We start from the raw sequence: 55,225 nt of genomic DNA on the forward strand, positions 1-55,225 counted from the left end.
CTCGCTCGGCACGGGACTGCCCTCCGGGCAGCACGGGGTTGTCGGCTACCTCATCCCAGCGACCGGGCACGACCGGTTGATGAACCCGCTGAAATGGCGCCTGCACGGCGAAGGCCCCCGGGTGGACCTGCTCAAGGAACTGGTACCCGAGGAGTTCCAGCCGATACCGACCGCTTTCGAACGCGCCGCCGCGGCGGGCATCTCCGTGTCCAGGGTGGCGCCGCCCTACCAGGGCGGTTCCGGACTGACCCGGGCCGCGCTGCGCGGCGGGGAGTTCCGGCCCAGCTTCTCGCTCGGCGACCTGGTCGACGCGTCGGCGAGTGCGCTCCGGCTGGGTTCTCGATCCCTTGTCTACGCCTATCACGGCGAACTGGACCTGACCGGGCATGCCAGAGGCCCGGCCTCGGCCGCGTGGGCTCTCGAGTTGGCGCAGGTCGACCTGATGGCGCGCCAGCTCGCCGAGCGCCTGCCGCGCGACGGCGCGCTGATCGTCACCGCCGACCACGGCATGGTCGAAGTGCGATCCCCCGTCGACATCGACACTTCCCCGAACTGACAGAGGGCGTCCGCCTGATCGGCGGCGAGCCCCGGGCCCGCCACGTCTATACCGACGACGGCGCCGCCGACCAGGTCGTCGCGTCCTGGCGGGACCGCCTCGGCGACGGGTTCGCGGTGCTGACCCGCGCCGAGGCGATCGACAACGGCTGGTTCGGTCCGACCGTCTCCCCCGCAGCCACCGAACGGATCGGTGACGTGATCGCGATAGCCCGCGGATCGAGCGCGCTGATCCGGACCGGCGCCGAGCCGCTCCAGTCCATGCTCATCGGTCACCACGGATCACTCACCTCCGCCGAGCTGCACGTGCCACTGTTGGTGTTCCGGGGGTAGTCGGACGGGGCCGGCACGAGTTCCGCACTGGGTACCACTTGCGGCGCCGCTGGACGGCCGGGTCTGGGCCACTCGGCACTTCGCCACGTACTGGGCCGGTCAGGCGGGCGGCGGCGCCGCGGTGTGACCGCGCACCAGTTCGGTGTCGAGCATCTCGACGGTGGCCACACCGGAATGTGAGGGCGTCAGGAGCAGCGCTCCCGCCCGCCTTCCCTTTTCCTCCGCGGGCTGACGGACCGTGGTCAAGCCCTCGCGCAGCGCCTCGTCGACGCCGTCGAACCCGGTGATGGACAGCTGGCCGGGCACGTCGATGCCGCGCCACCGCGCAAAGTCCAGGGCACCGAGCGCCAACACATCTGTGGTGCACAGCAGCGCGGTGATCCGCGGATTGGTCGCGAGCGCCTGCTCGGCCGCCGAGTGACCGGACCGGGAGCTGTGCTCCGCGCGCTCGATCACGGTCAACGATCGCGGGTCCAGCCCGGCGGAGGCAAGGGCGTCGCGCACCCCGGCGATCCGTTCGCGCTGGACGTGGAAGTTCGGCGAATCGAGACGGTCGGAGCCCGCCACACCGTCCCGCTGGTCCCGACCCAGCCTCATGCAGATCACACCGATGTCCTTGTGCCCCAACGACAACAAATAGTCTGCAATCTTGCGCATCGCGCCGCGATCGTCGATCCCGACCAGCGACGCGCCCTCGATCTCGCGCGGCTGGTCGCAGATCACCATCGGCAGGCGGCGCTCGAGGACCGCGGCCAGGTACGGGTCGTCGTCGGCCACGGAGTAGACGACGAAACCGTCCACCCCTGCCTGCTGCACCACGGCTGCGGACTGGACATCGTCACGTCCCGGCCCGGCCGGGATCAGCAACAGTCCCTCCCCTGCCGCCTCACAGGACTCGGCAAGACCGGCCAGGAAGCTCATCGCGGCCGGATCCCGGAAGGAGTAGCTCAGTGCCTCGGTGAGCAACAGACCGACCGCACCCGCCTTGCGGGTGCGCAGCGAGCGCGCGACCGGGTCCGGGCCGGGGTAACCGCGCCGCTTGGCCGCCTCGAGGACCCGTTCGCGGAGTTCGGTCGACAGCTGATCGGGCCGGTTGTAAGCGTTCGAGACCGTCGTACGGGAGACCTTGAGCTCCGCCGCGAGGGACGCCAGCGTCGCCTGACGGCGCGGATGACGGGACCTGGGCATAACGGGACGGTACGCAATGCCGCGAGTGACCGTCAGCACGCCCCCTCCAATGTACAACGGAAACGATTTCCATTAGTATCTAGGCCATGCCCAAGGGAGATCTGACGCCGCTCACCGCCCCGACCCGGCGCCGCTCGGCGTTCGCCATTGCCGGTCTGGCGCTCGTGGGGGCACTGACCCTCGCCGCCTGCTCGTCCGACCCGGACGCAGGCGCAGGTACCCCGCTCGCCGATGGACAGCGCGCCAACATCGTCGCCTCCACCGACGTCTGGGGCTCGGTGGCGGCGGCCGTCGCGGGCGACCGGGCGGACGTCACGTCGATCATCGACGACGCGTTCGCCGACCCGCACTCGTTCGAGGCCAGCCCCCGGGACGCCGCCGCCATCACCGATGCCGACCTGGTCGTCTACAACGGCGGCGGCTACGACGAGTTCATCGACGACGTCCTCGCAGGCACACCGGGCAAGCGGACCGTCGACGCGTTCGCCCTGTACGGCACCGACACCGACCTGCACGGCGACCACGATCACGTGGTCGAGGAGGCGGCCGCCGCGGCGGCCGCCACGACCGCCCCCGCGGAACCCGTTGCCTCCGAGCACGACTCGCACGACGGCCACGACCACGACAACGCCGGCGTCAACGAGCACGTCTGGTACGACACCCCGACCGTTGACGCCGTCGCCAAGCAGATCGCCGCCGAACTCGGCGCGATCGACCCCACCAACGCCGCCGCGTACACCGCCAACGCGGCGACCTTCCACGAACAACTGCACGCCGTCACGGCCGTCACCGATTCGATCGCCGCCGGGCATCCGCAGGCGCCGGTCGCACAGACCGAGCCGATCGCGCACTACCTGCTGGTGGCGACCGACCTCAGGGACGAGACGCCGCAGGACTTCACGAAGGCCATCGAGGACGGCAACGACCCGCCGCCCGCGGCCGTCGCCGCGACACGGGATCTGCTCGCCGACAAGAAGGTGAAGGTCCTGATCTACAACAGCCAGACGCAGGACAAGGCGACCCAGAACATCCGTGAGGCCGCCGAATCGGCCGGCATCCCGGTCGTCGAAGTCACCGAGACCCTGCCCGACGGGCTCGACTACATTCAGTGGCAGACCCGCACCGCCGAATCGCTCGCCGCGGCCTTGAACGCCGCCCACTGAGAACCGCGCGCCGAAGAAGAATCCACCGGTCACGCGTACCGGCAACGAGCCGCGTGACAACCAGACCCGGAATGGCCCCGTGACCCACCCTGCCCCCGACGCACCGAGCGTCAGCCGAACACCCGCCGTCGAACTGAGAGGCGCCCGGCTGGCATACGGCGACCGCACCCTGTGGTCCGGACTGGACCTGAGCGTCGAGCAGGGCGAGTTCATCGCGGTCCTCGGCCCCAACGGGTCCGGCAAGACCTCGCTCCTGAAGGTCCTGCTCGGCCAGCTCCCACTGTCCGAGGGCACCGCCACGATCGCGGGAACTCCTGCCCGGACAGGGAACTCCCACGTCGGATACGTGCCGCAGCAGAAGACGATGGACGAGGGCCTGCCGCTGCGCGGACGCGACCTGGTCGGGCTCGGAGTGGACGGTCACCGGTGGGGCACCGGGTTCCGCTCCCGCCGTTCCCGCCGGACCATCGTCGACGACGCCATCGACCAGGTGGGTGCCCGGGCCTTCGCCGATGCACCGGTCGGCTCGCTGTCCGGCGGCGAGCAGCAGCGACTGCGGGTCGCGCAGGCTCTTGTCGGCGATCCCAAGGTGCTGCTCTGCGACGAGCCGCTGCTCAGCCTGGACCTGGCCAACCAGCACCGGGTCTCCGACCTGATCAACCAGCGCCGGCTCGATCACGACACGGCCGTGCTGTTCGTCACCCACGAGATCAACCCGATCCTGCCGCTGGTCGACCGGGTGCTGTACCTGGTCGACGGCCGGTTCCGGATCGGGACGGCCGCCGAGGTGATGACCTCGGAGGTGCTCTCCGAGCTGTACCAGACGGACGTCGAGGTGCTGCACGTGCGCGGACGGCTCGTCGTCGTCGGCACCGGCGACGCCATCGACGCGCTCGGTTCCACGGGTGCCGACGGAATCCACCACGAGGCGCACGAATGAACGAGAAGCTCGCAGACACGTTTTCGAAGATGTTCGACTGGCAGGCCACCATCGACCTGCTGCAGTACGACTTCGTCCAGCAGGCCCTGCTCGCCGCGGCCATCCTCGGCCTGCTCGCGGGTGCGATCGGTCCGCTGATCATCAGCAGGCAGATGTCGTTCGCGGTACACGGCACCAGCGAGCTGTCACTGACCGGTGCCTCCGCCGCGCTGCTGGCCGGGATCAGCGTCGGACTCGGCGCCATCGTCGGCTCGGTGTTCGCCGCCGTTCTGTTCGCGCTGCTCGGATCCAAAGTGCGCGAACGGGACTCGGTGATCGGCGTGGTCCTCTCGTTCGGCCTCGGCCTATCCGTGCTGTTCATGTGGCTGTATCCGGGACGCACCGGCACCAGCTTCTCGCTGCTGGTCGGCCAGATCGTCGGGGTGGGCAACAGTGGCCTGCAGCTGCTGCTGGTGTGCGCCGTGCTGGTGCTGGCGGTGCTGGTCGTGGTGTACCGGCCGCTCCTGTTCGCGAGCACCGATCCGGACGTCGCGCGGGCCCGCGGCGTTCCGGTCCGAGCACTGTCCATCGTGTTCGCGGTGCTGGTCGGCGTCGCCGCGGCGCTCGGCGTGCAGATCGTCGGTGCGCTGTTGGTGCTCTCACTGCTGATCACCCCCGCGGCCGCCGCGGCCAGGATCACCTCGAGCCCGCTCCGGACGACGCTGTTCTCGATCCTGTTCGCCGAGATCGCCGCGGTCGGTGGCATCCTGCTGTCGCTGGCCCCAGGCGTGCCGGTGTCCAGCTTCGTCACCACCATCTCGTTCGTGATCTACCTGGCCTGCCGGGCGATCGGGTCGCGTCGCGGCAGCACCGGACGGGTCGCGGTCCCGGCCTGAGTCCTGGCCGCGGCCAGTGCCTCGTGCTCGAAGTCCATTGATGGTTGCCGGGGATCCGCGTGGATGCATCGCAAGGCGGAGAAGTCCCAGGTAGCGGTGTTCTACCTGGGACTTCGACAACGCAGCGAGGCGCCGCGTGGGCCCCGGCAACCGCAAGAAGACTTCGGGCACGCGGCACTAGGATTCGAGGCGTGGCATCCATCGATCTCAACAGCGACCTCGGCGAAAGCTTCGGCGCCTGGCGGCTCGGCGACGACGAGGCCATGCTTGCCCTGGTGACCAGCGCGAATATCGCATGCGGGTTCCACGCGGGTGATCCGACCACGCTGCTGAACACCTGCCGATCCGCGGCGCAGCGGACCGTGCGGATCGGCGCGCAGGTCGGTTATCGGGACCTGGCCGGATTCGGACGCCGGTTCATCGACATCGCCCCCACGGACCTGACCGCGGACGTGATCTATCAGATCGGCGGCCTCGATGCCCTCGCGCAGACCGTCGGCTCCGCCGTCGGCTACGTCAAACCCCATGGCGCCCTGTACAACGCGATCGTGCACCACCGCGAGCAGGCCCGCGCCGTCGTCGCGGCCGTCGTCGCGTACGACCCCACCCTCCCGGTGCTCGGACTGCCGGGTTCGGTCTTCCTGGCGGAGGCGGAGGCCGCCGGCCTGCGCACCGTGGCAGAGGCGTTCGCCGACCGCGGCTACACCCCGACCGGCGAGCTGGTGCCGCGCGGACTGCCGGGCGCGATGCTCTCGGACCCGGAGTCCGTTGCCGCGCGGGTGCTGCGGATGGTCGAGCACGCGGAGATCGAGGCCGTCGACGGCACCGTCCTCGCCTCGCCGGCCGAATCCGTCTGCGTGCACGGGGATTCGCCGTCCGCGGTCGCGATGGCCGCTGCCATCCGCGCCCGACTCGACGACGCGGGCGTGCGCGTGGAGCCCTTCGTCTGATGCGCCTGCTGGACGCGGGCGACGGCGGGGTGCTCGCCGAGTTCGACGACCTGGAGGCCGTCGTCGCGCACTATCGGGCACTGGACGCGAACCGCCCGGCGGGCGTCGTCGATCTGGTCCCGGCCGCCAGGACGATCCTGGTGCGGTTCGACCCCGGTCGCACCGATCGAGCCCACATCGCGCGCTGGCTGCGCGAGACCGGGCCGGAGTCCGGAACCTACGCGGAGACCGGTGCGCTGATACAGATTCCCGTTCACTACGACGGGCCGGACCTGGCCACAGTCAGTGCACTGACGGGCCTCGGGCCGGACGGCGTCGTCGCGGCACACACGGGCAGTGATTGGACCGTCGCCTTCGCGGGGTTCGCCCCGGGTTCGGGTACCTCGTCGGTGGCGATCCCCGGCTGCGGGTGCCCCGCCGGGACGACCCCCGCACCGAGGTGCCTGCGGGCGCGGTCGGGCTGGCCGGCGAGTTCTCCGGCGTCTACCCCCGGAAGTCGCCGGGCGGCTGGCAGCTGATCGGCCACACCACCGAGCAGATGTGGGACGCCGTCCGCGAGCCGCCCGCACTGCTCCGACCAGGGGACACGGTCCGGTTCGTCGCCGTCTGAGCGGTTCGCCGGGTGTGCACCTGCCGACGCACCTACTCGGACGATGCGCCTGCAGGTGCACACTCGGCGGGGTCAGGGGCGCGGCCGCGTGCTGCGCCAGGCGGTCAGCACACCGGCCGCGGCGAACGCGGCGAAGAACCCGAACAACAGCCTCGCCGAATCCGCCATCGTCCCGCCTAGATTGACCAGGACGCCCGCCGACGCCGACCCCACGGCGTTGGAGACCAACTGCACGGTGTTGATCGCGGCGGCCGCCTTCCCGCCCTCGACCTCGTCGTGCTCGGCGCCCATCGCGAAGGTCGACAGGTGCGGCCACGCCATGCCGATGCCAGCGCCGCCCAGCACCAGCGCCGCGACCCACACCCCGATCACCCACGCCGTCGCACCCTCCCGCTGCGTCGCCGCCGCGACGAGGAACCCGATCGTCACCAGGGCGGGGCCGGCGACGACCAGCGCGCGCACCGTCGACCTGCGCGAAGCGCCCGCGCTGGATATCTCGCCCAGGGTCCAGCCGACGGCGAGCGCGGCCCCGAGAAAACCCGCCGCCAAGGGCTCGAGGCCGCCGAGCCGCTGACCGAACAGCGGCACGAAGGTCTCGGCGGTCGACGCGACCGCCAGCAGGGCAAACGTCGCGTAGGTCCACTTCAGGGTGTTGCCGGGGGTGAACGTCACCGCGGGGAGCACCCTGGTGACCGCGCGGCGCTCGTGCACGACGAAGGCGACCAGCAGCGCGACGCCCGCGACGACGCCAAGCGCGGTGAGCGCCACGTTCGACGCGATGCCCGCCACGCTCACCAGCAGCGCAGCCGCGGACAGCAGCAGCATCGACACGGCGGGGACGCCGACCCTGGGGCCGTCGATCCGCTCCCCCGTGATGTACCGGGGCACGATCGCCGCGATGCCCGCCGCCAGGAGCGCGAGCACGATGAAGGCCAGTCGCCAGGCCCCGAACTGCGCGAACACCCCACCCAGCGCGGGACCCACGAACGTCCCGACGCCCCACATCCCGGAGACCAGCGCCGAGGCACGGGCCCACAGATGCTGCGACAGCGTGGACCGGATCAGCGCGTAGCCCAGTCCGCTGAGCAGCCCACCGCCGAAGCCCTGCAGTCCACGGCCCGCCAGCAACACGAACATGTCGGGCGCGGCGGCGCACACCACCGTGCCCGCCGCGAACAACCCGATGGCGGCGAGGTACGCGCCCCTCGGCCCCGCGACCGCGAGCAGCCGGCTCACCAGGACCGCCGAGATCACCGAGGCGACAAGGAAAATCGTGGTGGCCCACGCGTAGAACCGCGCTCCCCCGATCTCGTCGACGGCGGACGGGAGCAGGCTGGTGGTCAGGTAGATGTTGATCGCATACAGCGCGACGCCGCCTGCCAGCACCACCATCGGCCCGAGGTGGTCGGGGCCGAGCAGCTGCCGCCAGCCGCGGTCGAGCCGAGTGGTCGAGGTGTCGGTCGGCGCCATGACAACCAGGCTAAAACCTCAAGCTCAGTCGAGGTCAAGGCGCGGGTGGCCCGTCGAGTGTGCAGTTGTCGGGGCATCGCCCGGGTAGCGGCGACGGTAGGTGCACACTCGACGAGCGCGGGTGCTAGCCGCCGAGCGCGAACGCGACGAGGAAGCCGAGCGCGGTGGACAGCCCGACCCACCAACCGCCCTCCCGATACGCCTCCGGCATCAGCGAATCCGCGAGCACCGCGATCGTCGCGCCGCCCGCGAACGCCTGGATCACCGCGATCTGCCGATCCGGGATGGCGTCGGCGGCCGCATTCGCGGCGATCACCACCAGCACCAGCACGACCGCGGTCACCGTCCACAGCAGAATTGCGCGGCGGCGGTTGAAGTTCGGCTGCTTACGCATCGACGCCGCGCCCGCCACCGCCTCGGGCACATTGCCGACCGCGACCGCGACCAGCAGCACGAGGCCACCACCCGCGCTCAGCGAGACACCGAGCGCGGTGTTCTCCGGGATACCGTCCAGCAGAGTGCCGAGCATCAGCGCCCAGCCGAGCGCCGCGGGGCCGAGCTTGTTCTCGATCAGGTGATCGGACACCACGTAGACGAGCGCGCCCGCCATCAGGGCGATTCCGGCGACCAGCACGCCCTCGGCCTCGAAGGCCGGCTGGAACAGCTCCGTGGACACCGCCGCGACCATGGTGCCCGCGCCGAACGCCATCAGGGCCGCCAGCAGTGGGCGGGGCAGGTCGTAGCGGAGCCCGACGATCGCCCCGATGAGCAGGGGAACCGCGGTTCCCAACCCGTACAGGGCGGCAGTGACCATCCGGCGATCGTACTGTCGAGGCCGGGGATGGGCGACAATCGTTGGGTGGCTTGGCTCGAGGTGTTGCGCACCGGGGCACTGACCACGGTCCAGGACCGTGGCAGGCCCGGATTCGCCGCGCTCGGCGTCGGCGCGTCGGGGGCCGCCGATCGCGGATCCCACGACAGCGCAAACCGGTTGGTGGGCAACGACCCCGGGGCCGCGACCCTGGAGGTGACGCTCGGCGGGCTCGCTGTCCGAGCGCACGGCGACCTGACCGTCGCGGTTACCGGAGCCCGGGTCCCGTTGTCGGTCAACCACACCCCGAGCGCGGACTACAGCGCGGTGCACCTGTCCGACGGCGACGTGCTGGCCCTCGGCAACGCCACCGACGGCCTGCGCTGCTACCTCGCCGTGCGCGGTGGAGTGGACGCCCCACCGACGCTCGGCAGTCGCGCGACCGACACGCTCGCCGGGCTCGGCCCGGAGCCGGTGCGGGCCGGCGACCGGCTGGCCGTCGGCGAGCTGAGTTCGGACTGGCCCGCCGACGAGATCATCCCGCCGCCCCCGGCCAACCCGTCCCCCGCTCGGCTGCGAGTTCGGCTCGGGCCGCGATCGGAACTGTTCGAGACCGCCGCCGTCGACATGCTGTTCGGCCAGCCGTGGACGGTGTCGACGGACAGCAACCGGGTGGGCGCGCGGCTGAAGGGCGCCGAGCCGCTGCGGCGCCGGGGCACCGCAGAGCTGGCGAGCGAGGGAATGGTGCCGGGTTCGCTGCAGGTGCCGAGCGGCGGACAGCCGGTGCTGTTCCTGGCGGACCATCCCGTGACCGGCGGCTATCCGGTGATCGCGGTGGTCATCGATGCCGACCTGGGCGTTGCCGCACAGCTGGTGCCGGGCGCCCAGGTGCGGTTCGAGCCCGCGGGCAGCTCGACTCAGCCGGGCTGAAGGACCGGAACCAGGGCGCGGACCAGCCGCAGCAGGTCGAGGTCGCGTCCGCGCGGCCCGAGGATGCACAGCCCGACCGGGACGCCGTCGGCTGTCGGCAGCGGCACGCTCACCGCGCACCGGCCGCTCAGTCCGGCTATGCAGGTCAGCTCCAGGGTGGTGGCCCTGGCCCCCTCGATCACCGGGCCGCCGAGCGTCGCGTCCACCCGGGTCGGCGCCACCGAGGATGCGGACGGCAGTACCAGCAGGTCGTCGCCTAGCCATTGGTCGATTGTGTCGCGGATCTGCCGCATCCGGTCGACGGCACGGTCCCGCTGCGCGTCGGTGTACTCGGCCGCTGTCTCGAACCGTGCGCCGACGTCCGGGCCGAGGCTCTCGCGATGCCGGGAGATCCACGCGCCGTGCGCCCGCCACGCCTCCCACCCCTGCACCGTGCGGAAGACCTCGGCCCAGCCGGCCAACTGGCTCGCGTCGAAGGTGCTCCGATCGATCCGCGGGAGGTCGCCCGAGCCCCGCCACAGTGCCACCGCGCCTTCGATCGCGTCGCGCACCTGCGGCGAGGCCAGCCCGATGAGCTCGTCGGACACGACCGCCCGAGCGAACCCGCGCTCGGGAGCCGCGGGCAGCAGCACCTGCCCGACCGTCAGCAGCGTGTGCGGGTCGCGCGTCAGCCACCCGACCGTGTCGAAGGTCGGCGCCAGCGGGAGCACGCTGACGGCGCGGACGACGCCGTGCGTGGGCCGGATCCCGCACAGCCCCTGATATGACGCGGGGACGCGGATCGAGCCGCCGGTGTCGGTGCCGAGCCCGATGTCCGCCTCGCCGAGTGCGACCGCCGCGGCGGGTCCCGCGCTGGACCCGCCGGGAATCCGGTCCGGGGCGCTCGGATTCGGCGGGGTCCCGTAGTGGGCATTGGTGCCAGCCAGGCTGTAGGCGAACTCGTCTGTGCGCGCGATCCCGGCGATCGCCGCACCCGCCTCGAGCAGGGCGGAGACGACGGGCGCCGTCGACCCTGCCGGTCGGGATTCGGCGAGCCACCGCGCGTTGCCCGCCCCGGCCGGGTACCCGGCGACGTCGAACAGTTCCTTGACCGCGACGGTCATCCCGTCCAGCGGTCCCCGTCCCGTTGGCGGGACCAGTGGCATGCCGAATTCCCGCCATACCGTCGGGTCGACCACGGAAACCTCCTGGTCAGGCACTGTGAGTGAATTGCGGCCCCATAGGGGTGCAATTCACTCACGGGCGGCGGAGCCGCCTATCGCCTCCGCTGCCGGGCGATGTCGGCGAGCACGACGCCCGCGGCGACCGAGGCGTTGAGCGACTCGACCGGACCCGCCATCGGGATGCTGAGGATGGAGTCGCAGGACTCGCGGACCAAACGGGACAGGCCCTTGCCCTCCGAGCCGACGACCACGACGACCGGTCCGGTGCCGTCGTACTCGTCGAGGGTGGTGTCGCCCCCGGCATCGAGGCCGACGATCTGCACGCCCTTGGACGCCCAGTCCTTCAGCGTGCGGGTCAGGTTGGTGGCCTGCGCGATCGGCAGCCGGGCCGCCGCGCCCGCGCTGGTGCGCCACGCGACCGCGGTGACGCTGGCGCTGCGGCGCTGCGGGATGACCACGCCGTGGCCGCCGAACGCCGCCACCGAACGCACCACGGCGCCGAGGTTGCGCGGGTCGGTGATGTTGTCGAGCGCCACCAGCAGCGCGGGCTCCTGGTGCTTGCGAGCCTCGGCGATGAGGTCGTCCGGGTGCGCGTACCGGTACGGGGGCACCTGCAGGGCGACGCCCTGGTGCAACCCGTTGGCGCTCATCCGGTCCAGGTCCGTGCGCGGGACCTCGAGGATCGAGATGCCGGCCTCGGCCGCCAGCTGCACGCTCTCGGTGAGCCGCTCGTCGCTCTCGGTGCCGACCGCGACGTACAGCGCGGTCGCGGGCACACCCGCCCGCAGGCACTCCACGACCGGGTTACGGCCCAACACGTTCTCGGGTCCGGCGTCGCCCTTGCGCGGCGAGCCGCCGCGGCCGCGCGGCGCGCTGCCACCGGTGCGGCCACTTGCGTCGGCGGCGCGGGCAGCCGCCCTGGCCCGCTTGGCGGCGGGGTGCTTGGTGCGCTCGACCGCGGGCGGGGTGGCCCCGCGCCCCTCGAGGCTGCGCCTGCCCTTGCCTCCGGAGCCCGCGACCTGGCCCTTCTTGGTGCCGGTCTTGCGGATCGCGCCGCGCCTGCTCGAATTGCCTGCCATTACAGTCCCGCTTCGTTGTGGTTCGTCTTGAGGGACCACTCGGGCCCGCTCGGTGTGTCGGTGACCTCGACGCCCGCCGCGGCGAGCCGGTCCCGGATCTCATCGGCGGCGGCCCAGTCCTTCTCCGCCTTCGCCTTCTGGCGCGCATCGAGATTCGCGCGCACCAGAACATCGAGCGCCGCGTGGGCCGCCGAGCCGTCGTCGGCATCGGCCGCCCAGTGCGGGTCGAGAGGGTCCACCCCGAGGATGCCCATCATGGCCCGCACCTGACCGGCGATCTCCAACGCCGCGGTCAGGTCGCCGGCGTCGAGCGCCTTGTTGCCCTCGGTCTTGCTGCCGTGGATCTCGGCCAGCGCCTTCGGCACCGCAAGGTCGTCGTCGAGCGCGGCCGCGAAGCCCTCGGTCCATTTGCCGACCGGGATCTCACCCGCCCGCTCGCGGGTCTTGAGGATGAAGGCCTCCAGGCCGCGGTAGGACTCGGCGGCCACCTCGAGCGCGTGGTCGGAGTACTCGAGCATGGAGCGGTAGTGCGCTCCGCCCAGGTAGTACCGGAGCTCTTGCGGCCGAACCTTCTTCAGCACGTTCGGCACCGACAGCACGTTGCCGAGAGACTTCGACATCTTCTCGCCGCCCATGGTGACCCAGCCGTTGTGCAGCCAGTACCGGGCGAACCCGTCGCCCGCCGCCCGGCTCTGCGCCATCTCGTTCTCGTGGTGCGGGAACACCAGGTCCAGCCCGCCGCAGTGGATGTCGAACTCGGCGCCCAGGTAGGCCTCCGCCATCGCCGAGCACTCCAGGTGCCAGCCAGGACGTCCGCGTCCCCACGGCGTCGGCCAGGACGGCTCCCCCGGCTTCTCGGCCTTCCACAGCGTGAAGTCCCGCGGGTCGCGCTTGCCTTCGGCCGCGCTCTCGCCCTGGTGCACGTCGTCGAGCTTGTGCCCGGACAGCGCGCCGTACGGCGCGTAGCTGCGCACGTCGAAGTACACGTCGCCCGCGGCGGCGTACGCGTGGCCCGCGTCGATCAGGCGCTGCATCATGTCGACCATCTGGGTGACGTGGCCGGTCGCGCGGGGCTCCGCCGAGGGCGGCAGCACGCCGAGCCGGTCGTAGGCCCAGTCGAAGGCGCGCTCGTAGGTCGCCGCCCACTCCCACCACGGCCGCCCGGCGTCGGCGGCCTTGTTCAGGATCTTGTCGTCGATGTCGGTGACGTTCCGGATGAATGCGACGTCGTAGTCGTGCGCGAGCAGCCAGCGCCGGAGCACGTCGAACGCGACGCCACTGCGCACATGGCCGATGTGCGGCTCGCCCTGGACGGTCGCACCACAGAGATAGATCGACGCGTGTCCGGGGGCCAGCGGAACGAAGTCACGCAGGGCCCGCGTCTCGGTGTCGAATAGGCGCAGGGTCACGACGTGCGATCTTACCGGCCCGAACCGGTGTCAAGTACCAGCGCGGTCGCGACGGCCGCGATGCCCTCGCCCCTGCCGGTGAGCCCGAGACCGTCGGTGGTCGTCGCGGAGAGGGAGACGGGAGCCCCGAGCACCTCGGAGAGCACGTCCTGTGCCTCCACCCGGCGCGGCCCGATCTTGGGACGATTCCCGATCACCTGGACCGCGGCGTTGCCGATCCGCAGGCCGTCGGCCTCGATCAGCCTGCGCACCTCGGTCAGCAGCACCGCACCGCTGGCCCCGTCCCATTCCGGCCTGCCGGTGCCGAACACCGAGCCGAGGTCGCCCAGTCCCGCCGCCGACAACAGCGCGTCGCACAGCGCGTGCGCGGCGACGTCGCCGTCGGAGTGACCGGCGCAGCCGTCCTCGTCCGCGAACAACAGCCCGGCGATCCAGCACGGCCTGCCGACCTCGATCGGATGGACGTCGGTGCCGATTCCCACTCGCACGGTTGCCCGGCTCCCTACTGCTCGATCGGTTCGTCGTTCGCCAGCGCCCTGGCCAGCGCCAGGTCCAGCGGGGTGGTGATCTTGAAGGCCAGCGGATCCCCGACGATGGTCCGGACCCGCCCGCCGATCCGTTCGACAAGGCCCGCGTCGTCGGTGGCAAGCGAGTCGGCGGCCGCGTAGGCGCGCCGCAGCAGATCCGCGGTGAATCCCTGCGGCGTCTGAACGGCTCGCAGCTCCGAGCGTTCCGGGGTGCCGGTCACCGCGCCGAGCAGGTCAACCGTCTTGATGGTGTCGGAGACCGGCAGGGCGGGTACCACCGCATCGCGGCCGGCACGCAGCTCCGCCACGACGCGGGCGATCAGGGGCGGCGGGGTCAGGGCCCGGGCCGCGTCGTGCACGAGCAGCAGGTCGGCGTCCTCGGCGGCCGCGAGCCCCGCACGCACCGAGTCGGTCCGTTCGGCGCCGCCTGCGACGACGTCGACGCCCTCGGGCAACTCCGCGCGCACCGAGTCGATCCGGTCCGCGGGCACGATCACCACGACACGGTCGACGACACCGGACTCGATCAGTCCTTCGACGGCGAGCCGGAGCATGGAGACACCGCGCAGCGTGACGAACGCCTTCGGGATGCCCTCCCCGAGGCGCTCCCCGCGCCCGGCAGCGGGCACCAAAGCAATGACCCGGCCTCCGCTGCGCACTTCGGCCGGGTCAGTCACGTTGTTCATGTGTCAGGACGCTGCTGCGAGAACCTCGTCGAGGATGATCTCGGCCTTGGCGTCGTCGGTGCCCTCGGCGAGCGCGAGCTCACCGACGAGGATCTGACGTGCCTTGGCGAGCATCCGCTTCTCACCCGCGGACAGCCCGCGGTCCTGCTCACGACGCCACAGGTCGCGGACGACCTCGGCAACCTTGTTCACGTCGCCGGAGGCGAGCTTCTCGAGGTTTGCCTTGTACCGGCGCGACCAGTTGGTCGGCTCCTCGGTGTGCGGCGCACGCAACACCTGGAAGACCTTGTCGAGGCCTTCCTGCCCGACAACATCACGGACGCCGACGTACTCGGCGTTATCCGCGGGGACCCGGACGGTCAGGTCGCCCTGAGCGACCTTGAGAACGAGATATTCCTTTTGTTCACCCTTGATGGTGCGAGTTTCGATTGCCTCGATCAGCGCCGCTCCGTGGTGGGGGTATACGACGGTGTCTCCGACCTTAAAAATCATCTGTCCCGTGCCCCTTTCGATCTTCACAGTTTAACACGGGGCCCGGCGGCACAGCTTCCAACGGCCCTGGTCAGGGGCACAGAGGGGTGATCGGAGGGGTTGACAGCCGGACCTGAACGTGCATCCAGTGAGACCCAAACCGACCATCTGGCCTCAGGTTTCGGCGTCGCGAACCCCGCCGCGAAGCCCCGAAGGACGACCCCGGGACCCGGTCCGCAGACCTGACTACTACTCTGCCTAGTGGAGTACGACCCGACGCCGTGGAGGACAACCCGTGACAGCCCTGAATGCGCCGACTCGACGAGTCGCGACCGCCGTTGCCCTGGCCGCAGCCGCGGCGATCTCGCTGTCCGCCTGCAGCGCGGGCCAGATCACCCAGACCGCAACCCAGGTTGCGGCCGTGAACGGCAACTACGCCAACCAGGGTGATATCTCCCTGCGCAACGTGCACATCCTGTACCCCGACAGCGAGGAGTACAGCCTCGAGCCCGGCGGAAAGGCCGCTCTCGCGTTCACCGCGGTGAACAACAACGAGGAGAAGGCCGACCGCCTGACCAAGATCACCACCGATGCGGCCGACTCGGTCACCATCGCGGGCGAGGTGGGCGGCCGGATCATCGATCCGCAGACCTCCCTCGGCGCAGGCACCCGCGCCGCGACCGTCCTCGACAACCCCGAGGACCCCACCCAGCTGATCCTGGTGGTGCTCAACGACATCAACGAGGGCGTCTACCCCGGCCTGACGGTCCCGATCACCTTCAGCTTCGAGCGCGCGGGTGACATCGTCGTCTCGGTGCCGGTCGATGCGGGGCCGAAGACCGAGCGCCACGAGTCGGACAAGTCCGGCAACGCAGGCGCCGAGCCCCTCGGCAGCGGCGGACACTAGTCCCCACGGTTCAACGAGAACGGCCCCGACGCTCAGCGTCGGGGCCGTTCTCGTTGTTGCGGCGCAACATGTTTCGGCCCGGATGACATCCCCGGCCGCGCCGCTCCTGCCGCACTGCGGCGGTGCCGCTCCGCCTGCACTGTCGGACCCCACGCCTAGGCTGCGGTGGTGGCCAAACCCAAATCGAGCTTTCGCTGCTCGTCCTGTCAGCACTCGATGGCCAAATGGGTCGGCCGCTGCCCCGACTGCGGGTCGTGGGGCTCGATCGAGGAGGTGGCAGTACTCGCCGCCGTCGCGAGCAGGCCGGGCGCCACCGCTGCCCGCGGCGTGTCCATGGTGCCGACCTCCCCGGCGACCCCGATCTCTCAGATCAACGGCACCTCCACGAGGGCCAAACCCACGGGTGTGTCCGAGCTCGACCGGGTGCTCGGCGGCGGCCTGGTCCCCGGTTCGGTGGTACTGCTCGCAGGCGAGCCCGGCGTCGGCAAGTCGACCCTGCTCCTCGAGGTCGTGCACCGGTGGGCGCAACGCGACCCGCAGGACCGCGCCCTCTACGTCACCGGCGAGGAGTCGGCCGGGCAGGTCCGGCTCCGGGCCGACAGGACCAACTCCGTGCACGAGCGGGTGTTCCTTGCCGCCGAATCGGACCTGGCCACCGTGTTCGGGCACGTCGAGCAGGTCCGCCCGACGCTCCTGATCGTGGACTCCGTGCAGACGATGCTCGCCGCCGATGTCGAGGGCGTGGTCGGCGGCGTCACCCAGGTCCGCGCCATCACCAGCGCGCTCACCTCACTGGCGAAGTCCAGCGGCATCCCGGTGCTGCTGATCGGACACGTCACCAAGGACGGCGCGGTTGCCGGGCCGCGCGCCCTGGAGCACCTGGTGGACGTGGTGCTGCACTTCGAGGGCGACAAGCACTCGACCCTGCGCATGGTGCGGGGCGTCAAGAACCGCTTCGGCGCGGCAGACGAGGTGGGCTGTTTCGAGCTTCGCGAGGACGGCATCGAATGCGTCAGCGACCCGTCCGGGCTCTTCCTGCACCATCGCGACGACACCGTCCCCGGCACCGCCGTCACCGTCACCATGGACGGCAAGCGCCCGCTGCTCGGCGAGGTACAGGCACTCGTCGCGACCTCGCACAACCCCTCGCCCCGGCGCGCGGTCAGCGGCATGGACTCGGCGCGGGTCTCGATGGTGCTGGCCGTGCTCGAACGTCGATGCGGGGTCAAGGTCTCCGACAAGGAGGTGTACGCGGCGACGGTCGGCGGAATGCGGCTGACCGAACCGTCCGCGGACCTGGCCCTGGCCGTCGCGGTGGCATCCGCCTTCAAGGACGCGGCGCTGCCGCCGGGAGTGGTGGTGCTCGGCGAGGTCGGGCTGGCGGGCGAGGTGCGCCGGGTCACCGGCGTAGACCGGCGGCTCGCCGAGGCGAAGCGGCTCGGCTTCACCCACGCGGTGGTGCCCCGCGACTCCGGGACACCGCCGCAGGGGATGCGCGCCACCGAGGTCACCAATCTCGGCGAGGCCCTGCGGGTGCTGCCCCGGGGCTGAGCGGACCTACAGCGAGGAGGACGTGCCGAACGGCGAGGTCGCGTCGCCGTCCACGAAGTCCTGCATCGGCGCGAAGTGCTCGGGCTTGATGGTCAGGAACAGTCCGCGGGAGGTGGCGACGATGTCGTCACCTGCGGTCGGTCCCTCGACGATCCGGGCCTCTGCGGTGGTGTAGACCTTGCGCCGGACCATGCCGTCGATCCGGGCGCGGAACTCGAGCACCGATCCGAGCGGGATCGGCTTCGCGAAATCGATCTCCAGGTGACCGGTGACCACGGGGCCGCCGAGCACCATGCAGGCCATACCCTGAACCTCGTCGAAGGCGACGGACAGGATGCCGCCATGGATAACCCCTGGTCCGCCCTGGTATCGGTTCGCCACGGTCAGCCTGCCGGACACCTCGAGGCCCTCGCCCGCTGTGAAGGTCATCGCCATCCCTGCGGGCTGGTCGTCGCCGCAGCCGAAGCACTTGGACCAATGCTGCGGAAGGGCCCCTCCCGGCGCGGGAAAGAAGTCGGGGCGGATCGGCAACACGAGATCATCGGGCAAGGTCCAGGTACTACTCACGGCTAACAAAGTATCGGTTCGCCGATCGCGGTCCCGACGCGCCCCTGGCCTGCCCCGCACCGGCGCGTCCGGCCCCGGGGAGGCCGTCGCCTCTCCCCGCTGGGTAACCTGGACGCGAAGCGACGGCGGATCGACCGACTCCGCCCGGCGATGAGGCGCCGCGCACGCGAGCGAGGGGGACGGCAATGGACGACGCCACGCCGTCTGCCACCGTCCGCGAAACGATCGCTCGGCTGGCGCCGGGGACCGAGCTCCGCGACGGCCTGGAACGGATCATGCGCGGCCGCACCGGCGCCCTGATCGTGCTCGGCTACGACGCCGAGATCGAGGAACTCTGCGACGGCGGCTTCGAGCTGGACGTCGAATTCGCACCGACCCGGCTGCGGGAGCTCTCCAAGATGGACGGGGCCGTGGTGTTGTCCACCGACGGCACCCGCATCGTGCGGGCCAACGTGCAGCTGGTCCCCGACTACAAGATCCCGACCGTGGAATCCGGCACCCGGCACCGCGCGGCGGAGCGGACCGCGATCCAGACCGGCTACCCGGTGGTCTCGGTGAGCCAGTCGATGAGCATCGTCAGCGTGTACGTCGGTGGCATCCGGCACGTGCTGGAGGGCTCGCCGACCATCCTGTCGAGGGCGAACCAGGCCGTCGCGACGCTCGAGCGGTACAAATCCAGGCTCAACCAGGTCACCAACCAGCTCTCCGTCGTGGAGATCGAGGACTTCGTGACCCTGCGCGACGCCCTCACCGTCGTGCAGCGGCTCGAGATGGTGCGCCGGGTGTCGGTGGAGATCGAGCGCGACGTGCTCGAGCTCGGCACCGACGGCAGGCAGCTCGCCCTGCAGCTGGAGGAACTGGTCGGCGACAACGACATCGCCCGTCAGCTGGTGGCCCGCGACTACCTGGCCGGCCAGGGCCAGGCCCCGACCGAGGCCGTCGAGCGAACCCTCCAGGCGCTCGACAAGCTCACCGACGCGGACCTGCTCGACCTGACCACGCTGGCCCGCGCCTACGGCTACCCGGCGACCATCGAGGCGCTCGAGGCGCCGATGAGCCCGCGCGGGTACCGGGTGCTGACCCGGGTGCCGCGCCTGCAGTTCCACCAGATCCACCGGCTGGTCGGATCGTTCGGCACCCTGCAGGGCCTGCTCGCCGCGACCGCGGCCGACCTGCAGTCGGTGGAGGGCATCGGCGGGCTGTGGGCCCGGCACATCCGGGAGGGCCTGTCCCGCCTCGCCGAGACATCGATCTCCGGCCCGTTCGACTGACCGCGAAACCGTGCCCGATCGGTACCCCAACCGGGTACGGATCGCGCACGGCCGCGGAGCGGCGTCAGCTGATGTTGAACGGCTCCGGGGTGCTGCGCAGCGCGCCGAGCTGGCCGACGACCGTGTAAGCGCCCGGACCGACCGGGTTACGCGGGGCGGTGCAACCGGGCTCGGACGTGGCGCCCGACCATTTGACCGTGAACGCTGCCTGCTCGCCGGGCTTGAGGGAGCGGATGTCCGGCGCCGTGTTGGGGAAGCAGTCCGTGTTCGACCAGATCCGCTGCTGCCCGTCCAGGCTGTAGACCAGCACCTGCTGCATGCCCGCGCCGAGATCGCGCTCGCAGGTCGCGGAGCCGATGTTGGTGACCACGATGCCGAACTGCGGCTCCTGACCCGCCGGATAGTTCGGCTGGTTCGAGCTGGCCTTGATCGCGAGCGACTGGTCGGGGCACTGGCCCGCGGGGACCACGGCCGACGAGGACGCCGCCGCCTCACCCGAGACGGAACCGGACACCGCGGTGTCCCCGCCCGAACCGCCGGACCCCGAACCGGACGCGGACGCCTCACCGGATCCGGAACCGGATCCGCCCCCGTCGCCTGCGGAACTGGGCGCCGCCTGGCCGGAGGAGGTGCTGCTCTGCGAGCTGCTGGCGGCCGCGGCCTCGGCCTCGGGGTCGTCTCCGCCGCCGCCGAGCGACGTCACGATCCAGACAAACAGGATGAGCGCGACCACACCCGCCCCGATCGCGAGCGCGCGTCGTCGCCAGTAGATCTCGGGGGGCAGCGGCCCGTTTGGTTCCAACACAGAACCCACGTTAGGTCCCCGGGCCCGGGCGGACCTCCACCAGCCCCGGCGTGTCGCTCAGTCGGCGACCTCACCGATGTCGCCGACCGAGTTCCGCAGGTGCACTCGACCGTCGGAGAGCTTGTACGTGACGCCGACGATGGCGCAGGTACCCGCCTCCACACGATCGGCGATGATCCGCGAGCGCTGCATCAACAGGTCGCCGGTCTCCACAACGTGCCTGGCCTCGAGCTCGTCGATTTCGGTGAGGCCCTCATTGCGGCCCATCAGGATCGACGGCGCGACTCGCTCGACGACGTCCCGGATGAAGCCGTTCGGGATCGCCCCCTTGTCGAGCGCGTCGAGGGTCGCCTTGACCGCGCCGCAGCTGTCGTGGCCGAGGACCACGATCAGCGGCACGTTGAGGATCTCCACCGCGTACTCGATGGAGCCGAGCACGGAACCGTCGATGACGTGGCCTGCCGTGCGCACCACGAACATGTCGCCGAGACCCTGGTCGAAGATGATCTCTGCGGCCACGCGTGAGTCACCGCAGCCGAACAGCACCGCCGTCGGGTGCTGTCCGTCGACGAGTTTCGCCCGGTCGGCGATGCCCTGGCTGGGGTGCAGCGAGGCGTCGTTCACGAAGCGGTCGTTACCCTGCTTCAGTGCCTTCCAGGCCGAGATGGGATTCGAGTTAGGCATGTCAGCCATTGTGCACCCGGCACTTTCTGCGATTCGTTGGCCACCTGGCAAAACAGTGAAATGGGAGGTGTGAAGTTCAAGTGAACACCTCCGCACTGATCGCATGGTACGAGCGTCAGGCCCGTGACCTGCCATGGAGGCGCGAGGGCGTCACCGCGTGGCAGATCCTGATGAGCGAGATCATGCTGCAGCAGACACCGGTGGTCCGCGTCGCGCCGATCTGGGAGCAGTGGGTGCAGCGCTGGCCGGTGCCCTCGTTGATGGCCGCGTCGAGCCAGGGCGAGGTGCTGCGCGCCTGGGGCAAGCTCGGCTACCCGCGCCGGGCCCTGCGGCTGCACGAATGCGCGCGGGTGCTGGCCGCCGAACACGGCGACGAGGTACCTGCCGACGTGGATGTGCTGCTCGGCCTGCCTGGAATCGGCGCGTACACCGCCCGGGCGGTGGCCTGTTTCGCTTACGGGCAGCGGGTCCCGGTGGTGGACACCAACGTCCGGCGCGTGGTGGCCAGGGCCGTGCACGGCGCCGCTGAGCCCGGCAATCCGTCCACCACCCGCGACCTCGCCGACGTCGACGCACTGCTCCCGAGGACCAGGGCGAGTGCCGCGGTGTTCTCGGCCGCGCTGATGGAGCTGGGCGCGACCGTCTGCACCGCGCGCAACGCCGACTGCGACCGCTGCCCGCTGAGCGACTGCGCGTGGGTGAGCGCGGGTCGCCCCGCGCACACCGGACCGGCGCGCAAGGTGCAGAAGTTCGCGGGCACCGACCGTCAGGTCCGCGGCCTGCTGCTGGACGTGCTGCGGGAGACCCACGCGCCGGTCGAGCGGGCGCGGCTCGACCAGGCGTGGCTGACGGACCCCGCGCAGCGGGACCGGGCGTTGGACTCGCTACTGGTCGACGGGCTTGTCGAACAGACCGAGGACGGGCTGTTCGCGCTCGCAGGGGAAGCCTGACGGCAGTCGCGGGACCCGGCCTAGTCGTCGTCGACGCCGAGTTCGACGGCCCGGGTCAGCGCGGCGTCGAGGGCGTCCGCGTCGAGCACCAGGGTGTGCAGGGTCCTCGCCGCGACGAGCAGTGCATCGAGATCGTTGCCGTAGACGCTCACCATGCCTGCCTCCGGGTCGAAGCCGACCGCGCCGAGGGTGGCGGGGGCCCGGTCGGTGAGCACCGCTCGGAGGGCACCTGCGAACTCGTACCCGGAGCCCTCGATGCCGTGCGCCTCCAACGCGGATCGGTGCTGGTGATACTCCGGACCGCCGGGCGAGTAGATGATGCTGGAACTGCTGTCGCCGGAGACGAGAAGGACCGGACCGAGTGCGTCGAAATCGCTGGGCGTTGCCATGCCGAGACCGTACCCAGACGGTGCGACAGCGCGCCGTTGCCTGCGACGCGCGCTGCCCGAACATCCGCCGCGGGCCCCCGACGCCCTCGGCGATCAGCGGTTCGTCGCGGGCTTGCGGATCACCTCGAACAGGCTGGTCCAGCTGTCCCGACCGTGGCCTGCCGCGATAGCCCGGTCGTAGTGATCCTTCACCGCGAGTGGCAGCGCGAGATCGATGCCGGCGGCGCGGCTGGCCCCGACGATGTGATCGGCGGTCGCCCCCATCATGACGACGTTGGCGCCGTCGTCGCGATGATCACCGAGGTCGAACCTGCTCGCGGACTCCTGCAGCATCGCCGAGGCGAGGCCGAACGTCTCAGCCGAGTACGGAGCGAGCTCCGCGGCGGTCACCCCCGCCGATCCGACCAATGCGGCGGCGTGTGCAAAGCTCGACAACGCCGTCAGGAAGACGTCGAGCTGCGCCTGGTACCAGAGTTGCGCGAGCGCCGGGTCCTCGCCACGGTAGTCGGGCCTGCCGATCACGGCCAGGGTCTGCCGGTGTGCGTCCATCGTCGCCTCGGCGCCGCTGTAGAAGACGTAGGCGCCCTCGCCCCCGACCATCGGTGCGGGCACCATCACCCCTCCGACCAGGAGATCGGCGCCCCGATCGGCGAGCCAGCTGCCCGCCTCCCTCGTTGCCTCGGGGGTGTCCGAGCTGAGGTTGACCACCACCCGTCCGGCCAGTGCGTCCCCGACGGTGTCGAGGATGTCGTACATGGCGCCGTAGTGGGTCAGGCTCAGGATCACCAGCCCGCTCGCCTGCACGGCCTCCGTGGGCGTCTCCGCTCGTGTCGCGCCCCTCGCGACCAATTCGTCGGCGCGGCTCGCCGTCCGGTTCCACACCGTCACCGGGTGCCCCCTGTCGAGATAGGCGCCGACCATGGCCCGCCCCATCGGTCCGAGTCCGATGACCGTGACCGGGGTGTTCGCGCTGTCGCTCATCGTGTGTCCTTCGTTCGTATGACTGTGTGCTGCTGCCGGATCCGAGCCTGCGCGTACGCCCTTGCGTATCGCTTGTGGTCCGCTGGCGTATGGGGCCGCTGTCGGTGACCTGCACTACCGTTGCCTGCATGCGGTTCGGAGTCCTTGGCCCCTACGCGCCGAGGCCGCACTCGGCCGGCCGATCGCGATCACCGAACGCAAGGTGCGCGCGCTGCTGGCGGCCCTGCTGGTGCATCCGGGCAAGCCGGTGTCCGCGGACCGACTGATCGAGGCGCTGTGGGGCGACGAACCGCCGCCGAGCGCGCCGAGCACCCTGCAGACCAAGATCTCGTTGCTGCGCCGTGCGCTCGAGCAGGGCGAGCCAGGAGGCAGGGAACTCGTCGCGTTCGAGGCATCCGGCTACCTGCTCAGGGTCGATTGCGATGCGGTGGACGCGATCCGATTCGAACAGCTGGCGGCAAGGGCACGGGCCGAGCCCGACCCGAGATCTCGGGTCGCGCTGATCGGTCAGGCCCTCGAACTCTGGCGCGGTCCGGCATTCGCCGGCTACGCCGAGGAGCCGTTCGCCCGAGCCACCGCCACCCGGCTCGAGGAAGGGCGGCTCACCGCGGTGGAGGAGCAGGCGGAGGCCCGCCTCGCGCTCGGCGATGATGCGGCTCTCGTCGCCGAGCTGGCCGGACTGGTCGATCGACATCCCCACCGGAACAGGTTGCGCGGGGCCCATATGCGGGCGCTCTATCGCGCCGGGAGGCAGCAGGAGGCGCTCGCGAGCTACGCGCGGCTGCGCGAGGCCCTGTCCGAGGATTTCGGCCTCGACCCCGATCCGGAACTCGTCGCGCTGCACGGCGCGATCCTGCGTCACGACCCCGCGTTGGGGCCGCCGAGCGCGGCGCGGCCCGTACCACGCGGCAACCTGCCTGCGGCGATCACCGCCCTGATCGGGCGCACGGAGGCGGTGGCGGGCGTCCGCGCCGCGCTGGACGACTCCCGACTGGTCACGCTCACCGGTCCAGGTGGCGTCGGAAAAACTCGACTCGCCGTGGAAACCGCACGGCAGCTGCAGGATTCGACACCGGACGGCGTCTGGCTGGTGGAGCTGGCTTCGACGGATCCCGACACCGAGGCAATCGCCGACGCGATGCTGACCGCCCTCGCCATCCGAGAGCACACCCCGACCCTGGCCGTTCCCGCGCAGGAACCCACCGCTCCCCTCGCACGCCTGACCGAGGCCCTGCGGACCAGGAACGCGCTGCTGGTGGTCGACAACTGCGAGCACCTGGCGACCGAGGCGGGGTTGATCGCCGGACACCTCCTCGCTGCTGCGCCCGGCCTGCGAATCCTCGCAACCAGCCAGTCACCACTGGCGATCATGGGCGAAACCCTCTGGGCTGTAGATCCGTTGAGCCTTCCCACCGACCCCGGGTCGGTCGCCGCATCGAGCGCGGTGGAACTGTTCGTGACCCGCGCGGCGGCCTCGTCCCACGGCTTCGAGCTGACGGCCGACAACGCCGCGACCGTGGCGGCGATCTGCAGACGGCTCGACGGCATCCCGCTGGCGCTGGAACTGGCCGCGCCGCGCGTCCGGGTGCTCGGCGCTCAGCGCCTGCTCGAGCGACTCGAAGACCGGTTCGGACTGCTGACGACCGGATACCGGGATGCTCCCCCACGACAGCAGACCCTGCGCGCGATGATCGACTGGAGCAGTTCGCTGCTCACCGCCGCCGAACGCACCGTCCTTCGTCGCCTCGCCGTCTACGCGGACGGCTGCACACTCGAATCCGCCGAGGCGGTGTGCTCGGGCGACGGCATCGACGCGGCCGACGTACTCGACCTGCTCACCGGTCTCGTCGACCGCTCACTGGTGACCGTGGCCGACTCGCCGGACGGACTGAGGTACCGGCTCCTGGAGTCGATCCATGCCTATGCCGCCGAACGCCTCGGGGAGGCTGGAGAACACCAGGCGCTGCGCGACCGGCACTGTCGGTACTTCACGGAGCTGGCCGAGACCGCAGGGCCGCACCTGCACCGGGACTCGCAGCGGACGTGGCTGGCGCGACTGGATGCGGAGAGCGCCAACCTGCGCGGTGCCCTCGCCGCCGCCGTCGATCACCCGGACCTCGGGCTGCGCCTGGCCGACGCGTTGACCTGGTACTGGGTACTGCGCGGCCGATTCACCGAGGCGGACCGCTGGCTCGACGCGACGCTGCGGAACGCAGGCGGCACCGACACCCGAATCGCGGTCCGAGCGGCCCACTGGCACAGTGGCATTCGACTGCTCCGCCGCCTGCCCGGCACGTCCGGTCGCCGGGACTCCGACCCCGAGATGCCCCCGATCGTCGGCGAGCTCCCGGGCCGCGGCCGCACCACCTGGTTCCTGGCCTACGCGATGTACGGTGCCGTCGACATGCGTGGCAGTCGAGACCTGGTGGATCGGGCGTTGACCCAGTTGCGCACCGAGGACGACCGGTGGGCCGTGGCCGCCGCCCTGTGTACGCGCGCCCAGTTCCGCGACGGGCCCGACTCGCTCGCGGCGGCCGCCCGCGACGGTGAGCGGAGCCTGGCGATCTTCCGTGAACTCGGCGACCGCTGGGGTCAGGCGCAGGTCGCCTACCCGCTCGCGACCCTCGCCGAGATCGCGGGCGACTACGGGCGCGCACGCGACCTGCACGCCGACGGGCTCCGCGCGGCGCAGGAGCTCGGCCTGTGGCGTGAGGCGACCGATCGATTGTGCGGCCTCGCCCGGATCTCGCTCCTGACAGGCGATCTCGACCGGTCGCGGGAGCTCCACGGACGCTCGCTCCAGATGGCGCTCGAGCACGGGTACCACAACGGAGAGGTGTCCGCGGAGATCGGATTGGGCCTGACGGACCGCCGGGCCGGCCGCTTCGAGGACGCGGAGCCCCGGCTTCGGGCGATGCTCGACTGGGGCAGGCGCAGCGACTTCGGGCCGATCACCACGCTGATGCTCGCCGAGCTCGGGTTCATCGCGGAGCTGCGCGGCGATGCCGACCGCGCGCGGGCCCTGCATTCGGAGGGCTACGCCGAGGCACTGGGCCTCGCGGATCCGCGCGCGGTGGCCCTGGCGATGGAAGGCCTCGCCGGGGCCCACGTGCCTGCCGGGCGTGCCGCGGAGGCCGCCCGGTTGCTCGGCGCCGCCGCGACCGCCCGCGGGTCGGTCGGCGCGCCCCTGCCGTCCGGCGAGCGCGGCGACGTCGACAGGATCACCGCCGCGGCGACGCGGATCCTCGGTACCGAGGCGTTCGAGCGCGAGTTCGCCGCCGGCGCAGCGCAGGACGGACGGGAGTTGGTGGCGAGCCTCAATCACTGACCGGCGGCGTACCCCGGCAACCCGTCGAGGAACGCCTCCACCGCCGCGCGATACTCGACCGGCCGGTCGTCGTGCACCAGGTGACCGGCACCCGCGACCAGCTCGTAGCGCGTCGCCGATTCCCTTGCGGTGTCGGCCATTGCGCGCATCTGCCCGGCCGGGGTGATGGTGAATTCACCCTCCAGCAGCAGGGCGGGCGCGCGGACCGCGGACCACTGCGTCCAGAAATCGCGGGTCCCCCACTCCTCGGAGATATCCCGCCACACCGGCACCTCGCCGTGCAGATGGAAACCGTCGGACCGCTCCTCGAAGGAATCCATGAAGTACTGCGCCGCAACGGGTCCGAAGAAATCGATCATGTGCTCGCGGTCGCGGAACGGCTGCGGCCAGGACCCGATCATCTCGGCCCAGTCGCGCGCGGTGCGCCCCTGGAAGTCGGGCGCCATGTCCTCGACGACGAGCGCGCTGACGCGATCGGGGTGCGCGGCGGCGAAGCACCAGGCGTGCAGCCCGCCCATCGAATGTCCGATGACCACCATCGGCTCGGTGATCGGCGTCAGTGCGGCGGCGAGATCCTCGACGAACGCCTCGGTGGTCAGTTCGGCGGGGGCGGGCCTGCCGTGCCCGGCCGCGTCGAAGGTGTAGACGTGCCCGTGCTCGCGCAGCCACGGCACGTGCCTGCGCCAGGTCCTGGCGCTGCCCATCAATCCGTGGAGCAACAGAATCGGCCGACCGGTCCCACCCTCGTCATGCAGCACGGCACCGAGGTTATCCCGGTGCCGTGCTGCCTCGCGGTCGGTGTGCCCGGTCAGACCCGGCTCGCCTCCGGCACGGCCGAGTAGCGCCGCCCGCGGATCAACGGCCAGACGGTGATCGCCAGCCCGAGCAGCGCCACGCCGGTGACCAGGATCAGGCCCGGGCGGAACTGCTCGAAGCTCGCGGTGCCCGCCCCGGTGTGCGAACCGGCGGTGACGAGCGCGGTGGTCAGCGCGAGCACCAGCGCCGCGCCGACCTGCATCGAGGTCTGCACCAGACCCGAGGCCAGGCCCTGTTCGGAGTCGTCGACGCCCGAGGTGGCCTGGGCCATGATCGAGGTGAAGCCGAACGTGAAACCGAAGCCGAGCAGGATCACGCTTGGCAGGATGGCGACCGCGTACGTCGGCTGATCGCTGCCGACGAACAGGAACCACAGGTAGCCCAGGCTCAGCGAGCCGAGCGCGGCGATGATCATCCGCGGCGTGCCGAACCGGTCGACGAGGCGGCCAACGAAGGGCGAGCCGAACGCGACGATCAGTCCGGCAGGGAGCAGCGCCATCGCCATCTTCAGCGGCGACCATCCGAGCCCGGACTGCAGGAAGATCGTCACCATGAACTGGAAGCTCAGGTAGGAACCGAACAACGCGATGATGCTCAGGTTGGCCCGGACGATCGCGCCCACCTTGAGGATGCTCAGCCGGACGAGCGGATGCGCAATTCGCCTCTCCACCACGACGAACGAGGCCAGCAGCACCGCCGCGAGCGCGAAGAGTCCGAGCGTGAGCGGATCCGCCCAGCCCCGTGCGGGCGCGGAGACCACGGTGTAGACGGCGAGCATCATGCCTGCGACCAGGGTGACCGCGCCGGCCAGATCGTGCCCGCCGGTGTCGGCAGGCCGGTCCCGCGGGATGAGGACGACGGCTGCGGCGAGGGTGGCGACCGCGAACGGCACCGGCATCAGGAACGTCCACCGCCAGCCGGCGCTGGTGAGCAGCCCGCCGAGGATCAGCCCCGACGAGTAGCCGCTCGCACCGAACACGGAGAAGATCGACAGCGCCCGGTTGCGGGCAGGCCCCTCCTTGAAGGTGGTGGTCAGGATCGACATCGCGGTCGGCGCGGTGAAGGCCGCGGCGAGGCCCTTCACGAAGCGGGTGACGATGAGCAGGGTGCCGTTGTCGACGAGCCCGCCGACCAGCGAGGCGACGGCGAAGACCGCCAGCGCCACCAGGAAGACGTTGCGCCTGCCGAGCAGGTCGGCGGTGCGCCCGCCGAGCAGCAGCAGGCCGCCGAAGCCGAGCACGTAGCCGTTGATGATCCACTGCAGTGAGGTGGTGTCGAGGCCGAGTTCGGTGCCGATCGAGGGCAGCGCGACGCCCACCATCGAGACGTCGAGCCCATCGAGGAACATCACGACGCACAGCACCGCGAGGATCCCCCAGAGGCGGGCCGTCCATGCCTGCCCTGCGGCAGGAGCGGTCGAACCCGGCGAGGCGGTGAGGTTCGGAGTGGTTTCGGTGATAGTCACGTCGAGGACTGTATGTGCATGTGCAATCAATGCGCAAGCACTAATTTCGTTAACATTTAATTCGCTTGCATCAATGTGTGGACTGGAACTAGGATGCGGCCATGACGTCAGAAGCTGAGCTCCGCGGCACCTGGCGAGCGCTGCTCGACCGGTACAACGGCATCGCGTGCGACCTCGATCGCCAGATGCAGAACGCGCACGGCCTGAGCATGAGCGACTTCGAGACCCTCGACCGCCTGATGAGCGTCACCTGCAAGCACCCGCGGATGCAGGAGCTCGCCGCGGACATGTACCTGAGCCCGAGCGCCCTCTCCCGGAGCGTCGCGCGGCTGGAGAAGGCGGGGCTGGTTGCACGGTCGCTGTGCGAATCGGATCGTCGCGGGGTTTTCGTCGACGTCACCGACGCCGGCCGCGCGGTCCACGCCGACGCGGGCAAGATCCAATTGGCAGTGCTGACCGAGCATCTCGCCGAACCCGACACCACCGGCGCCTGACCGCGAGCGGAGTACGCTCGCCCGCATGGCAGTCGTGAAGATCAATGCAATCGAGGTTCCCGAGGGCGCAGGCCCCGAGCTGGAGAAGCGCTTCGCGAACCGCGCGCACGCGGTCGAGAACTCCCCCGGCTTCCTCGGCTTCCAGTTGCTGCGCCCCGTCAAGGGCGACGAGCGCTACTTCGTCGTGACGCAGTGGGAATCCGAGGAGGCCTTCAAGGCCTGGTCCGACGGCCCGGCCAGGGCCGCGCACTCGGGTGAGCGCGCCAAGCCGGTGGCAACCGGTGCCTCCCTGCTCGAGTTCGAGGTCGTGCTCGACGTGGCCGCCGCTGCGAAGAACGCCTGAGCCTCGAAACGGGCATCCGCCCCTGGTCGAGCGCGTAGGTTCGCACCTATGGCCCGGGCGATCGACGCCGCGAGGCGGCACACGCTGCAGATCCTCCTGCGGATGCCCGCGGGCGTCCTCCGCCGCATGGCGGGGCGTCCGGTGGAGATCGAGGGCAACGTCCTCGACCCGGAGATGCAGCTCATCCTCGCTTTGCAGAGGGTCGAGGGCAGGCCCTTCGACGAGCGTCCGATCCCCAGTGGTCGGCGCGCGCTGCTGTCCAGTTCCAGGGCCGTCGGCGGCAATCTACCGATCGGCGCGGTCACCGACCGCGACATCGACGGCCCAGGTGGCCCTCTCCGGCTCCGGTTCTATACCCCGCGCGGCCTGACCACCACGTCGCCCGCGCTGCTCTACGCGCACGGCGGCGGCTGGATCTACTGCGACCTCGACAGCCACGACGCGGTGTGCCGATTCCTGGCCGAACGGGCCGGGGTGCGGGTCGTCGCCGTCGACTACCGGTTGGCCCCCGAGTCGCCCTTCCCCGCGGCGCTGCACGACGTCGAGGCGGCGTACTCGTTCGTGACCGCCAATGCGGCCGGGCTCGGCATCGACCCCGACCGGATCGCCGTAGGCGGCGACAGCGCGGGCGGAAACCTCGCCGCCGTCCTCGCCCAGCGCGCCGCACACGGCGGGCTCGGGGCGCCGCCGGTGTTCCAGTTGCTGATCTATCCCGGGGTGGATGTCGCGGTGAAGCGACCCAGCCGGGCGACCTTCGCGGAATTCTTCCTGACCACACGGTTCATGGACCTCGCCGACGAGAGCTACATCCCGGCGGGCGCAGACCGGACCGATCCGCTGCTGTCACCGATCTATGGCGACCTCACCGGCCTGCCGCCCGCCTACCTGGTGACCGCGGGGTTCGATCCGCTGCGCGACGAGGGCGAGGCCTACGCCGAGAAGCTCCGCGAGGCGGGGGTCGAGGTGCAGTACGTCCTCGAGCCCGGGCTGATCCACTCCTTCGCGAACATGGTGGGAGTCGGTCGGTCGGGACCCGAGGCGATGGGCCGGGCCGCGGCCGCGTTGCGGCGGGCGCTGTCCACCCCGCCGTCAGTTCCCCGCCAGTACCGACAGCATCCCGTCGACTGACGCCGACCAGCTGAACTGTTCGGCCCGCAGTCGGGCGGACTCCCTGCGCGCACCCGCAGGGAGGGCCAGCACCCCGGTGACGGCGTCCGCCAGCGCGACGCCCCGCCCGTGCGCAAGCGCCCCGCAGTCCGGGGTGATGATCTCCGCCAGGGCGGACGATCTGGCCGCGACCACCGGCGTCCCCGCTGCCAGCGACTCGAGTGCCGACAGGCAGAACGTCTCGTGCGGGCCGGGCGCAAGGGTGACGTCTGCGGAGGCGAACAGCGTCGCCAGCCGGCCTGCGTCGCCGATGAACCCAGTGAAGTGCACCGGCAGCTTCCTCGCCCTGTGCCGCAAGGCTTCTCGCTTCGGCCCGTCCCCTGCGATCACCAACCGGATGTCCTGCCCCTGCCCGACGAGGGACCGGACCGCCTCGATGCTGCGTTCGACCTGCTTCTCCACCGACAGCCGTCCGCAGTGCAGCAGCAGCCGTTGCGACGGCCGGGCGTAGTGCTCGCGCACGTCCTCGTCCCGCCGATCCGGATGGAACAGCGTCAGGTCGACGCCAAGCGGAACGCGGAACAGGTTTCCCGCGCCGATCCGGATGAACTCCTCGGACGCGAACGCGGTGGTGCAGACCACCGCATCGAAGTTGCGCACCATCCGCGCGTTGGCGACGTCCGCCCACGAACGCGCCGTACGCGGCGGCAGCACCTGTCCGAGCAGCCGGTCGAGTCGCTCGTGGGACACCACCACGCTCCGTATGTCCCGCCGACGCGCCCACTGCCCGAAGCCGCGCAACGTCAGCCGGTCCGACACCTCGAGGGCGGCCGGGCGCAGCCCCCGCACGACGTCGGCCACCCGTCGCGGGTTGACGGCGCGATAACCGCCGGTGGCCGGGATCGGCACCGCCGCCAGGGTGATCCGGAGGACCCCGCTCGCCATCACCTCCTCGGCATCGCGCCTACCAGGAACAACCAGGATCACCTCGTGCCCGCGTCCGCAGTAGCCGGCGCCCCAGTTGTGCAGCGCGGTGCGCAGCCCGCCCGATCGGGGGCCGTAGAAGTTGGCCAGCTGCACTATTCGCACCGACTCATCGATCCCTGTCGGCATGGCGATCCCGCCAACAGTCGCAGACCGCCCGATGAAGTACGCGCGAACGTCTCGCCGGTCGGCCGAACACGTTGCGATTGACACCACTGTCGGGTGAGTGCGAGAGTGCGCTGGTAATTGCGATGGTTGACGGGAATCCGGTGAGAGTCCGGAGCGGTCGCGCCACTGTGATCGAGGCACACCCTCGACAGCCAGATACCGGGGCCATCGCATGGGCTTTTAAGGGACGCGGAATCCCAGGAGGAACCATGGCACTCGTACACAATCCCAGCACGGCGACCGATTCTGTCGGCATCGCGATGATCATCGCGGGCGTTGTCCTGCTCGCGATGCTGACCCTCTACCTGGTCGGCTTCGACCAGGGTGCGGTCTCGCGCACCGGCATGTACATGCACGAGCTGATGCATGACGGTCGCCACCTGCTGGGCCTGCCGTGCCACTGACCGGAACCTTCAAGAACCTCCTCATCCGCGGCCTGCTGGCCGGCCTAATCGCCGGACTGCTCGCCGGTGCCGTCGCGTTCGTGATCGGCGAACCGCACATCGACGCGGCCATCGCGATCGAGGAGGCCGCGGCCGCGCCCGTCGAACCGCACGGGCACGACGCCGGGACGACAGAGGCCACGACCGGCGCGGAGTCCGGCGGACACTCGCACGGCGATTCCGAGGAGCCGCTGGTCAGCAGGGACGGGCAGCGGTTCGGCCTGTTCCTCGCGACCAGCCTCGCCGGTCTCGCGCTCGGCGCCCTGTTCGCCGCGGTCGCGTACTACGCACGCCGGGTCAGCGGACTGTCCGGACCGATCCTCGCGCTGACCCTTGCCGGTCTCGGCTGGCTTGCGGTCGAGGCGGTGCCGTTCTTCAAGTATCCGGCGAACCCGCCCGCGGTCGGGGACCCGGAGACCATCAACAATCGGACCTGGCTGTGGCTCGCCGCGGTGGTACTCGGCCTGGCCGCGGTGTCGATCGCGGCCTACGTGGCAAAGGTGGTGGCGGCCAACCAGTTCCTGACCGTCCGGATCGCCGCACCGCTGCTCGCCTTCCTTGCCGTCGCCGGAATCGGCTACCTGGTGCTCCCGGACATCAACGAGGTCGGCCCCGACTTCCCCGCCAGCCTGCTGTGGGACTTCCGGGTGTCCTCGCTGACGATCCAGGCCACGTTGTGGCTGGCGCTCGGACTCGGGTTCGCGTTCCTCACCGAGCGTGCCGCGAAGGCGAGCTCCCAGTCGGAGTCGCTGACCGCCCGCTGACGTCACCTCTCGAGCGAAGCGGTGGAGCCCGGTGCATTGCACCGGGCTCCACCGCTTCTTCCGTTGTCCCACACGGTCGACCGATACCGTGGGGTGAGCCCGGATTCACGCCACGGGGTGATGCCCGTTGCCGCCACCGGGCGGCACGCTCGGAAACCATGACCACCACCGAGATCCGCACCCGCCCGCCACGCCAGGTCGAGCACTCCTTCACCCTGCTGTCCGTCGCGTTGCTCGCCGGCATCGTCGAGGCGATCCTCCAGGCCGCTCGCGCGCTCGACGAGGGCGGCGCGAGTCCGTCCGCGATCGCCGTCCAGGGCGCGATCCGGCTGGCGATCTACGGCGCGGTGTACGCGCTCGCCGTCGCGATGCGGCGCGGCTCGAACCCCGCCCGGCTGACCCTGCTGGTCGGCCTCGGGACGATCGGAATCGGGTCGCTGGTCATCGAACCCGCGGCCTGGCTGTTGTCGGCGAACGGATTCGACGTCGCCGACCTCACGGTCGCGTCGACACTCATCGGTCTGGCACGGACCGTCCACCTGATCGCGGTGGTCGCCGGGCTCGGCCTGCTGCTGGGCGCGGGCGCCAGGAGGTACTTCGCGCGCCGCTAGACGGCGCAGGAGTCGTCGGCGCAGCTGCCTGCGTCGTCACCGAGCGTGACGATCGCCCCGGACTGCGCGTAGGCCTGCTCGAGCAGCTGGATGAACACCTCGACGGGCTGCGCGCCGGAGACACCGATCGCCCGGTTGGCGGCGAAGAACGGCACCCCGGTCACGCCGAGCAGGCGCGCCTCCTCGATGTCCCCGCGCACCTGCTCCGCCGCGGCGTCGGTCTCGAGCGCTGCGCGGATCGCGGTCGCGTCGAGCCCGCTCTCGGCGGCGATCGCGACGAGTTCGTCGCGGTCGTCCACCACCCGGCCGTCGGTGAAATGGGCGCGGAACAGCGCCTCCATCACGTCCACGCTCCTGTCCCCCGCGAGGTGGACCAGCCGGTGGGCGTCGAAGGTGTTCGCAGCGATCACGGTGTCGAAGTCCATCGTGAGGCCGTCGGCCGCAGCGGTGGACGCGACGTGGGCGAACATCTGCCTGATCTGATCGGCGGGCAGGCCCTTGTGCCGGGCCAGCGCCTCGAGCTCGCTGGCCCTGGCGCCGATCGGCGTCTCGGGGGCCAGCTGGTAGGAACGCCACACCACCCGCACCTGGTCACGGTGCTCGAACTTCTCCAGCGCGGCCGCGAAGCGGCGCTTACCGATGTAGCACCACGGGCAGGCGATATCCGACCAGATCTCCATCACCACGGCGGGCTCGGTGGCTGATTCGGGCTGGCTGTTCGTTTCGAGGCTCACAGATGGTTGAAACGTCCACCATCGCGATTCTGTTCCTGGGCCCTAGGTGACCAGCGCCGCATCGAGGGTGATCGGGACCCCGGTCAGGGCCTTGCTCACCGGGCAGGTCTGCTTGGCTGCCTGCGCCGCCGCGGCGAACCCGTCGGCGTCGAGTCCGTCGACCTCGCCCCTGACGGTGAGCGCGATCCCGGTCAGCTTGAATCCGGGGTCATCGGGGCCCAGCGTGACGTCCGCTGTTACCTCAAGGCTCTGTGGGGTGCCGCCCGCCTCGGCGATCAATGCGGAGAGCTGCATGGCGTAGCAGGAGGTGTGCGCCGCGGCGATCAACTCCTCCGGGCTCGTGGTCCCGTCGGCGTCGTCGGCGGCACGCTTGGGGAACGAGACCTCGAAGGTGCCCGCACCTGAACTGCTGAGTTCGACCTGACCGGACCCGTCCTGCAGGGTGCCGTTCCAGGCCGTGCGGGCGGTGCGTGTAGGCATGGGTGTTCCTTCCGTCGGGCGTGAGTGCGGTCAGGACCAGTGTTCCCCGCGTGCGCACCCGGGAACACCCGAATCCGGCACACCGGTCGCAGGCGCTATTGCGCGCCGCTCGACTGCTCCGCGGCGGTGTCCGTCTCGTGGTAGCGCGCCAGCAGGTTTCGTTCCTCATCGCGCTTCGGGAACGCGAAGAAGACGAGGGCGGCGCCGACCAGCACGATGAGGATCGCCGCCGCATAGGCCTTGGTGTCGCCGTCGAGGAAGGCCGAACGCGCGGCGCTCATGATCGGCTCCGCGTACTGCGGATACCGCTCCGCGATGTTCGCGGCGCCCGCGAACGACTTCTCCAGGGTGGATTCCACCTCCGAGCTCACCTGACTCGCCTCCGGCGTCGCGTTGATCGCCGCGGTGAACGAGGCCGTGTAGCCGGCCGTGAGGAGCGCGCCGAGCACGGACTGCACGATGGCGCCGCCGAGGTCGCGCTGCAGATCGGCCGTGCCCGAGGCCATCCCGGCCCGGGACACCGGCACCGAGCCGGTCAGCGACCGGGAGGCAGGCGTCCCCGCGAGCCCCACCCCGATGCCGAGGAAGATGTAGCCGAGCGCGATCTTCCAGTACTGCGCGTCCTCCTTCCACAGCAGCAGCGCCACCAGGAGTCCCGCCACGATGGCCGTATACCCGAGCAGCAGGGTGAGCCGGGCACCGTGGGACTCGACCAGCTTTGCCGATTGCGGCGCGACCAGCACCATCACCGCGGCTGCCGGCAGCCCTGCCGATCCCGCCGCGAGCGTCGAATATCCCAGCACGTTCTGCATGAACTGCTGCCCGATGTACATCGTGCCCATCAGGGTTCCGAACACCACGATGCCCGCAACCGCGGCCACCCAGAAGATCCGTCGACTCGCGATCCGCAGGTCGAACAGCGGTGCGGGCGCCCGCAGCTGCCGGAACACGAAGACCGCGCCTGCCGCCAGCGCGATGATCAGCAGCCCCACCGCGGTCGCGCCCATCCCGTCGACCGGCGCGAAGTTGATACCGAGGACCAGTGCGGCGACCAGTACGACGGACACCATGCCGCCGAGATGATCGACGGGATCGGTCGACTCGTTGACATGGCTGGGCACGAAGGTGATCGCCAGGACGAGCGCGATCAACGCCAGGGGCAGCGTGATGAAGAAGACCGAGCCCCACTCGAACCACTGCAGCAACGCCCCGGATGCGAGCGGCCCCAGCGCCGAGATGCCGCCGCCGATCGCCGACCACAGCGCGATCGCCTTGGTCCTCGCGGCGCCGGACCACAGCGCCGTGATCAGTGCCAGCGTGGTCGGGAAGGCCAGCCCCGCGCTGATGCCGCCGAACAGCCGGGCCAGGAACAGCACCTCGACGTTCGGCGCGAAGGCGGCGACCAGGCTGGCCGGTATCGACAACACCATGCCGAGCACCAGCATCGTCTTGCGGCCGTACCGGTCGCCGAGGGCACCGAGGTACAGCACCGACGCGGCCAGACCGACCGAATAGCCGACCGCGATCAGGTTCAGCTGGGTCTGGCTGGCGTCGAACGCCTTTCCGATGTCCGGTAGCGCGACGTTCGCAACCGCGAGGTTCAGGTTCGCCACAGCGGCGACGATGATGAGCGAGAGCAGGACGAACGGGGCCCGCGTGGGCCGGTCGCCGGGGGTAGTGATCGCCACCCGCCAAGTTCACACCAAGATCGGGCCGCTGCAGCGTCGGCGCGCCCACATCCCTCTTCGGGACTCCCCGAAAAAGCCGGGATCGGCGCGGACCCGCGGTGTAGCCTCAGAATGCGGCAAAACGTGACGGGGATCACTGGCCCCGTGTCGCGGGCACACGCCGAGCTTCAGCTGGATCACGGGACGTCCCGTCACCAGGAGGAACCATGGCTCTAGTCCATTCACCAAGCGGGACAGCGGAGTCGCTGCGCGCGATCACCCTCACCGTCGGCGTGATCCTGCTCGCGCTGCTCACCCTCTACCTGGTCGGATTCGACCAGGGCGCGATCTCACGCACCGGCATGTACATGCACGAACTGATGCACGACGGCCGTCACCTGCTCGGCTTGCCCTGCCACTAGCCGCGGCAACAGACGAGATCGGCCGGCTCGACGAACCACGGAGACCTCGATGAGTTCACCGAACAGTTTCGACGCACTGCAGACTCGTGTCGCGGATATCGCACCGGTCTACCGCAATCCGCTCGACTCGCCCTACGAGCTCTCCAACGAGATGTTCGCGGCGTTGCGGCACGTCCTCCACGACGTCGGCGGCCAACCCGACCTCCCGATCGAGTACAAGGAGAAGGTCGAAGAGCCCTGGGAGATGAGCACCTACGTCACCTGCGAATGCCTGGGCTGGCGCGGCGTGTGGAACTCCGAGGAGCGGCGCCGGGCGGAGAACGACCTCGGCGCGACGCTCTACTTCGGGCTCCCCTACTACGCCCGTTGGGCCACCGTCGCCGCGAAGACCCTGATCAACAAGGGCCTGATCACCCCCGACGAACTGTCGGCCAAGCTGGACGAGGTGCGGGCCCGCACGAAGGCGGCATCATGACGAAGTTCCAGATCGGAGACCGCGTCACGGTCAAGGACGCGACCTCGATGTTCCACACCAGGACCCAGGCGTACACCCGCGGCCGGACCGGGGTGGTGGTCGAGCACCGCCCGGAGTGGGTGATCCCCGAGGACGAGGCGTGGGGACGCGAGGACGGCCGCAAGGAACCCTTCTACGTCGTGCGGTTCCGGCAGCGCGACCTGTGGCCGAAGTACACCGGATTCGATGACGACACCCTCGAGACCGAGTGCTCGGAGCGGTGGCTGGAACCCGCCGAGGAGGAGCCGAAGTGAGCCAGACGCACGATCACCACGCACCGATCCAGGAGTCCGGAGAGATCAGCGAGTTCGAGATATTGGAGACGGCCGTCCGGGAACTGGCGATCGAGAAGGGCCTGTTCTCGGCGGAGGACCACCGGCGCTTCTCGGAGTGGGCCGAGTCCGTCGGTCCAGCAGGCGGATCGCGGCTGGTGGCCAAGGCCTGGACGGACCCGGAGTTCAAGGCGCGGCTGCTCGCCGACGGCACCGAGACCTGCAAGGAGGTCGGCATCGACTGGCGGGACCCGACCGGGTCAGGGACCCCGAGCGACTACACGTACTTCTACGTCCTGGAGAACACCCCGACGGTGCACAACGTCATCGTCTGCACCCTGTGTTCCTGCTATCCGCGGCCGGTCCTCGGCATGTCGCCGGACTGGTATCGCACCCCCAACTATCGCAGGCGCCTGGTCCGCTGGCCGCGAGAGGTGCTCGCGGAGTTCGGGTTACACATGCCGCCCGAGGTCGAGGTGCGGGTGCACGACTCGAACCAGAAGTCGCGGTTCATGGTGATGCCGATGCGGCCCGAGGGCACCGAGGGATGGACCGAGGAACAGCTCGCCGCCATCGTCACCCGCGACACCATGATCGGGGTCGCGCTGCCCCAGGTCGACTGGACCGCCTCCGAGCCCCCGTCGAAGGTAGGTGCGTGATGAGCGACGGATACCGGGTGCTGTTCGACACGCTCGAGCCCGGATCGCGGCGCGAGTCGAGCCTGCCCGAGCTGGACGGGAAGCCGGCGCCGTGGGAATCGAGCATGCAGGCCACCTGCGAATGCCTGTCCTGGCGTGGGGCGCTCGACAACCTGGAGCGACGCGAGGCCGAGGACGAGCTCGGCGAGACCATCTACCTCGATTTCCCGGTCCGCGCGCGCTCCGCGGTGGTGACCGCGCACGCCCTGCTGGACCTGGGCATCATCGACCAGGACGAACTGCGGTCGAAGATGGAGGCGGTGCGGGAGCGGTTCGAACGCGAATGACACCACCGGCGGGAATGGCCGCCGCTCAGCCGACCTGATACGTCCCCATGCCCTTGGCCACCAGCGTGCCGCCGCCCGTGGTCACGATGTCCACGGAGCAACTGCTCAGCCGGCGGCCCTGGCGCACGCGCGTTCCGATGATGTCGACGTCCTCGGCGAACGCCGGCTCCAGGAACTGGATCGACATGGCGACGGTGACGCCCCGCAGCTTTTCGGGGACCCTCGGCCCGGCCCACGCCGCGGCCATGATCCCGATGTCGATGCACCCGGCGAGCGCGCCGCCGTGGACCATCTCGCCGACGGTGACCAGGTTTTCGCGAAAGGGCATGCGCAGGCGTGCGTGATCGTCACCGATGTCGATGAGCTCGATACCGAGGTGTTGCACGAAGGGTGAATGCGGCAGGAACAGCCGCATCGCCTCGGAGCCCGTGGTGGGCGCCTGGATTGTTGCCTCGGACATGACCCTCACCCCTCAATCAGAGTTTGACTACGTTTTCGGAACTGTACTACGGTTTCTGTCATGAGCCTAGACCCGCCTGCCGACCGCAGGCGCCGCCGCACGCACACGGCCGTCCTCGACGCCGCGGATTTGCTGTTCACCCGGGACGGCTACCGCGCCACGAGCGTCGATGCCCTGGCGAACGAGGCGGACGTCGCGCTCAGCTCTATCTACGCGAACTTCCCCGGCGGCAAGTCCGACGTGTACGCCGCCCTCGCCTGCCGCACGGCGAGCGAGCACGCGGAGGGCATGCGCGAGGCGATGACCGGCGACACCGCCGAGGACCGGCTCCTGGCGACCTTCGACGCGTACGTCGCGTTCCATCGCGCCCGACCGCTGGCCTTCCGGATCCTCGGCCTGACGGACGTCGACGACCGGGATTCCGAGGTCGTGGCGCAGGCCCGAACGCGCATCGACGCGACGCTGATCGGGATCACTCGCGAACTGGTGTCGGCGATCGGTTCGACCCTGCCCGGCACCGAGGAGATCGTGCTGCTGGCCTGGGCGACCGTCAACGGGGTGCTCAGCCTCGAGCTTCGCCGCACGATCTCCCGCGGCAGCGCGGATGCGCTCATCGAGATGGCCCGGGCGGACGGCGCCCGCAGATTGAAGGAGTCGGCACATGCTCAGAGGTGAACTGGGCCGGGCGGACCGGCTCCGGGTCATGCTGCAGGCGGCCACCATCCAGACCCGTGCGCTGCCAAGCCAATTGGCGGGAGTGCCGAAGTCCGGCCCGGCGATCCCTGCGCTGGTCGACCCGCCCGATTCCGCCCTGGCCAGGGAGGCGCTCGAGCACGCCCGCGACGTGCTCAGCCCCGGTGTCCTCGCGCACAGCCTGCGGTGCTGGCAGTGGGCCATGCGATTTCGCGCGGTGGAAGGCCTCGAACCCGACCCCGAGGCACTGTTCGTCGCGTGCATCCTGCACGACACGGCACTGGGCACGCCCGCCGACCCGCACGTCGGCTGCTTCGCTCTGCTGGGGGCCGAGGAGGCCAGGCGGTTCGTGGTCGCCCGTGGTGCCCCCGCCGCCTCGGCGGAGACGGTGGCCACCGCGATCGCGCGCCACATGGACCCGCGCACGCCCACCGGACACGGCCCCGAGGCCGCCCTGCTGCACGACGCCGCGCACCTCGACGTCGCCGGGTATCGGGTTCGGGACCTGGCGCCGGAGGTGCTGCGCTCCGTCATCGCGACGCTCCCCCGCGACGGGCTGGGCGCGGAATTCGGCGAGCTCGCCCGGCACGAGAGCCGGGTGAGGCCCCGATCGACGGTCGCCGTGCTGTGGCGCAGCGGGATGCGGATCCCCCTACGCCTCAACCCCCTCGACCGGCTCAGAGATCACTGACCACGACGACGGCATAACGTGCTGTTCATGACCCCGATGACGATCCGACAACCCCGGTTCCTGCCGGCGGTGCCACCCGGATCGTGGCGCTGGCGCGCGCCGCCCACAGGAGGAGGCTGCGGGGCGAGGGCCGGTCCTGGTCGGCATCGACGGCCCCTCGGGCGGCGGGAAATCCGCCCTCGCCGAACGGGTCGCCGCGGCACTGGACGACGCGCCGGTCGTCCGGATGGACGACCTCTACCCCGGCTGGGACGGCCTTGCCGCTGCCGTTCCCCGGCTGGTGCGGTGGGTCCTCTCCCCCGCCGGGCGCGGCCGGGTCCCGCGCTATCGGCGCTACGACTGGCATCGCGGCGGATACGCGGAATGGCGCGCGGTCCACCGCCACCGATACCTGATCGTCGAGGGTGCGGGCGCGACCACCGGGAGGGCTCGGGGGTACTACGCGGTGCGGGTGTGGGTCGACGCCGACCCGGACGAGCGGATGCGGCGCGCCCTGCGGCGCGACGGCGACATGTTCCGGCCGCACTGGGACCGCTGGGCCCGGCAGGAGACGGCGCTGTTCGGGTCGGACAGGACGCGGTGGGCCGCCCACGTCGTCGTCATCACGAGTACAGGTGCGGCACCGGGCCCGATGCCCCCGTCACTGGGCCCACGGTAGGAGACCGGGGCGACCAAGATCAGTTCCGGGGTGGATGCCCCAGGAGGCGCACCCGCGCGAGGCTGAGCCGGTCGGTCTCCCGAAAGTAGGTCCCGCGTGTTCCCACGCCTGCCCGATCGCACCGCGGCGATCGTCTACATCGCCCTCGTCCTGGCGTTCGCGCTCGGCACCGCGAACATCGCCGAGGGACTGCTGCTCGCCTTCTCACCCCTGCTGGTGGTGCTGGTCATGATGCTGATCGTCACGCGGGAGGGCTACCGCCGCGCCGGGTGGCGCCCGCTGGGCATGACCCGACTGGGCCTGCGGTACTGGCCCTTCGCGCTGCTGGCGACCGCGGGGGTGTCGGCACTCGCGATCGTCGGCGTCTCGCTGACAGGCGCCGGAAGCCTCACCGCCCCTTCGGGGGACTGGCTGCAGTCCACGCTCGTCCTCTGCATCACGGGGCCGATCCTCGCGTTCGCCGAGGAGATCGGCTGGCGGGGATACCTGCAGCCGCGCCTGGAGTTCCTCGGCGAGCGGCGGGCGATGCTCGTGGTTGGCGTGGTGTGGATCTGCTGGCACCTCCCCTACATCCTGCTGACCCCGTACTACCACGCCGAGGGGCAGCGCGCCGTCGTGCTCATGCTGTTCGGCGGCACGGTGGTCGCGTTCTCGTTCCTGTTCGGCTACTTGCGCATTCGCTCCGGCAGCGTGTGGCCGGCCGTCCTCGCGCACTTCGCGCACAACGCCTCGTTCGCGGTTCTCGCCACCTACGTGATCACCACCGACCGCCCCGTCGTCGTCAACGAGTACCTGGCCGGGGACACCGGCCTGTTCGTGCTGGTCGGCACCGCTGCCTTCGCGATCGCGCTCGCGCGACGAGGACGAACGAGTCGACGAGTCACCGCGTCGATCTCGGCGTGATCGGCTCCTAGGCCGCTGCACCCGTCCACGCACGCAGCGCCGCGCGCCAGCCGCTGTCGCCTGCCGTGGTCCCGACCCACGCGATGTATCCGTCGGGGCGCACCAGCAGATCGGGTCCGGCGTCGGTTCGTTCGGCTTGGAGGACGTCGGTGTCGCGGCGGGTCGCACCGCGCCGACGGACGAGCACGAAACCAGGGGTGCGTTGCACTTCGGTCAGCCGACCCCGCCGCAGCGGCACCTCGGTGGCGCGGGTGCCGACGAGCGAGTGCTGCCCGCGACCGTGCTGATAATGCAGGGTGACGCCGGAGAAGGCGCCTGCGATCAGGTTCGAGATCGGCCGGATCTGGAGGATCCTCGGCGCGAGGAGGTCGCGGGCCCACCGCGCCAGGGCCGGCTTCAGCGTCACGGCCCGCATCATCGCGCCGCTCTGGAACAGCACGCGGCGGCCGATCGGGTGTCGCTCGGACTGGTAGGTGTCGAGGATCGCGTCATCGGCGCCGCCGAGTGCGAGGTCGAGTTTCCAGGCCAGGTTGGCGCCGTCCTGGATGCCGGTGTTCATGCCCTGTCCGCCCATCGGGGAATGCACGTGGGCGGCGTCGCCTGCGAGGAACACGCGTCCGTGTCGATAGTTCTCGACCTGCCGCTCGTCGCAGTGGAACCGCGACCGCCAGCTGATCTCGCTGACGCCGACCGCACGGCCAAGGGTCCGGTCGAGGACCTCCTCGACCTCGCCTGGCTCCACACCGGCGCTGTCCGGGAGCTGGTGGTTGCGGTCCCACGTCACGGACCGATACCAGCCGTCGCCGTACGGCACGAGGAACGCGAACTCGTTCGCGGTGCTGCCGAGAACGGGCCCGCCGCCCCCTGGGCCGTTCGCGAGACGGACGTCCGCGAGGACGACGGACTCGAGGACGGTCTTACCGGGGAACGGTGTGCCGAGCAACTCGCGGACGGTGCTGTGGGCGCCGTCGGCACCGACGACGTAACGGGCCCGCCAGGCTCGGGTGGCGCCGCCGCCCTTGGGCTGGGCGGTGACGGTGACACCGTCGGATTCCTCTACCAGGCCAACGACTTCGGTGCCACGGTGAATCGCGGCACCCTGCTCGCAGGCGTACCGCAGGAGGGTCTGGTCCACATTGGTCTGGGGGTGATGAGGGCATACCGGTATCGCGACGGCAGCCGCGCCAGGTCGAGTGTCGCGTCTGCGAACAGGTGCACCTCGGCAATGGTGGTGCCCAGTTCGAGGAGATCCTCCGCCAGGTTGCGGCTGTCGAGCACCTCCAGCGTGCGGGCCATCGTCGCGAAGGCCCGGCTGGACGGATTGATCTGCGGCCAGCGTTCCAGGACGGCGACCTCACGTCCGGCGCGGGACAGATCTCCCGCGATCGTCAGGCCCGTCGGGCCACCGCCCACCACAACCACATCGACCTGTTCCATGACTCGCGCTCCCGCTATGTCACCGTCCGTTGACATAGACGGTACGCCGCTCGACACCGCAAGTCCACGCTCGGTGACTTATCCGATCTCGCGGGATAGGTTCGGGGAATGACCAGCACGAGCGTCGGCGATACCGGACCCACCCGCGCCAGGAACGCCGAACAGACCAGCGCGGACATCCTCTCCGCTGCCAGGGCTCGCTTCGCCGCGGACGGATTCGAACGCACCACCCTGCGGGCCGTCGCGGCAGACGTGGGAATCGATCCCGCGCTGGTGATTCGCTACTTCGGCAGCAAGAAGGACCTGTTCGCAGCGGCAGCCCACGTCACGCTCGATTTCCCGGACCTGCGCGGCGTGCGACCCGACATGCTGGCAGAGGTCCTGCTGCCCCGCTTCTTCGCTGTATGGGAGGGCCAGAGCACCTTCCTCGCCCTACTCCGCTCGGCGATGACCAGCGAGAGCGCCGCGGCCACGATGAGAGCGGTCTTCATCACCCAGGTGGCGCCCGCACTGTCGGTGGTCACCCCCGACGAACCCGCCCGGCGGATCGGCATGGTCGGCTCGTTCATCATCGGTTTGGCCACCGCCCGCTACGTGCTGGCCACCCCCGGGATAGCCGAGGCCGGCCACGCAGAGATCACGCGGTGGGCGGGTCCCGTCATCGAGCACCTCCTGACCGGCCCGGCACCGGACGACCAGGCGGACGAGATCACGACCCGACCGAGATGACCCACCACAACCCCGATGTTCGCCCGGCCGACGGCTGATGGTCACCCGGCCGCCCTAGGTTCAGCCCTCATGCGCACCCACACAACCATGTTGACCGCGGCGGCAGCCGCGGTCCTCGCCGCCGTCGCGGCCGCACCCGCCTCCGCCGCGCCGCCTGCGGCCCCGATCGTGAAGTCGTCCGCGACGCTGCCCGCCACCCCGCTCTCCGACGTCGAACGACAGATCACCGACGACCGGGGCGTCATCCTCGGCGGCATCGGCAGCGGGATCTTCCCCGTCGGTGGAAACGAGTACTGGACCGTCACCGATCGTGGACCGAACGGCGAGGTGAAGGTGGACGGCTCGGACCGACGCACCTTCGTCGTCCCGGAGTTCACCCCCGCGCTGGTCCGGATCCGGGTCGTGGGCGACCGGATCGCCGTGCTCGAGACGCTGCCGTTGACCACTCCCGCAGGCGCACCCGTCACCGGACTCTCGAACCTCCCCCGCGACGAGAAGCCGTACGCCGCCGACGCCGCCACACCGCTCCCCCTGAACCCCAACGGACTCGACACTGAGGGCGTGGTCCGCACCCCGGACGGCCATTTCTGGCTGGTCGACGAATACGGCCCCTCCATCGTCGAGGCCGACGCCAAGGGCCGCGTCGTCGCCCGGCACGTGCCCGCCGGCCTCGAGGACGACTATGCCGGCGCCGGTGTGGCTTATCCGGTGACCGGCAGCCTCCCCGCGGGCCTGGCCGACCGGAAGGCCAACCGCGGCTTCGAGGACATCGCCCTGCTCCCGGACGGCCACACCGTCGCCGTCGCGCTGCAGAGTTCGCTCGTGGTCAGCGGCGACAAGGACCGCACCGTCACCGAGCTGCTCACCTTCGACACCGCGACCCGTGCCACCGTGCACGAGTTCGGGTACCAGTTCGACGACCCGTCCACCTTCGCCGCGGGCACCAGGGGCCGCGACCTGAAGATCTCGGCGCTGATCCCGCTGTCGCAGACCCGGGTCCTCGTCGAGGAGCGCACCGACACCGAGGCCCGCTTCCACGCCGTTGACCTGGACCCCAGCCGCGCGCTGATCACCAGCGCCGACAAGACGCTGTTCGCGAACCTCGCAGGCGTCGCAGGTGTGCCCGGCAAGATCGAGGGCGCCGCGATGCACGGCAACCGGCTGATCCTGATCTCCGACAACGACTTCGGATTCGACGGCACCCGCGCCTATGCGGCAGGCCAGGACGTCGCGAACAGCGGCATCGAGACGGTTCTGGTCGAGGTGAAGGTCGACGACGGCGGCGGATCCTCGGATCTCCCCTTCCCGGTGACGCCGCTCTCCTGAGCCGCGAATTCCGCATTAGACACGACAACGCCCCGCGAGCTCTCGCTCGCGGGGCGTTTGTCGTCTGTGAAACCTAGTCGGCGGAACCGCCCTCGACGGGGGCCTCGCCTGCACCCGCCAGCGCCTCCGCAGGCGAATCGGGCACCTTGACCGGCTTCGGGCTACCGGTGAACGTGAACTTCGCGTCCTCGCCGGAGCTCTCGCCGTCCCAGCCCTCGACGTCGACCAGGACGATCTGGCCGGCACCGAGCTCGTTGAAGAGGATCTTCTCCGAGAGCTGGTCCTCGATCTCGCGCTGGATGGTGCGACGCAGCGGCCGCGCACCAAGGACGGGATCGAACCCGCGCTTGGCGAGCAGCGACTTCGCCTGCTCGGTCAGCTCGATGTCCATGTCCTTGTTCTTCAGCTGCTTCTCGACGCGGCCGATCATCAGGTCCACCATCTGGATGATCTGATCCTTGGTCAGCTGGTGGAAGACGATGATGTCGTCGATGCGGTTGAGGAACTCGGGCCGGAAGTGCTTCTTGAGCTCGTCGTTGACCTTGAGCTTCATCCGCTCGTAGTTCGACTCGCTGCCCGTTCCTGACGAGAAGCCCAGCCCGACGGCCTTGGAGATGTCCGAGGTGCCCAGGTTCGAGGTGAAGATCAGCACGGTGTTCTTGAAGTCGACAGTGCGGCCCTGACCGTCGGTGAGACGGCCGTCCTCGAGCACCTGCAGGAGGGTGTTGTAGATCTCCTGGTGCGCCTTCTCGATCTCGTCGAACAGCACCACCGAGAACGGCTTGCGCCGGACCTTCTCCGTGAGCTGGCCGCCCTCCTCGTAGCCGACGTACCCGGGAGGGGCACCGAACAGCCGCGAGGCGGTGAAGCGGTCGTGGAACTCGCCCATGTCGATCTGGATGAGCGCGTCGTCGTCGCCGAACAGGAAGTTCGCCAGCGCCTTGGACAGCTCGGTCTTACCGACACCGGACGGGCCGGCGAAGATGAACGAACCGGACGGACGCTTCGGATCCTTCAGGCCGGCACGGGTGCGGCGGATCGCCTTGGAGACCGCCTTGACGGCGTCCTCCTGGCCGATGATCCGCTTGTGCAGCTCGTCCTCCATGCGGAGCAGACGGGTGGTCTCCTCCTCGGTGAGCTTGAACACCGGGATGCCGGTCCAGTTGCCAAGGACCTCGGCGATCTGCTCGTCGTCGACCTCGGCGATGACGTCCAGGTCACCGGAACGCCACTGCTTCTCCCGCTCGGAGCGCTGGGCGACCAGCTGCTTCTCCTTGTCGCGGAGGTTCGCGGCCTTCTCGAAGTCCTGCGCGTCGATCGCGGACTCCTTCTCCCGGCGCGCGTCGGCGATCTTGTCGTCGAACTCGCGCAGGTCCGGCGGCGCGGTCATCCGGCGGATGCGCATTCGGGCGCCCGCCTCGTCGATGAGGTCGATCGCCTTGTCCGGCAGGAAGCGGTCGTTGATGTACCGGTCGGCCAGGGTGGCCGCGGCCACCAGCGCGCCGTCGGTGATCGAGACGCGGTGATGCGCCTCGTAGCGGTCCCGCAGACCCTTGAGGATCTCGATGGTGTGCTCGACCGTCGGCTCGCCGACCTGGACCGGCTGGAACCGGCGCTCGAGGGCGGCGTCCTTCTCGATGTACTTGCGGTACTCGTCGAGGGTGGTCGCACCGATGGTCTGCAGCTCGCCGCGGGCCAGCTTGGGTTTGAGGATCGAGGCCGCGTCGATGGCGCCCTCGGCCGCGCCCGCACCGACCAGCGTGTGCAGCTCGTCGATGAACAGGATGATGTCGCCGCGGGTGTTGATCTCCTTGAGCACCTTCTTCAGGCGCTCCTCGAAGTCACCGCGGTAGCGGCTGCCCGCGACCAGGGAACCCAGGTCGAGGGTGTACAGCTGCTTGTCCTTCAGCGTCTCGGGGACCTCGCCGTTGACGATGGCCTGTGCCAGGCCCTCGACGACCGCGGTCTTGCCGACGCCGGGCTCACCGATGAGGACCGGGTTATTCTTGGTCCGGCGGCTGAGCACCTGCATGACCCGCTCGATTTCCTTCGAGCGGCCGATGACCGGGTCGAGCTTGCCCTCGAGGGCGGCCTGGGTCAGGTTCCGGCCGAACTGGTCGAGGACCAGCGACGTCGACGGGGTGCCCGCCTCGCCGCGGGTGCCGCCCGCCTCGGAGGGTTCCTTGCCCTGGTAGCCGGACAGCAGCTGGATGACCTGCTGACGGACCCTGTTCAGGTCGGCGCCCAGCTTGACCAGCACCTGGGCTGCCACGCCCTCGCCCTCACGGATGAGGCCGAGCAGGATGTGCTCGGTACCGATGTAGTTGTGGCCGAGCTGCAGCGCCTCGCGCAGGCTCAGCTCCAGCACCTTCTTGGCGCGCGGGGTGAAGGGGATGTGACCGGACGGGGCCTGCTGGCCCTGGCCGATGATCTCTTCCACCTGGCTGCGCACGCCTTCAAGGGAGATACCCAACGACTCCAGCGACTTCGCCGCCACGCCCTCACCCTCGTGGATGAGGCCGAGCAGGATGTGCTCTGTGCCGATGTAGTTGTGGTTGAGCATCCGGGCCTCTTCTTGGGCCAGGACAACAACGCGCCGCGCGCGGTCGGTGAACCTCTCGAACATCGCTCTCCCTCACGTTCTTCTTGGGGTAGATCCCTACACGGAATCCACGAGCCGCACCTCTACTCTAGTGGCCAGTGGTACGACCTGCGCCGCCTCCATCCCATTCACTGCGGGACAGTGTGCCTGCTTACTGGTCCTAACGCAGCAGCCAGGGGTTTCGTTTCCCGTCAGCTCTACGCCAGCAGCGAACAGGGGCAGATGCGACGTCGGTCGCGCACCTTTTCCCAAGTTCGCACAGCGATCGGGCACCCAACGCGTGTGCGACCTTGCCAAAGAGTGTGCGCAGTCGATCGGGAGAAGGGCTCAGCCTGCGACGGGCGGCACGAACACGCAGGGCACCTCGCGCTGATGCGCGGGATCGAGCGCATTGAGCACCATCGTCCGCGCCCGCCGCTCGCCCGCGATCGACAGGTGGTCCGAGTAGTCCTGTTCGCAGCCGTCCTGCACGACGATGTTGGTCGCCTGCGGTCCTGGCTCGATGCCGGAGGTGTACGGAACCACGATCTCGTCGTAGCGGGTGACGATGTTGGTGTACTCGATACCCGGCACGTACAGGCCGCCGGACCGCATGCGGTCCACGAATCCCGAGCCGTGCATCATCTCGGGACAGGCCTTGCATACAGGGAATCCGAGCTGGAATTCGTCGTCGACGCCCAACCCGCGCAGCGCGGCGCCGAGGCTGAAACCATCGACCCCATAGGTCCCGTCCCACGGCGGCGCCAACGAGACGATCCGGCCGACCTTGGTCGCCCCGCCACCGAACTTCACATAGTTGTTGGCCACCACGGTGCCCTGGGAGTGGCCGACCAGGTCCACCTTGTCGGCGCCGGTCGTGGCGAGAACCAGGTCCACGAACGCCGCGAGCTGCTCGGTGCTCTCCTCCATGGGGAGCATGCCGCCGATCCCGCTCAGCGGCGCCGGGAGGTCGGGGAAGTTGCCATAGGTGAGGGCGAAGACGCAGAAACCCTCGTTCGCCAGCATCGGCGCGTACGCGGCCCAGTTGGTCTGCCGATTGCCCGCGGTGCCGTGCACCAGGACGACGGGTGTTGGATGTTCCGCGGTCGGCCGGCACGACCAGTCATTGCTGCCGGGCGCCGATCCGCCAGGATTGGTCAATTCGGGCATGACGCCGGAAAGAAAGGTATCGGGTTCGGGAAGGGGCGCTGCGCCCGCGGCGCCTGTGCTCCAGAACAACGCGGCCGCCGAAATCAATGAACCGATCACAATTCGCCAGCGCATGACACTCCCCTCGAGTTGCTCCCTCGCCCGCCCGCCCGATCGCGAGGCTAACAGCCTGCATGCGATGGGGCGGGCGAAACGAGAGCACAAAACTTCAGGAAGATCAGTTGGCTTTGTTGTACGCCTCGGTGATTTCCGCCGAGATACGACCGCGGGCCGAAACCTTGTGGCCATTGCGCCGCGCCCACTCGCGAATCGCCGCACTCTGTTCGCGGTCGATCGCCACCCGACTCTTGCCGCCTGCTACCGCGGCCTTGGCCCGCCGACGCCCGGTGGACCGTCGTGCGTGGGAAACCCAAACCTCAAGCTGCTCGCGCAGTTTAGCGGCATTCGCTGACGACAGGTCGATCTCGTACGTGACGCCGTCGAGACCGAACTCGACCGTTTCGTCGGCGGCCGCTTCCTGGTCCACATCATCGATCAGGGTGACGGTGACCTTTTTCGCCATGGATCGAGTTTCCTTTCAATGAACTGCAATTTTGCGCTTCCCCGCGCCGGCTGCGACGAGTCTACGCCCATTCCGACGGACGCAATACCGGAGAAAAGCAAATTAGCAATTGAAAGAGGTCAGCGAGCCGAGGGGCGCACAATTGGGAAGAGGATAGTTTCGCGGATACCCAATCCCGTCAACGCCATCAACAGGCGGTCGATCCCCATCCCGGTGCCCGTCGTGGGCGGCATTCCCTGCTCCATCGCGGCGAGGAACTCCTCGTCAAGGGCCATCGCCTCGTCGTCGCCGGCCGATGCCAGCCGTGCCTGGTCCACGAACCGCTCGCGCTGGATCACCGGGTCGACGAGTTCCGAGTAGCCGGTGGCCAGCTCGAACCCGCGAACGTAGAGGTCCCACTTCTCCGTCACGCCCGGCTCGCTGCGGTGCTGACGGGTCAGCGGCGAGGTCTCCACCGGGAAGTTCCGCACGAAGGTGGGCGCGAAGAGCTGGTCGCCGCACTGGTGCTCCCACAGCTCTTCGACGAGCTTGCCGTGGCCGTACCCCTTGTCCTTGGGCACCTCGAGTCCGACCTTCTCGGCGAGGGCCAGCAGTTCGTCGACGGTCGTCTCGGGAGTGACGGACACCCCGATCGCCTCGGACAGCGACGGGTACATCTCGAGCGTCTTCCACTCGCCGCCGAGGTCGTATTCGGTGCCGTCCGCGAGCGTCACCAGCTGGGTCCCGAAGGCGGCCTGCGCCACCTCGTGGATCAATTCGCGGGTCATCGTCGCTGAATCGTCGTAGGTGCCGTACGCCTCGTACGTCTCGAGCATCGCGAACTCCGGCGAGTGCGTCGAATCGATGCCCTCGTTGCGGAAGTTCCTGTTGATCTCGAAAACCTTCTCGATACCGCCGACGACGCATCGCTTGAGGAACAGTTCCGGGGCGATACGCAGATACAGATCGATGTCGAGGGCATTCGAATGAGTGATGAACGGGCGCGCAGCGGCGCCGCCCGCCAGCGTCTGCAGCATCGGGGTCTCCACCTCGAGGAACCCGCGCCGCTCGAGCGCATTGCGCAGCTCACGGACCACCGCGACGCGCTTGCGGGCCATCTCCCGCGCCTCGGGCCGCACGATCAGGTCGGCGTAGCGCTGACGGACCCGCGACTCCTCGTTCATCTCCTTGTGCGCGACCGGCAGCGGACGCAGCGACTTCGAGGCGATCTGCCAGGCGTCGGCCATCACCGAGAGCTCACCGCGGCGGGAGCTGATCACCTCGCCGTGCACGAAGACGAAGTCGCCCAGGTCGACGTCCGACTTCCACGCCGCCAGCGCGTCCTCGCCGACGGACGCCAGGCTGATCATGGCCTGCAGCTGGGTGCCGTCGCCTTCCTGCAACGTCGCGAAGCAGAGCTTGCCGGTGTTGCGGACGAAGATCACCCGGCCGACGACGCCGACCTCGGTGCCCGTGGCCGTGTCCGGCTCCAGGTCAGGGTGCTGCGCGCGCACCTGCGCGAGCGAGTGGGTGCGCGGCACCGAGACCGGATAGGCCTCCTGCCCCTGCGCCAGGATCCGGTCCCGCTTCTCTCGGCGGATCCGGAGCTGCTCGGGGTGTCATCGGCCGGCTGGATTGCTGCATCACTCACGGGTGACCAGCATAATGCGCCCTCAGTGAGCGGCGACGGCCGCGGCCTCCCGAACGTAGTGCCGGGCCCTGGTTGCGACGCCGAGCAGGCCGGCGGAACGGAGCGCCTGGTACCCGCCGACGAGGTCGGTCGCCCGGTGCAGACCCAGTTCCTGCAGCGCCGCGGCGGCCAGGCTGGAGGTGTAGCCCTCCGAGCAGACCACGATCCACTCGACGTCGTGATCGGCGGCCAGCGCGATGCGCGCGCTGCTCGCCGGGTCGAGGCGCCACTCGAGCACGTTCCTTTCGATCGCCAGCGCGCCCGGCAGCGCACCCTCGGCGGCACGCTGGGCCTGCGGCCGGATGTCGACGACGATCGCGCCGCGGGCGACGGCCTCGGCGACCTCGAACACGTACATGCGGCGGTAGCTGCGGCGGGCCTTCTCGAGCATCTCGTCGATGGTCATGCCGACTGTCCTTCCGGGAGATCGGTCAGCTCGGTGCGGGTACGTCGCAGGGTGCCCTGATCGGTCACCTCGTAGTAGGACATCGCCGTGAGCGGCGGCGAGTAGGCGTGCACGCTCAGCGTCGGAGCAACGGCGTCGCCGGGGGCCTGCATGACGTCGTGCACCCAGCCGAGCGGGAACGAGGCCTGATCGCCCGCGTCGAGCGTGCGGTACTTCAGTTCACCACCGCTCCAACGGTATTCGGCCAGCACACCGCTCAGTACGGTGAGCGCACCGAGCGATCCGGCATGGTCGTGCAGTTCGGTCGCGAGGCCGGGCGCCCAGCTGATCAGCCAGACGTCGACGTCATCGTCGGCGTGCAGGCGGGTGGACCAGCGCTCGTCCGTCGGCCACGACCCGGTACCGGGCAGCAGATCGGCGAAGCGGCCGTCGAGCACGTCCTGCGCGCCCTGATCGGTGATGCGCAGCAGGTCAGCCGGCCGCAGGCGGCTCGGTGAGGACAGCGCGTTGACTGGTGATGGCACCAAAGAAGAGACCACAGATGTGGAAAGCATGGGAGAGACTCCAGGAGGGTGAATTGGTCAAGGCCGTTGTGACGTGCCTCAACGAATCGAGGCGGCGTTCAGCCTCGACAACACTCCTGAGCAACCATGCGGCGATTCACGGCAACCAGTGTTGCACAGAACTCCGGATTGGCAAACCCTCCTGCCATCGGCTGTCAGCCGACCGGCGGGTGCTTCGCGGCCCGTCGGGCCTGGTTGCGCTCGTAGACGATCCGCAGCCCCTCGAGCGCGAGGTCCCGTTCGATGTGCGCGATGGTCTCCGACTCCGGCATCACAAGCGGGGCGCTCTCCCCCGTGGCGATCACGTTCACGTCGTTGCCCGCGAACGCCGGCACCTCGGCGCGCACCCGTCGCACCAGACCGTCCACCAACCCGGCGAACCCGAAGATCGCACCGGCCTGCATGCACTCGACGCTGTTCTTGCCGACCACCGCCCGCGGACGCACCAACTCGAACTTCCGTAGCGCCGCCGAGTGCGAGGCGAGCGCGTCCGTCGAGGTCTCCAGACCGGGCGCGATCGCACCACCCAGGAACTCGCCCTTCGCCGAGACCACATCGACACAGGTCGCGACCCCGAAGTCCACGACGATGCACGGTCCCCCGTAAAGGTGGTGCGCGGCAAGACTGTTGACAATCCGGTCGGCCCCGACCTCCTTCGGGTTGTCGACCAGCAGCGGCACCCCGGTTCGCACACCGGGCTCGACCACCACGTGCGGGACGTGCTCCCAGTACCGGGACAGCATCACCCGCAGTTCCCGCAGCACCGACGGAACGGTCGACAGTGCCGACACCCCGACGATCTGGTCCACGCTCTCCCCGAGCAGGCCACGCAGCATCCAGGCCAACTCGTCCGCCGTCATCCGCGGATCCGTGCGCATCCGCCAGTCCCGCACCAACTTCGAGTGGTCACCCGCGCCGGTGAACAACCCGAGTGAGATGTTGGTGTTGCGGACGTCGACGGTGAGCAGCACTGCTACACCAGCGCCGAGGCGTCTTCGAGGGTGGAGAGCATCCGCGGCGTGATCAGGCCAGATCCCTCGGGGGCATGGGCCGGGTCGGCACCGAGCTCGATGGCCTTGTTGTCGGCGTCGACGAAGACCACACGCGGCTGGTAGTCGCGGACCTCCTGCTCGTTCATCACGCCATAGGCGATGAGGATGACCAGGTCGCCGGGGTGAACCAGATGCGCTGCCGCACCGTTGATCCCGATCACCCCGGAGCCGCGCTCACCCGCGATCACGTAGGTCTCGAGACGGGCGCCGTTGTTGATGTCCACGATGCACACCTGCTCGCCCTCGAGCAGGTCGGCGGCGTCCATCAGGTCCTGGTCCACGGTGACCGAACCGACGTAGTGCAGGTCGGCGTGGGTCACGGTGGCGCGGTGGATCTTCGACTTCATCATGGTGCGAAACATGTTGTGTCCTTCGGGTCTGGCTGGAAATCAGGGTCGGTAGAGGGGGTGCACTTACCCCGCCGCTGTCGTCTGCGTGGTGCGGGAATCCTCTTCCCGTTCGAGGAATCCGGTGCCGACGGCGACGCCGACGTTGTCGATCAGTCGGGTGCTACCGACCTTGGCCGCCACGAGCAGCCGCCCGTCCCCACGCTCGGGCGCTGGTCCCAGGTCGACGCCGCGGACCTCGAGGTAGTCGACTTCCACCTCCGGGGTCGTCGCCAGCACCTCGCGGGCGGTGGCGAGGATCGCCTCGGCTCCACCTGCCGCGGCGTGCGCCCCCGCCACCAGCGCGGCGGAGATGGTCGCGGCCGCGGTGCGCTGGGCCTCGTCGAGGTACCGGTTCCGCGAGGACAGCGCGAGGCCGTCCTGCTCGCGCACCGTCGGGACGCCATAGACCTCGACGTCCAGGTTCAGGTCGCGGACCATCTGCCGGATCAGCGCGAGCTGCTGGTAGTCCTTCTCACCGAAGTACGCGAGGTTGGGTCCGACGATCTGGAACAGCTTGTTCACGACGGTCAGCATCCCGGCGAAGTGCGTCGGGCGGCTGGCGCCTTCGAGCTCACTGCCCAGCGGACCCGGGTGGATCATGGTGCGCCTGCCCGCCGGGTACATCGCGGCGGCCGACGGCGCGAACACCAGCTCCACCCCGGCCTCGCGCAGCAGTTCGAGGTCCCGGTCCAGGGTGCGCGGGTACGCGTCGAGATCCTCGCCCGCACCGAACTGCAACGGGTTGACGAAGATGGACACCACCACCACGCTGCCGCGCAGCTTGGCCTGGCGGACGATCTCCAGGTGACCCGCGTGCAGCGCGCCCATGGTCGGCACCAACGCCACCTGGCGCCCGACGCCGCGCAGCGCCTTGGTGACCTTGGTCAGCTCGGCGGGTTCGTGGTGCACGGTCAGTTCACCGCGTGCGTAGCCGTTCACGAGCGGCCCTCCAGGATCTCGATCAGTTCGGGCTTGGACCCGGTCCGCTGAGCGGACCGGAGCGAAAGGGCGCGGTAACCGGCCGCGATCCGGGGGTCGACGTCCTCGAGAACCCTGAGATGGGTCGCGACGGCC

At 70.0% G+C, this 55,225-nt stretch carries 58 protein-coding genes, 4 pseudogenes and 1 riboswitch (2 of these 63 cut by a window edge); of the genes and pseudogenes, 29 read left to right on the forward strand and 33 right to left on the reverse strand.

Translation table 11 applies throughout. From position 1 onward, the window contains the following. Nucleotides 1-888, forward strand: a pseudogene (locus BTZ20_RS23040) (alkaline phosphatase family protein) (it extends 257 nt beyond the left edge of the window). 99 nt (nt 889-987) lie between these two features. Here BTZ20_RS23040 and BTZ20_RS23045 read toward each other — a convergent pair. Next, the gene (locus BTZ20_RS23045) at nt 988-2,076 is read right to left on the reverse strand and encodes a LacI family DNA-binding transcriptional regulator (RefSeq protein WP_077042942.1); all 1,089 of its coding nucleotides are present in this window, start codon (nt 2,074-2,076) and stop codon (nt 988-990) included. 86 nt (nt 2,077-2,162) lie between these two features. On the opposite strand from BTZ20_RS23045, the gene BTZ20_RS23050 reads away from it, so the two are divergent. The 5 genes and pseudogenes from BTZ20_RS23050 to BTZ20_RS23070 all read left to right on the forward strand — a co-directional run bounded on the left by BTZ20_RS23050 (nt 2,163) and on the right by BTZ20_RS23070 (nt 6,614). Continuing rightward, nucleotides 2,163-3,239, forward strand: a complete 1,077-nt coding sequence (locus BTZ20_RS23050; protein ID WP_077042943.1) for a metal ABC transporter solute-binding protein, Zn/Mn family — start codon at nt 2,163-2,165, stop codon at nt 3,237-3,239. Nucleotides 3,240-3,318: 79 nt separating this feature from the next. Then, nucleotides 3,319-4,179 carry a metal ABC transporter ATP-binding protein gene (locus BTZ20_RS23055; RefSeq protein ID WP_077042944.1) on the forward strand — a complete coding sequence of 287 codons (861 nt, stop codon included), beginning with the start codon at nt 3,319-3,321 and terminating at the stop codon, nt 4,177-4,179. Then, nucleotides 4,176-5,054 (forward strand): metal ABC transporter permease, encoded by an 879-nt coding sequence (locus tag BTZ20_RS23060; protein ID WP_077042945.1) that lies wholly within the window; start codon nt 4,176-4,178, stop codon nt 5,052-5,054. Before BTZ20_RS23055 ends, BTZ20_RS23060 begins: the two co-directional genes overlap by 4 nt. A 191-nt stretch (nt 5,055-5,245) precedes the next feature. Further along, nucleotides 5,246-6,004, forward strand: a complete 759-nt coding sequence (locus BTZ20_RS23065) for a LamB/YcsF family protein (RefSeq protein WP_077042946.1) — start codon at nt 5,246-5,248, stop codon at nt 6,002-6,004. Further along, nucleotides 6,004-6,614, forward strand: a pseudogene (locus BTZ20_RS23070) (5-oxoprolinase subunit B family protein). The gene BTZ20_RS23065 and the pseudogene BTZ20_RS23070 overlap by 1 nt, the downstream one beginning before the upstream one ends. 72 nt (nt 6,615-6,686) lie before the next feature. On the opposite strand, the gene BTZ20_RS23075 reads toward BTZ20_RS23070, so the two are convergent. Next, nucleotides 6,687-8,084 carry an MFS transporter gene (locus BTZ20_RS23075; protein WP_077042947.1) on the reverse strand — a complete coding sequence of 466 codons (1,398 nt, stop codon included), beginning with the start codon at nt 8,082-8,084 and terminating at the stop codon, nt 6,687-6,689. 124 nt (nt 8,085-8,208) lie between these two features. Beyond that, nucleotides 8,209-8,898 carry a ZIP family metal transporter gene (locus BTZ20_RS23080; RefSeq protein WP_077042948.1) on the reverse strand — a complete coding sequence of 230 codons (690 nt, stop codon included), beginning with the start codon at nt 8,896-8,898 and terminating at the stop codon, nt 8,209-8,211. A 45-nt stretch (nt 8,899-8,943) separates the two neighbouring features. Here BTZ20_RS23080 and BTZ20_RS23085 point away from each other — a divergent pair, with 45 nt between their 5' ends. Then, nucleotides 8,944-9,825: a biotin-dependent carboxyltransferase family protein gene (locus BTZ20_RS23085; RefSeq protein ID WP_189636535.1), complete on the forward strand. Its 882-nt coding sequence runs from the start codon at nt 8,944-8,946 to the stop codon at nt 9,823-9,825. Here the strand turns inward: BTZ20_RS23085 and BTZ20_RS23090 are convergent. From BTZ20_RS23090 to carD, 6 genes are all read right to left on the reverse strand, one after another. Continuing rightward, a complete protein-coding gene (locus BTZ20_RS23090) occupies nt 9,813-11,003 on the reverse strand; it encodes an amidase (protein ID WP_223263479.1) in 1,191 nt (396 codons plus the stop codon). The two genes, BTZ20_RS23085 and BTZ20_RS23090, sit on opposite strands and share 13 nt — an antisense overlap. Nucleotides 11,004-11,080: 77 nt before the next feature. Next, complete coding sequence (gene rlmB, locus BTZ20_RS23095) at nt 11,081-12,067, reverse strand: 23S rRNA (guanosine(2251)-2'-O)-methyltransferase RlmB (RefSeq protein WP_077042951.1); 987 nt, start codon at nt 12,065-12,067, stop codon at nt 11,081-11,083. Beyond that, the gene (gene cysS / locus BTZ20_RS23100; protein ID WP_077042952.1) at nt 12,067-13,476 is read right to left on the reverse strand and encodes a cysteine--tRNA ligase; all 1,410 of its coding nucleotides are present in this window, start codon (nt 13,474-13,476) and stop codon (nt 12,067-12,069) included. Before cysS ends, rlmB begins: the two co-directional genes overlap by 1 nt. An 11-nt stretch (nt 13,477-13,487) precedes the next feature. Further along, nucleotides 13,488-13,964: a 2-C-methyl-D-erythritol 2,4-cyclodiphosphate synthase gene (gene ispF / locus BTZ20_RS23105; RefSeq protein WP_077042953.1), complete on the reverse strand. Its 477-nt coding sequence runs from the start codon at nt 13,962-13,964 to the stop codon at nt 13,488-13,490. 14 nt (nt 13,965-13,978) lie between these two features. Continuing rightward, a complete protein-coding gene (gene ispD, locus BTZ20_RS23110; RefSeq protein ID WP_077042954.1) occupies nt 13,979-14,689 on the reverse strand; it encodes a 2-C-methyl-D-erythritol 4-phosphate cytidylyltransferase in 711 nt (236 codons plus the stop codon). A gap of 3 nt (nt 14,690-14,692) precedes the next feature. After that, complete coding sequence (carD, locus tag BTZ20_RS23115; RefSeq protein WP_007528440.1) at nt 14,693-15,181, reverse strand: RNA polymerase-binding transcription factor CarD; 489 nt, start codon at nt 15,179-15,181, stop codon at nt 14,693-14,695. A 274-nt stretch (nt 15,182-15,455) separates the two neighbouring features. Here carD and BTZ20_RS23120 point away from each other — a divergent pair, with 274 nt between their 5' ends. Both BTZ20_RS23120 and radA read left to right on the forward strand, forming a co-directional pair. Next, nucleotides 15,456-16,067: a hypothetical protein gene (locus BTZ20_RS23120; RefSeq protein ID WP_077042955.1), complete on the forward strand. Its 612-nt coding sequence runs from the start codon at nt 15,456-15,458 to the stop codon at nt 16,065-16,067. Between the two features lie 168 nt (nt 16,068-16,235). Further along, a complete protein-coding gene (gene radA / locus BTZ20_RS23125; RefSeq protein WP_077043923.1) occupies nt 16,236-17,618 on the forward strand; it encodes a DNA repair protein RadA in 1,383 nt (460 codons plus the stop codon). A 6-nt stretch (nt 17,619-17,624) separates the two neighbouring features. Here radA and BTZ20_RS23130 read toward each other — a convergent pair whose 3' ends face one another. Then, a complete protein-coding gene (locus tag BTZ20_RS23130) occupies nt 17,625-18,185 on the reverse strand; it encodes a PaaI family thioesterase (protein ID WP_077042956.1) in 561 nt (186 codons plus the stop codon). A gap of 185 nt (nt 18,186-18,370) precedes the next feature. Here BTZ20_RS23130 and disA point away from each other — a divergent pair, with 185 nt between their 5' ends. Then, nucleotides 18,371-19,456 carry a DNA integrity scanning diadenylate cyclase DisA gene (gene disA, locus BTZ20_RS23135; protein WP_077042957.1) on the forward strand — a complete coding sequence of 362 codons (1,086 nt, stop codon included), beginning with the start codon at nt 18,371-18,373 and terminating at the stop codon, nt 19,454-19,456. A gap of 64 nt (nt 19,457-19,520) precedes the next feature. Here disA and BTZ20_RS23140 read toward each other — a convergent pair whose 3' ends face one another. Then, the gene (locus BTZ20_RS23140; protein ID WP_077042958.1) at nt 19,521-20,261 is read right to left on the reverse strand and encodes a hypothetical protein; all 741 of its coding nucleotides are present in this window, start codon (nt 20,259-20,261) and stop codon (nt 19,521-19,523) included. Between the two features lie 57 nt (nt 20,262-20,318). Then, entirely contained in the window at nt 20,319-20,945 is a 627-nt protein-coding gene (locus tag BTZ20_RS23145) for a carbonic anhydrase (protein ID WP_077043924.1), read from the reverse strand. An 80-nt stretch (nt 20,946-21,025) separates the two neighbouring features. Here BTZ20_RS23145 and BTZ20_RS23150 point away from each other — a divergent pair, with 80 nt between their 5' ends. Next, nucleotides 21,026-21,895 (forward strand): A/G-specific adenine glycosylase, encoded by an 870-nt coding sequence (locus BTZ20_RS23150; protein WP_077042959.1) that lies wholly within the window; start codon nt 21,026-21,028, stop codon nt 21,893-21,895. Nucleotides 21,896-21,915: 20 nt separating this feature from the next. Here the strand turns inward: BTZ20_RS23150 and BTZ20_RS23155 are convergent, their stop codons facing one another. After that, complete coding sequence (locus tag BTZ20_RS23155) at nt 21,916-22,284, reverse strand: Imm51 family immunity protein (RefSeq protein ID WP_077042960.1); 369 nt, start codon at nt 22,282-22,284, stop codon at nt 21,916-21,918. Nucleotides 22,285-22,377: 93 nt separating this feature from the next. Beyond that, nucleotides 22,378-23,265: an NAD(P)-dependent oxidoreductase gene (locus BTZ20_RS23160; RefSeq protein ID WP_077042961.1), complete on the reverse strand. Its 888-nt coding sequence runs from the start codon at nt 23,263-23,265 to the stop codon at nt 22,378-22,380. Between the two features lie 202 nt (nt 23,266-23,467). Between BTZ20_RS23160 and BTZ20_RS23165 the strand changes: the two genes are divergently transcribed. Next, the gene (locus BTZ20_RS23165; protein WP_223263480.1) at nt 23,468-26,593 is read left to right on the forward strand and encodes a BTAD domain-containing putative transcriptional regulator; all 3,126 of its coding nucleotides are present in this window, start codon (nt 23,468-23,470) and stop codon (nt 26,591-26,593) included. On the opposite strand, the gene BTZ20_RS23170 is transcribed toward BTZ20_RS23165, so the two are convergent. Together BTZ20_RS23170 and BTZ20_RS23175 are read right to left on the reverse strand one after the other, a co-directional pair. Then, nucleotides 26,587-27,351, reverse strand: a complete 765-nt coding sequence (locus BTZ20_RS23170; RefSeq protein WP_077042962.1) for an alpha/beta fold hydrolase — start codon at nt 27,349-27,351, stop codon at nt 26,587-26,589. The two genes, BTZ20_RS23165 and BTZ20_RS23170, sit on opposite strands and share 7 nt — an antisense overlap. A gap of 50 nt (nt 27,352-27,401) precedes the next feature. After that, nucleotides 27,402-28,874, reverse strand: coding sequence for an MFS transporter (locus tag BTZ20_RS23175; RefSeq protein WP_077042963.1), 1,473 nt, complete (start codon nt 28,872-28,874; stop codon nt 27,402-27,404). Between the two features lie 101 nt (nt 28,875-28,975). Here BTZ20_RS23175 and BTZ20_RS23180 point away from each other — a divergent pair, with 101 nt between their 5' ends. From BTZ20_RS23180 to BTZ20_RS23190, 3 genes are read left to right on the forward strand one after another with little or no spacing between them, the layout of a single operon-like run. Beyond that, complete coding sequence (locus BTZ20_RS23180; protein WP_077042964.1) at nt 28,976-29,368, forward strand: MarR family winged helix-turn-helix transcriptional regulator; 393 nt, start codon at nt 28,976-28,978, stop codon at nt 29,366-29,368. Between the two features lie 25 nt (nt 29,369-29,393). Further along, nucleotides 29,394-29,711, forward strand: coding sequence for a mycobilin-forming heme oxygenase MhuD (gene mhuD, locus BTZ20_RS23185; protein WP_077042965.1), 318 nt, complete (start codon nt 29,394-29,396; stop codon nt 29,709-29,711). A 48-nt stretch (nt 29,712-29,759) separates the two neighbouring features. Next, nucleotides 29,760-30,839, forward strand: coding sequence for an alpha/beta hydrolase (locus BTZ20_RS23190; RefSeq protein ID WP_077042966.1), 1,080 nt, complete (start codon nt 29,760-29,762; stop codon nt 30,837-30,839). On the opposite strand, the gene BTZ20_RS23195 is transcribed toward BTZ20_RS23190, so the two are convergent. After that, entirely contained in the window at nt 30,801-31,907 is a 1,107-nt protein-coding gene (locus BTZ20_RS23195) for a glycosyltransferase (protein ID WP_077043925.1), read from the reverse strand. The genes BTZ20_RS23190 and BTZ20_RS23195 overlap by 39 nt on opposite strands. 118 nt (nt 31,908-32,025) lie before the next feature. Then, nucleotides 32,026-32,155: riboswitch (cobalamin riboswitch) on the forward strand. Between the two features lie 24 nt (nt 32,156-32,179). Here BTZ20_RS23195 and BTZ20_RS23200 point away from each other — a divergent pair. The 3 genes from BTZ20_RS23200 to BTZ20_RS23210 all read left to right on the forward strand — a co-directional run bounded on the left by BTZ20_RS23200 (nt 32,180) and on the right by BTZ20_RS23210 (nt 33,788). Further along, the gene (locus tag BTZ20_RS23200) at nt 32,180-32,374 is read left to right on the forward strand and encodes a CbtB domain-containing protein (protein ID WP_027500515.1); all 195 of its coding nucleotides are present in this window, start codon (nt 32,180-32,182) and stop codon (nt 32,372-32,374) included. Continuing rightward, nucleotides 32,365-33,177 carry a CbtA family protein gene (locus tag BTZ20_RS23205; RefSeq protein WP_077042967.1) on the forward strand — a complete coding sequence of 271 codons (813 nt, stop codon included), beginning with the start codon at nt 32,365-32,367 and terminating at the stop codon, nt 33,175-33,177. The genes BTZ20_RS23200 and BTZ20_RS23205 overlap by 10 nt, the downstream gene beginning before the upstream one ends. Nucleotides 33,178-33,335: 158 nt before the next feature. After that, nucleotides 33,336-33,788 (forward strand): hypothetical protein, encoded by a 453-nt coding sequence (locus BTZ20_RS23210; protein WP_077042968.1) that lies wholly within the window; start codon nt 33,336-33,338, stop codon nt 33,786-33,788. Here the strand turns inward: BTZ20_RS23210 and BTZ20_RS23215 are convergent. The 3 genes from BTZ20_RS23215 to BTZ20_RS23225 all read right to left on the reverse strand — a co-directional run bounded on the left by BTZ20_RS23215 (nt 33,785) and on the right by BTZ20_RS23225 (nt 36,690). Then, nucleotides 33,785-34,468, reverse strand: a complete 684-nt coding sequence (locus BTZ20_RS23215; protein ID WP_083742988.1) for a DsbA family oxidoreductase — start codon at nt 34,466-34,468, stop codon at nt 33,785-33,787. The two genes, BTZ20_RS23210 and BTZ20_RS23215, sit on opposite strands and share 4 nt — an antisense overlap. 96 nt (nt 34,469-34,564) lie before the next feature. Then, nucleotides 34,565-35,002, reverse strand: a complete 438-nt coding sequence (locus tag BTZ20_RS23220) for an OsmC family peroxiredoxin (protein WP_077042970.1) — start codon at nt 35,000-35,002, stop codon at nt 34,565-34,567. Between the two features lie 95 nt (nt 35,003-35,097). Then, entirely contained in the window at nt 35,098-36,690 is a 1,593-nt protein-coding gene (locus BTZ20_RS23225; RefSeq protein WP_077042971.1) for an MFS transporter, read from the reverse strand. Nucleotides 36,691-36,896: 206 nt separating this feature from the next. On the opposite strand from BTZ20_RS23225, the gene BTZ20_RS23230 reads away from it, so the two are divergent. The 5 genes from BTZ20_RS23230 to BTZ20_RS23250 are packed head-to-tail and all read left to right on the forward strand — an operon-like array spanning nt 36,897 to nt 38,862. Continuing rightward, a complete protein-coding gene (locus tag BTZ20_RS23230) occupies nt 36,897-37,091 on the forward strand; it encodes a CbtB domain-containing protein (RefSeq protein WP_077042972.1) in 195 nt (64 codons plus the stop codon). A gap of 49 nt (nt 37,092-37,140) precedes the next feature. Next, nucleotides 37,141-37,566 (forward strand): SH3-like domain-containing protein, encoded by a 426-nt coding sequence (locus BTZ20_RS29975; protein WP_077042973.1) that lies wholly within the window; start codon nt 37,141-37,143, stop codon nt 37,564-37,566. Next, a complete protein-coding gene (locus BTZ20_RS29980) occupies nt 37,563-37,859 on the forward strand; it encodes an SH3-like domain-containing protein (RefSeq protein ID WP_083742807.1) in 297 nt (98 codons plus the stop codon). The genes BTZ20_RS29975 and BTZ20_RS29980 overlap by 4 nt, the downstream gene beginning before the upstream one ends. Then, nucleotides 37,856-38,536, forward strand: a complete 681-nt coding sequence (gene scnC / locus BTZ20_RS23245) for a thiocyanate hydrolase subunit gamma (protein ID WP_077042974.1) — start codon at nt 37,856-37,858, stop codon at nt 38,534-38,536. The genes BTZ20_RS29980 and scnC overlap by 4 nt, the downstream gene beginning before the upstream one ends. Further along, the gene (locus BTZ20_RS23250) at nt 38,533-38,862 is read left to right on the forward strand and encodes a ScnB (RefSeq protein ID WP_083742808.1); all 330 of its coding nucleotides are present in this window, start codon (nt 38,533-38,535) and stop codon (nt 38,860-38,862) included. The genes scnC and BTZ20_RS23250 overlap by 4 nt, the downstream gene beginning before the upstream one ends. A gap of 25 nt (nt 38,863-38,887) precedes the next feature. Here the strand turns inward: BTZ20_RS23250 and BTZ20_RS23255 are convergent, their stop codons facing one another. Continuing rightward, nucleotides 38,888-39,322 carry a PaaI family thioesterase gene (locus BTZ20_RS23255; protein WP_077042976.1) on the reverse strand — a complete coding sequence of 145 codons (435 nt, stop codon included), beginning with the start codon at nt 39,320-39,322 and terminating at the stop codon, nt 38,888-38,890. A gap of 60 nt (nt 39,323-39,382) precedes the next feature. On the opposite strand from BTZ20_RS23255, the gene BTZ20_RS23260 reads away from it, so the two are divergent. The 4 genes from BTZ20_RS23260 to BTZ20_RS23275 all read left to right on the forward strand — a co-directional run bounded on the left by BTZ20_RS23260 (nt 39,383) and on the right by BTZ20_RS23275 (nt 42,267). Continuing rightward, nucleotides 39,383-39,997, forward strand: coding sequence for a TetR/AcrR family transcriptional regulator (locus tag BTZ20_RS23260; protein ID WP_077042977.1), 615 nt, complete (start codon nt 39,383-39,385; stop codon nt 39,995-39,997). Beyond that, complete coding sequence (locus tag BTZ20_RS23265) at nt 39,984-40,706, forward strand: HD domain-containing protein (RefSeq protein WP_077042978.1); 723 nt, start codon at nt 39,984-39,986, stop codon at nt 40,704-40,706. Before BTZ20_RS23260 ends, BTZ20_RS23265 begins: the two co-directional genes overlap by 14 nt. A gap of 226 nt (nt 40,707-40,932) precedes the next feature. Then, nucleotides 40,933-41,364: a hypothetical protein gene (locus BTZ20_RS23270; RefSeq protein WP_223263481.1), complete on the forward strand. Its 432-nt coding sequence runs from the start codon at nt 40,933-40,935 to the stop codon at nt 41,362-41,364. A 96-nt stretch (nt 41,365-41,460) separates the two neighbouring features. Then, nucleotides 41,461-42,267, forward strand: a complete 807-nt coding sequence (locus BTZ20_RS23275) for a CPBP family intramembrane glutamic endopeptidase (protein WP_077042979.1) — start codon at nt 41,461-41,463, stop codon at nt 42,265-42,267. 7 nt (nt 42,268-42,274) lie between these two features. Here BTZ20_RS23275 and BTZ20_RS29985 read toward each other — a convergent pair whose 3' ends face one another. Next, nucleotides 42,275-42,685 (reverse strand): hypothetical protein, encoded by a 411-nt coding sequence (locus BTZ20_RS29985; RefSeq protein ID WP_411269168.1) that lies wholly within the window; start codon nt 42,683-42,685, stop codon nt 42,275-42,277. Between the two features lie 75 nt (nt 42,686-42,760). Next, nucleotides 42,761-43,740, reverse strand: a pseudogene (locus BTZ20_RS29990) (FAD-dependent oxidoreductase); the annotation flags it as partial. Nucleotides 43,741-43,812: 72 nt separating this feature from the next. Between BTZ20_RS29990 and BTZ20_RS23285 the strand changes: the two are divergent. Together BTZ20_RS23285 and BTZ20_RS23290 are read left to right on the forward strand one after the other, a co-directional pair. Further along, nucleotides 43,813-44,433 (forward strand): TetR family transcriptional regulator, encoded by a 621-nt coding sequence (locus BTZ20_RS23285; RefSeq protein ID WP_077042980.1) that lies wholly within the window; start codon nt 43,813-43,815, stop codon nt 44,431-44,433. A gap of 69 nt (nt 44,434-44,502) precedes the next feature. Beyond that, a complete protein-coding gene (locus BTZ20_RS23290; RefSeq protein WP_223263482.1) occupies nt 44,503-45,759 on the forward strand; it encodes an esterase-like activity of phytase family protein in 1,257 nt (418 codons plus the stop codon). Nucleotides 45,760-45,832: 73 nt separating this feature from the next. Here the strand turns inward: BTZ20_RS23290 and BTZ20_RS23295 are convergent, their stop codons facing one another. From BTZ20_RS23295 to BTZ20_RS23340, 10 genes and pseudogenes are all read right to left on the reverse strand, one after another. Beyond that, on the reverse strand, nt 45,833-48,385 hold the full coding sequence (locus tag BTZ20_RS23295; protein ID WP_077042982.1) for an ATP-dependent Clp protease ATP-binding subunit: 2,553 nt from the start codon (nt 48,383-48,385) through the stop codon (nt 45,833-45,835). 303 nt (nt 48,386-48,688) lie between these two features. Further along, entirely contained in the window at nt 48,689-49,624 is a 936-nt protein-coding gene (locus tag BTZ20_RS23300; protein ID WP_077042983.1) for an esterase/lipase family protein, read from the reverse strand. Between the two features lie 103 nt (nt 49,625-49,727). Beyond that, entirely contained in the window at nt 49,728-50,072 is a 345-nt protein-coding gene (locus BTZ20_RS23305) for a histone-like nucleoid-structuring protein Lsr2 (RefSeq protein WP_027500495.1), read from the reverse strand. A gap of 119 nt (nt 50,073-50,191) precedes the next feature. Then, a pseudogene (lysS, locus tag BTZ20_RS23310) lies at nt 50,192-51,702 on the reverse strand (lysine--tRNA ligase). A gap of 22 nt (nt 51,703-51,724) precedes the next feature. Beyond that, a complete protein-coding gene (locus tag BTZ20_RS23315) occupies nt 51,725-52,147 on the reverse strand; it encodes a rhodanese-like domain-containing protein (RefSeq protein ID WP_077042985.1) in 423 nt (140 codons plus the stop codon). Beyond that, entirely contained in the window at nt 52,144-52,701 is a 558-nt protein-coding gene (locus BTZ20_RS23320) for a cysteine dioxygenase (protein WP_083742809.1), read from the reverse strand. Before BTZ20_RS23320 ends, BTZ20_RS23315 begins: the two co-directional genes overlap by 4 nt. Nucleotides 52,702-52,865: 164 nt before the next feature. After that, entirely contained in the window at nt 52,866-53,681 is an 816-nt protein-coding gene (locus BTZ20_RS23325; RefSeq protein ID WP_077042987.1) for a type III pantothenate kinase, read from the reverse strand. 2 nt (nt 53,682-53,683) lie between these two features. Further along, the gene (gene panD / locus BTZ20_RS23330; RefSeq protein ID WP_027500490.1) at nt 53,684-54,124 is read right to left on the reverse strand and encodes an aspartate 1-decarboxylase; all 441 of its coding nucleotides are present in this window, start codon (nt 54,122-54,124) and stop codon (nt 53,684-53,686) included. A gap of 51 nt (nt 54,125-54,175) precedes the next feature. Next, nucleotides 54,176-55,090, reverse strand: coding sequence for a pantoate--beta-alanine ligase (gene panC, locus BTZ20_RS23335; protein ID WP_077042988.1), 915 nt, complete (start codon nt 55,088-55,090; stop codon nt 54,176-54,178). Next, on the reverse strand, nt 55,087-55,225 hold the 3' portion of the coding sequence (locus BTZ20_RS23340) for a Rossmann-like and DUF2520 domain-containing protein (RefSeq protein ID WP_077042989.1). The gene runs 788 nt beyond the window's last position; the window shows 139 of its 927 coding nt (coding positions 789-927); its start codon lies off the right edge, out of view; its stop codon occupies nt 55,087-55,089. Before BTZ20_RS23340 ends, panC begins: the two co-directional genes overlap by 4 nt.

The organism is Rhodococcus sp. MTM3W5.2 (assembly GCF_001984015.1).
GTDB lineage: Bacteria > Actinomycetota > Actinomycetes > Mycobacteriales > Mycobacteriaceae > Rhodococcus_G > Rhodococcus_G oryzae.

What these genes read in the sequence shown, in the direction of transcription:
- BTZ20_RS23045 (WP_077042942.1), bottom strand. Translation starts at nt 2,076, where the DNA reads ATGCCCAGGTCCCGTCATCCGCGCCGTCAGGCGACGCTGGCGTCCCTC.
- BTZ20_RS23050 (WP_077042943.1), top strand. Translation starts at nt 2,163, where the DNA reads ATGCCCAAGGGAGATCTGACGCCGCTCACCGCCCCGACCCGGCGCCGC.
- BTZ20_RS23060 (WP_077042945.1), top strand. Translation starts at nt 4,176, where the DNA reads ATGAACGAGAAGCTCGCAGACACGTTTTCGAAGATGTTCGACTGGCAG.
- BTZ20_RS23075 (WP_077042947.1), bottom strand. Translation starts at nt 8,084, where the DNA reads ATGGCGCCGACCGACACCTCGACCACTCGGCTCGACCGCGGCTGGCGG.
- BTZ20_RS23080 (WP_077042948.1), bottom strand. Translation starts at nt 8,898, where the DNA reads ATGGTCACTGCCGCCCTGTACGGGTTGGGAACCGCGGTTCCCCTGCTC.
- rlmB (WP_077042951.1), bottom strand. Translation starts at nt 12,067, where the DNA reads ATGGCAGGCAATTCGAGCAGGCGCGGCGCGATCCGCAAGACCGGCACC.
- ispD (WP_077042954.1), bottom strand. Translation starts at nt 14,689, where the DNA reads ATGAACAACGTGACTGACCCGGCCGAAGTGCGCAGCGGAGGCCGGGTC.
- carD (WP_007528440.1), bottom strand. Translation starts at nt 15,181, where the DNA reads ATGATTTTTAAGGTCGGAGACACCGTCGTATACCCCCACCACGGAGCG.
- disA (WP_077042957.1), top strand. Translation starts at nt 18,371, where the DNA reads ATGGACGACGCCACGCCGTCTGCCACCGTCCGCGAAACGATCGCTCGG.
- BTZ20_RS23145 (WP_077043924.1), bottom strand. Translation starts at nt 20,945, where the DNA reads ATGCCTAACTCGAATCCCATCTCGGCCTGGAAGGCACTGAAGCAGGGT.
- BTZ20_RS23155 (WP_077042960.1), bottom strand. Translation starts at nt 22,284, where the DNA reads ATGGCAACGCCCAGCGATTTCGACGCACTCGGTCCGGTCCTTCTCGTC.
- BTZ20_RS23160 (WP_077042961.1), bottom strand. Translation starts at nt 23,265, where the DNA reads ATGAGCGACAGCGCGAACACCCCGGTCACGGTCATCGGACTCGGACCG.
- BTZ20_RS23180 (WP_077042964.1), top strand. Translation starts at nt 28,976, where the DNA reads ATGACGTCAGAAGCTGAGCTCCGCGGCACCTGGCGAGCGCTGCTCGAC.
- mhuD (WP_077042965.1), top strand. Translation starts at nt 29,394, where the DNA reads ATGGCAGTCGTGAAGATCAATGCAATCGAGGTTCCCGAGGGCGCAGGC.
- BTZ20_RS23190 (WP_077042966.1), top strand. Translation starts at nt 29,760, where the DNA reads ATGGCCCGGGCGATCGACGCCGCGAGGCGGCACACGCTGCAGATCCTC.
- BTZ20_RS23200 (WP_027500515.1), top strand. Translation starts at nt 32,180, where the DNA reads ATGGCACTCGTACACAATCCCAGCACGGCGACCGATTCTGTCGGCATC.
- BTZ20_RS23210 (WP_077042968.1), top strand. Translation starts at nt 33,336, where the DNA reads ATGACCACCACCGAGATCCGCACCCGCCCGCCACGCCAGGTCGAGCAC.
- BTZ20_RS23215 (WP_083742988.1), bottom strand. Translation starts at nt 34,468, where the DNA reads ATGGAGATCTGGTCGGATATCGCCTGCCCGTGGTGCTACATCGGTAAG.
- BTZ20_RS23220 (WP_077042970.1), bottom strand. Translation starts at nt 35,002, where the DNA reads ATGCCTACACGCACCGCCCGCACGGCCTGGAACGGCACCCTGCAGGAC.
- BTZ20_RS23230 (WP_077042972.1), top strand. Translation starts at nt 36,897, where the DNA reads ATGGCTCTAGTCCATTCACCAAGCGGGACAGCGGAGTCGCTGCGCGCG.
- BTZ20_RS29975 (WP_077042973.1), top strand. Translation starts at nt 37,141, where the DNA reads ATGAGTTCACCGAACAGTTTCGACGCACTGCAGACTCGTGTCGCGGAT.
- BTZ20_RS29980 (WP_083742807.1), top strand. Translation starts at nt 37,563, where the DNA reads ATGACGAAGTTCCAGATCGGAGACCGCGTCACGGTCAAGGACGCGACC.
- BTZ20_RS23255 (WP_077042976.1), bottom strand. Translation starts at nt 39,322, where the DNA reads ATGTCCGAGGCAACAATCCAGGCGCCCACCACGGGCTCCGAGGCGATG.
- BTZ20_RS23260 (WP_077042977.1), top strand. Translation starts at nt 39,383, where the DNA reads ATGAGCCTAGACCCGCCTGCCGACCGCAGGCGCCGCCGCACGCACACG.
- BTZ20_RS23265 (WP_077042978.1), top strand. Translation starts at nt 39,984, where the DNA reads ATGCTCAGAGGTGAACTGGGCCGGGCGGACCGGCTCCGGGTCATGCTG.
- BTZ20_RS23270 (WP_223263481.1), top strand. Translation starts at nt 40,933, where the DNA reads ATGGACGACCTCTACCCCGGCTGGGACGGCCTTGCCGCTGCCGTTCCC.
- BTZ20_RS29985 (WP_411269168.1), bottom strand. Translation starts at nt 42,685, where the DNA reads ATGATGCGGGCCGTGACGCTGAAGCCGGCCCTGGCGCGGTGGGCCCGC.
- BTZ20_RS23285 (WP_077042980.1), top strand. Translation starts at nt 43,813, where the DNA reads ATGACCAGCACGAGCGTCGGCGATACCGGACCCACCCGCGCCAGGAAC.
- BTZ20_RS23290 (WP_223263482.1), top strand. Translation starts at nt 44,503, where the DNA reads ATGCGCACCCACACAACCATGTTGACCGCGGCGGCAGCCGCGGTCCTC.
- BTZ20_RS23295 (WP_077042982.1), bottom strand. Translation starts at nt 48,385, where the DNA reads ATGTTCGAGAGGTTCACCGACCGCGCGCGGCGCGTTGTTGTCCTGGCC.
- BTZ20_RS23300 (WP_077042983.1), bottom strand. Translation starts at nt 49,624, where the DNA reads ATGCGCTGGCGAATTGTGATCGGTTCATTGATTTCGGCGGCCGCGTTG.
- BTZ20_RS23305 (WP_027500495.1), bottom strand. Translation starts at nt 50,072, where the DNA reads ATGGCGAAAAAGGTCACCGTCACCCTGATCGATGATGTGGACCAGGAA.
- BTZ20_RS23315 (WP_077042985.1), bottom strand. Translation starts at nt 52,147, where the DNA reads ATGACCATCGACGAGATGCTCGAGAAGGCCCGCCGCAGCTACCGCCGC.
- BTZ20_RS23320 (WP_083742809.1), bottom strand. Translation starts at nt 52,701, where the DNA reads ATGCTTTCCACATCTGTGGTCTCTTCTTTGGTGCCATCACCAGTCAAC.
- panD (WP_027500490.1), bottom strand. Translation starts at nt 54,124, where the DNA reads ATGTTTCGCACCATGATGAAGTCGAAGATCCACCGCGCCACCGTGACC.